42 protein-coding genes and 2 tRNA genes (1 of these 44 running past the window's edge) are annotated in these 57,671 nt (G+C 42.5%); 6 read left to right on the top strand and 38 right to left on the bottom strand.

The window, feature by feature from the left end; genetic code table 11:
• Both L4C32_RS08225 and cysD read right to left on the bottom strand, forming a co-directional pair.
• Positions 1-249 (bottom strand): four helix bundle protein (locus tag L4C32_RS08225; protein WP_428196390.1); only part of this gene is annotated, 249 nt, incomplete at its 3' end.
• A 61-nt stretch (positions 250-310) separates the two neighbouring features.
• On the bottom strand, positions 311-1,225 hold the full coding sequence (gene cysD, locus L4C32_RS08230; RefSeq protein WP_428196391.1) for a sulfate adenylyltransferase subunit CysD: 915 nt from the start codon (positions 1,223-1,225) through the stop codon (positions 311-313).
• Positions 1,226-1,448: 223 nt separating this feature from the next.
• On the opposite strand from cysD, the gene L4C32_RS08235 reads away from it, so the two are divergent.
• Positions 1,449-2,186, top strand: a complete 738-nt coding sequence (locus tag L4C32_RS08235) for a sulfite exporter TauE/SafE family protein (RefSeq protein ID WP_428196392.1) — start codon at positions 1,449-1,451, stop codon at positions 2,184-2,186.
• 24 nt (positions 2,187-2,210) lie between these two features.
• On the opposite strand, the gene L4C32_RS08240 is transcribed toward L4C32_RS08235, so the two are convergent.
• The 5 genes from L4C32_RS08240 to aptA form a co-directional block, all read right to left on the bottom strand.
• Positions 2,211-3,515 (bottom strand): TRAP transporter large permease, encoded by a 1,305-nt coding sequence (locus tag L4C32_RS08240; protein WP_428196393.1) that lies wholly within the window; start codon positions 3,513-3,515, stop codon positions 2,211-2,213.
• Positions 3,512-4,072, bottom strand: coding sequence for a TRAP transporter small permease (locus tag L4C32_RS08245; RefSeq protein WP_428196394.1), 561 nt, complete (start codon positions 4,070-4,072; stop codon positions 3,512-3,514). The genes L4C32_RS08240 and L4C32_RS08245 overlap by 4 nt, the downstream gene beginning before the upstream one ends.
• A 109-nt stretch (positions 4,073-4,181) precedes the next feature.
• A complete protein-coding gene (gene dctP / locus L4C32_RS08250; protein WP_428196395.1) occupies positions 4,182-5,201 on the bottom strand; it encodes a TRAP transporter substrate-binding protein DctP in 1,020 nt (339 codons plus the stop codon).
• 89 nt (positions 5,202-5,290) lie between these two features.
• Complete coding sequence (locus L4C32_RS08255) at positions 5,291-6,781, bottom strand: CoA-acylating methylmalonate-semialdehyde dehydrogenase (protein WP_428196396.1); 1,491 nt, start codon at positions 6,779-6,781, stop codon at positions 5,291-5,293.
• Positions 6,782-6,826: 45 nt separating this feature from the next.
• On the bottom strand, positions 6,827-8,143 hold the full coding sequence (aptA, locus tag L4C32_RS08260; RefSeq protein ID WP_428196397.1) for an omega-aminotransferase AptA: 1,317 nt from the start codon (positions 8,141-8,143) through the stop codon (positions 6,827-6,829).
• 158 nt (positions 8,144-8,301) lie between these two features.
• Between aptA and L4C32_RS08265 the strand changes: the two genes are divergently transcribed.
• Positions 8,302-9,219 carry a LysR family transcriptional regulator gene (locus L4C32_RS08265; RefSeq protein ID WP_428196398.1) on the top strand — a complete coding sequence of 306 codons (918 nt, stop codon included), beginning with the start codon at positions 8,302-8,304 and terminating at the stop codon, positions 9,217-9,219.
• Positions 9,220-9,242: 23 nt separating this feature from the next.
• The gene (locus tag L4C32_RS08270) at positions 9,243-10,436 is read left to right on the top strand and encodes an iron-containing alcohol dehydrogenase (protein ID WP_428196399.1); all 1,194 of its coding nucleotides are present in this window, start codon (positions 9,243-9,245) and stop codon (positions 10,434-10,436) included.
• A 44-nt stretch (positions 10,437-10,480) separates the two neighbouring features.
• Here L4C32_RS08270 and L4C32_RS08275 read toward each other — a convergent pair whose 3' ends face one another.
• From L4C32_RS08275 to L4C32_RS08285, 3 genes are read right to left on the bottom strand one after another with little or no spacing between them, the layout of a single operon-like run.
• Positions 10,481-11,257 (bottom strand): ABC transporter ATP-binding protein, encoded by a 777-nt coding sequence (locus L4C32_RS08275; RefSeq protein WP_428196400.1) that lies wholly within the window; start codon positions 11,255-11,257, stop codon positions 10,481-10,483.
• Positions 11,250-12,353 carry a FecCD family ABC transporter permease gene (locus L4C32_RS08280; protein ID WP_428196401.1) on the bottom strand — a complete coding sequence of 368 codons (1,104 nt, stop codon included), beginning with the start codon at positions 12,351-12,353 and terminating at the stop codon, positions 11,250-11,252. The genes L4C32_RS08275 and L4C32_RS08280 overlap by 8 nt, the downstream gene beginning before the upstream one ends.
• A 16-nt stretch (positions 12,354-12,369) precedes the next feature.
• On the bottom strand, positions 12,370-13,443 hold the full coding sequence (locus L4C32_RS08285) for an ABC transporter substrate-binding protein (RefSeq protein ID WP_428196402.1): 1,074 nt from the start codon (positions 13,441-13,443) through the stop codon (positions 12,370-12,372).
• Between the two features lie 202 nt (positions 13,444-13,645).
• On the opposite strand from L4C32_RS08285, the gene L4C32_RS08290 reads away from it, so the two are divergent.
• Positions 13,646-14,005 carry a hypothetical protein gene (locus L4C32_RS08290; RefSeq protein ID WP_428196403.1) on the top strand — a complete coding sequence of 120 codons (360 nt, stop codon included), beginning with the start codon at positions 13,646-13,648 and terminating at the stop codon, positions 14,003-14,005.
• 153 nt (positions 14,006-14,158) lie between these two features.
• Here the strand turns inward: L4C32_RS08290 and L4C32_RS08295 are convergent, their stop codons facing one another.
• The 23 genes from L4C32_RS08295 to L4C32_RS08405 form a co-directional block, all read right to left on the bottom strand.
• Complete coding sequence (locus L4C32_RS08295; RefSeq protein ID WP_428196404.1) at positions 14,159-14,296, bottom strand: hypothetical protein; 138 nt, start codon at positions 14,294-14,296, stop codon at positions 14,159-14,161.
• Positions 14,297-14,306: 10 nt separating this feature from the next.
• Complete coding sequence (locus L4C32_RS08300) at positions 14,307-15,233, bottom strand: DUF726 domain-containing protein (RefSeq protein WP_428196405.1); 927 nt, start codon at positions 15,231-15,233, stop codon at positions 14,307-14,309.
• 104 nt (positions 15,234-15,337) lie between these two features.
• Positions 15,338-16,147, bottom strand: a complete 810-nt coding sequence (locus L4C32_RS08305) for an EcsC family protein (protein WP_428196406.1) — start codon at positions 16,145-16,147, stop codon at positions 15,338-15,340.
• Between the two features lie 640 nt (positions 16,148-16,787).
• The gene (locus L4C32_RS08310) at positions 16,788-22,985 is read right to left on the bottom strand and encodes a DEAD/DEAH box helicase (RefSeq protein WP_428196407.1); all 6,198 of its coding nucleotides are present in this window, start codon (positions 22,983-22,985) and stop codon (positions 16,788-16,790) included.
• Between the two features lie 15 nt (positions 22,986-23,000).
• Positions 23,001-26,360, bottom strand: coding sequence for an STY4851/ECs_5259 family protein (locus L4C32_RS08315; protein ID WP_428196408.1), 3,360 nt, complete (start codon positions 26,358-26,360; stop codon positions 23,001-23,003).
• A gap of 101 nt (positions 26,361-26,461) precedes the next feature.
• A complete protein-coding gene (locus tag L4C32_RS08320) occupies positions 26,462-27,790 on the bottom strand; it encodes an McrC family protein (protein WP_428196435.1) in 1,329 nt (442 codons plus the stop codon).
• 2 nt (positions 27,791-27,792) lie between these two features.
• Positions 27,793-30,243 carry an McrB family protein gene (locus tag L4C32_RS08325; RefSeq protein ID WP_428196409.1) on the bottom strand — a complete coding sequence of 817 codons (2,451 nt, stop codon included), beginning with the start codon at positions 30,241-30,243 and terminating at the stop codon, positions 27,793-27,795.
• A 51-nt stretch (positions 30,244-30,294) separates the two neighbouring features.
• Positions 30,295-31,596 carry a restriction endonuclease subunit S gene (locus L4C32_RS08330; protein ID WP_428196410.1) on the bottom strand — a complete coding sequence of 434 codons (1,302 nt, stop codon included), beginning with the start codon at positions 31,594-31,596 and terminating at the stop codon, positions 30,295-30,297.
• A gap of 8 nt (positions 31,597-31,604) precedes the next feature.
• The gene (locus L4C32_RS08335) at positions 31,605-33,191 is read right to left on the bottom strand and encodes an N-6 DNA methylase (RefSeq protein WP_428196411.1); all 1,587 of its coding nucleotides are present in this window, start codon (positions 33,189-33,191) and stop codon (positions 31,605-31,607) included.
• A 39-nt stretch (positions 33,192-33,230) separates the two neighbouring features.
• Positions 33,231-36,779 (bottom strand): type I restriction-modification system endonuclease, encoded by a 3,549-nt coding sequence (gene hsdR, locus L4C32_RS08340; protein ID WP_428196412.1) that lies wholly within the window; start codon positions 36,777-36,779, stop codon positions 33,231-33,233.
• A gap of 41 nt (positions 36,780-36,820) precedes the next feature.
• Positions 36,821-37,942, bottom strand: coding sequence for a CRISPR-associated ring nuclease Csm6 (gene csm6 / locus L4C32_RS08345; protein ID WP_428196413.1), 1,122 nt, complete (start codon positions 37,940-37,942; stop codon positions 36,821-36,823).
• 70 nt (positions 37,943-38,012) lie between these two features.
• Entirely contained in the window at positions 38,013-39,992 is a 1,980-nt protein-coding gene (locus tag L4C32_RS08350) for an EH signature domain-containing protein (RefSeq protein ID WP_428196414.1), read from the bottom strand.
• A 31-nt stretch (positions 39,993-40,023) separates the two neighbouring features.
• The gene (locus L4C32_RS08355; RefSeq protein WP_428196415.1) at positions 40,024-40,680 is read right to left on the bottom strand and encodes an OmpA family protein; all 657 of its coding nucleotides are present in this window, start codon (positions 40,678-40,680) and stop codon (positions 40,024-40,026) included.
• On the bottom strand, positions 40,680-42,572 hold the full coding sequence (locus tag L4C32_RS08360; protein ID WP_428196416.1) for a hypothetical protein: 1,893 nt from the start codon (positions 42,570-42,572) through the stop codon (positions 40,680-40,682). The genes L4C32_RS08355 and L4C32_RS08360 overlap by 1 nt, the downstream gene beginning before the upstream one ends.
• Before the next feature lie 193 nt (positions 42,573-42,765).
• The gene (locus L4C32_RS08365) at positions 42,766-43,098 is read right to left on the bottom strand and encodes a hypothetical protein (protein WP_428196417.1); all 333 of its coding nucleotides are present in this window, start codon (positions 43,096-43,098) and stop codon (positions 42,766-42,768) included.
• A gap of 5 nt (positions 43,099-43,103) precedes the next feature.
• Complete coding sequence (locus L4C32_RS08370) at positions 43,104-44,201, bottom strand: HNH endonuclease (protein ID WP_428196418.1); 1,098 nt, start codon at positions 44,199-44,201, stop codon at positions 43,104-43,106.
• Positions 44,198-44,908, bottom strand: coding sequence for an OmpA family protein (locus L4C32_RS08375; protein ID WP_428196419.1), 711 nt, complete (start codon positions 44,906-44,908; stop codon positions 44,198-44,200). Before L4C32_RS08375 ends, L4C32_RS08370 begins: the two co-directional genes overlap by 4 nt.
• A 2-nt stretch (positions 44,909-44,910) precedes the next feature.
• Complete coding sequence (locus L4C32_RS08380) at positions 44,911-46,662, bottom strand: hypothetical protein (protein ID WP_428196420.1); 1,752 nt, start codon at positions 46,660-46,662, stop codon at positions 44,911-44,913.
• Between the two features lie 108 nt (positions 46,663-46,770).
• Positions 46,771-47,478: a hypothetical protein gene (locus tag L4C32_RS08385; protein WP_428196421.1), complete on the bottom strand. Its 708-nt coding sequence runs from the start codon at positions 47,476-47,478 to the stop codon at positions 46,771-46,773.
• On the bottom strand, positions 47,408-48,826 hold the full coding sequence (locus L4C32_RS08390) for a hypothetical protein (protein WP_428196422.1): 1,419 nt from the start codon (positions 48,824-48,826) through the stop codon (positions 47,408-47,410). Before L4C32_RS08390 ends, L4C32_RS08385 begins: the two co-directional genes overlap by 71 nt.
• Positions 48,823-49,845 carry a hypothetical protein gene (locus tag L4C32_RS08395; RefSeq protein WP_428196423.1) on the bottom strand — a complete coding sequence of 341 codons (1,023 nt, stop codon included), beginning with the start codon at positions 49,843-49,845 and terminating at the stop codon, positions 48,823-48,825. The genes L4C32_RS08390 and L4C32_RS08395 overlap by 4 nt, the downstream gene beginning before the upstream one ends.
• Before the next feature lie 393 nt (positions 49,846-50,238).
• Positions 50,239-50,313: transfer RNA gene (locus L4C32_RS08400), tRNA-Gly, on the bottom strand.
• A gap of 66 nt (positions 50,314-50,379) precedes the next feature.
• Positions 50,380-50,454, bottom strand: a tRNA-Gly gene (locus L4C32_RS08405).
• A 276-nt stretch (positions 50,455-50,730) separates the two neighbouring features.
• Between L4C32_RS08405 and pyrC the strand changes: the two genes are divergently transcribed.
• On the top strand, positions 50,731-51,759 hold the full coding sequence (pyrC, locus tag L4C32_RS08410; protein WP_428196424.1) for a dihydroorotase: 1,029 nt from the start codon (positions 50,731-50,733) through the stop codon (positions 51,757-51,759).
• Between the two features lie 80 nt (positions 51,760-51,839).
• Here pyrC and L4C32_RS08415 read toward each other — a convergent pair whose 3' ends face one another.
• The 4 genes from L4C32_RS08415 to L4C32_RS08430 form a co-directional block, all read right to left on the bottom strand.
• Positions 51,840-53,219, bottom strand: coding sequence for a TRAP transporter large permease (locus tag L4C32_RS08415; protein ID WP_428196425.1), 1,380 nt, complete (start codon positions 53,217-53,219; stop codon positions 51,840-51,842).
• Positions 53,216-53,782 (bottom strand): TRAP transporter small permease subunit, encoded by a 567-nt coding sequence (locus L4C32_RS08420; protein ID WP_428196426.1) that lies wholly within the window; start codon positions 53,780-53,782, stop codon positions 53,216-53,218. The genes L4C32_RS08415 and L4C32_RS08420 overlap by 4 nt, the downstream gene beginning before the upstream one ends.
• A 99-nt stretch (positions 53,783-53,881) precedes the next feature.
• Positions 53,882-54,967: a TRAP transporter substrate-binding protein gene (locus L4C32_RS08425; RefSeq protein ID WP_428196427.1), complete on the bottom strand. Its 1,086-nt coding sequence runs from the start codon at positions 54,965-54,967 to the stop codon at positions 53,882-53,884.
• Positions 54,968-55,217: 250 nt separating this feature from the next.
• The gene (locus tag L4C32_RS08430) at positions 55,218-56,126 is read right to left on the bottom strand and encodes a LysR family transcriptional regulator (RefSeq protein WP_428196428.1); all 909 of its coding nucleotides are present in this window, start codon (positions 56,124-56,126) and stop codon (positions 55,218-55,220) included.
• An 87-nt stretch (positions 56,127-56,213) separates the two neighbouring features.
• Here L4C32_RS08430 and L4C32_RS08435 point away from each other — a divergent pair, with 87 nt between their 5' ends.
• Positions 56,214-57,119 carry a DMT family transporter gene (locus tag L4C32_RS08435; protein WP_428196429.1) on the top strand — a complete coding sequence of 302 codons (906 nt, stop codon included), beginning with the start codon at positions 56,214-56,216 and terminating at the stop codon, positions 57,117-57,119.
• A gap of 57 nt (positions 57,120-57,176) precedes the next feature.
• On the opposite strand, the gene gcvT is transcribed toward L4C32_RS08435, so the two are convergent.
• Positions 57,177-57,671, bottom strand: partial view of a glycine cleavage system aminomethyltransferase GcvT gene (gene gcvT / locus L4C32_RS08440; RefSeq protein WP_428196430.1) — the 3' portion only. The gene runs 624 nt beyond the window's last position; only the last 495 of its 1,119 coding nucleotides appear in the window; its start codon lies off the right edge, out of view; its stop codon occupies positions 57,177-57,179.

Here is a 57,671-nt window from a genome sequence, read left to right on the forward strand (position 1 = left end):
ACCTATTTCTATACCAATATAGATCTGAGATCTTAGCTCGCCACTAGGGCCACGAGCATACGATAGAAAGAGAAGAAACTCTTTATTACTTCTGCGCTCATAACCTTCAGCAATATTTGAAGATATTGATAATGAACTCCGTGTGATCTGGTCTTTAAAACCAAAATCCTTTGATTTCAAAAAACACTTATAAACTTCAGCAGATAAGCGTGCAGAACGCTTCCAAACTTCTAAATCTTCAAAGCGCATGCCGATCTTCTCCTTATCCTTTTGTACCTTGTACCTTGTACCTTGCTTCTTGTACCTGCTTTTAAAAGTACCCTTCGCGTTTCTTTTTCTCCATCGAACCTGAAGAGTCATGATCGATGGTACGACCTTGGCGCTCTGAGGTGGTGGTGAGTAGCATCTCTTGGATCACTTCAGGCAGGGTTGTCGCTTCAGACTCTACCGCACCAGTGAGTGGGTAACAGCCTAACGTACGAAAACGCACCATCTTCTCTTCTGCCACTTCATCCTCTTTCAGCTTCATACGCTCATCATCAACCATGATCAACACACCATCGCGCTTAACCACAGGACGAGGTTTAGAGAGGTACAATTCAGGGATCTCAATGCTTTCCAAGTAGATGTATTGCCAGATATCGAGTTCGGTCCAATTAGAGAGTGGGAAAACTCGAATGCTCTCACCTTTGTTCACTTTACCGTTATAGATGTTCCATAATTCTGGACGCTGATTTTTAGGGTCCCAACGGTGGTGCTCATCACGAAACGAGTAGACACGCTCTTTAGCTCGAGATTTCTCTTCATCACGGCGTGCGCCACCAAAAGCGGCATCAAAACCATGTTTATCTAAAGCCTGTTTCAGCCCTTGAGTTTTCATGATGTCGGTATGTTTGGATGAACCATGAACAAATGGGTCAATGCCCATCGCGACACCTTCTGGGTTTTGATGAACGATCAAATTCATGCCGACTTTTTCAGCCATATAATCACGAAACTCAATCATCTCTTTGAATTTCCAGGTGGTATCAACGTGCATTAAGGGGAATGGCGGAGTGCCCGGTGCAAAAGCTTTTTTTGCTAAATGCAACATCACAGAGGAGTCTTTACCCACTGAGTAAAGCATTACTGGATTATCAAACTCAGCAACCACTTCACGCATAATGTGAATGGACTCAGCTTCTAACTGTTTTAAATGCGTCATACGAGAGGGGGAAATCTTCATCCGTCATTCCTAATAATTATAATTAAATTACGTTCCATGCATGGCGATAATAACACATTTTCACCTCAAGCCTACCAAGCACAACACCACTGAATACCAGAGACGATTTAATTTATAAATACCTTGAAAAACCCTTGTTATTTAAGGCAAGCAGTCGCACAATCCGCACCTTATCAATCACTCGTTGTACTCTGTTATAGAGGCCAGTTGTTAGAGCCCATATATGGATCTTATTTTTAGTCACACCTTTTTTGCTTTGATTTTGATTTTTATCTTTGCAGCTACAGTCCGCGGATTCTCAGGCTTTGGATTTACGCTCATCGCTCTGCCTTTAAGTGCACTGTTTGTCCCTGTTATTAAGCTAGTCCCTGTATTCATGCTGATCGACTGTTTGGGCAATATACAACTTCTGCCTAAAGTACGGCGTTCTGTCGATTGGTCTTGGGTGACGCAAGTATTCATCCCCTGCTTACTATTTACCCCTATCGGTCTCTTGCTACTGACATCTGTTGACCAGCAAACGATTATTTTGATCATCAGCGGTTTTATTTTTGTTTCAGCATTTATGATTCAACGTGGTTTTCAGTACTCAAAGAAGAGCCGTTTAGCTCCGTTAATTTTAGGCAGTTTAGCAGGTGTGATGAATGGCGCGGCGTCAATGTCAGGTCCACCTGTGGGTACACATGCGCTAGCCAGCCCGTTTTCGCCAGCGGTAGCAAGAGCCTGTTTGATCGCGTTTTTTGTGCTCGCAGATTCAACCGCTTTTCTCTCCGCCACAGTGGCCGGTTTAGTGGATGGGAATACCTTGTTGCTGACAGCCGCATTGTTACCAAGCAGTATGCTAGGCGGCATTATTGGCACACACTTATTCGAGACATATGGTGCTAAGAAATTCAAACCCGTTACCATCATCTTACTGATTGTCATTGCCAGTTTCAGTGTTTTGAATGTGCTCTACTGACTTGGCGGCCAATAGAGCACTCTCTTAAGAAATACCCATTAACAATTTAGGCAAATAAAGGGAGAGTTGTGGGAAAAAAGTAACGATGAAAACAACCGGAAGGTGGCCAAATGCCAGTAAAGTAATCGTTGGTTTAAAGTATTGATCGAGCCTCAGTTTACTGATCCCTCCCGCCATATAGAGCATTGGAGCGCAGGGAGGAGAGACATTACCAAGCCCTAGGTTGACTCCAACTATTGCAGCAAAGTGAATCGGATGTATTCCTAATGCTTGAATCACGGGTAAAAATATTACCGCAGCTAATATGCTGCCCGAAATGTCATCCACAATCATACCAATCAACAAAAGCAAAATATTAATCATAAAGAGAATGATGTATTTATTGTCACTCAAACTGAGCATTGCTGCGGCAAGCTCTGTTGGAATTTTCTGCATGATCATAGCTCGGCTCATCACAAACAAAAAAAAGAGCACGGCAATGATAGAACCCGTTATTATCGCCGCTTTGAGTGTCACCTCTCCCAACTGTTTAAATGACATTCCTCGATAAATGAATATGCTCACCACTGCGGCATACACCACAGAGATGGCTGCCGCCTCTGTCGGGGTTGCCATACCACTATAAATGACCCCCAAAATGATAATTGGCATCAGCAGCGCGAAAGATGCGTTATACCCTGAACTGGCGATCTCCTTCATCGAGACCATAACGGGTGCTTTAGGTTTAACGATAATATCGTCATTGTTTCGTAAGATAATGAAATTAAGAATACAGTACCAAATGGCAAGAAAAATACCTGGGATCACTGTCGATAAAAAGGCTGCACCGACCGACAAACCGCCAGTAATTGAGAAGACAATCATCGGAATGCTTGGCGGGATTAACAACGCAAGCACTGACGAGGAGGCGACTAACGCGGTAGCATACCCTGCTGGGTACCCTTCACGGATCATTCTTGGAATCATGATTTGACCAATCGCGGCAATCGCGGCCGAAGAGCTTCCTGAAATCGCACCAAACAGCGCACACGTAAGAACGGTCACCGCACCTAATCCCCCTTTGACACGTCCGACGATGGCTGAGATAAAATTCAGTATTCGCTCTGAAATTCCCCCCGCAGCCATGATGGATCCGGCCAAAATGAACAAGGGGAGCGCCAACAGTGCAAAGCTTGCGGTGGTGTTATAACCATGCGGCAGCAAGAACGAAATATTGCTACCTGTAAACCAGCTAAACAACAGTGCCCCAACGCCAAACGAAAAAGCAACGGGTGTGCCGATTAACAGAAGTATGATGATAATAATCAGCGAGACGATAAATATGATCATTTTGACGCTCCTTTGGTTACCTGAGTGATACCATTCACCTCAAGTGCTTTCCTTTGCCCCTTCATCGCCAACAGCGCATTCCACTCTTTTACCGCATCCAGCAAAAAATACCCAAGCATCAAAATAAACCCTAACGCCATGGACGTGCTCCATAAATATCGATACCAACGAAGGCTAATGCTCAAACGTCCCTTATCAAACACACTGTAGGCGTACTTCACGGCGAAATAGCAAAACACAGCGGCAGAGACGATACTGATCAAGTAAATAACAAACCGAATAACAGACAACGTGTACTCATCTTTCACCACCAGCTCTACGATACCTCCATAGATATGATCTTTGGTTTTCGTGGCGTACCCCATGGCAGGGAAATATATCCATACCCCTAATAAAATCGCTACCTCTTCAATACCAGGAAACGGAGAATCAAAAAAGTATCGAGTAATCACCTGAGTAAACATCAATAGCGATAAAGCAATGGAAGCAACAATAATTTGTACTCTAATGATGGACTCAAATACCTGTCCCATCCCTTGATAATTCAGCTTTCTCATACACCCTCTCTTACATGAAACCCGGTACGATTAGAGAACATCACGGACTCTAACCGTACAGGGCTTGTACATCGTTAATCTAACGAAACCGTTAAAACAAGAGTTTGGGCTATCGAGGCTTAGCTATCGCTGTCAGCTTGTTCATAATGTCAGGACCAATGAGCTTCTCCATTTTTGGCCACTCATTGGCGTAGATGATCGCTTTTGATTTATTCATCTGGTCTTCGGTCAATTCAACCACATTGATGCCAGAGTCTTTCACCTTCTGTAGGTAGCCTTCATCAATGGATTGTGCTTCATTCCAAACCCAAGTCATGGTCTTATCAATCGCGGTTTGAAATTTAGCTCGTTCGTCGGTAGGCAGGTCATCCCACCACTCTTTATTGACTAAGATGAACGCTTGTTCGAAGTAGTCTTTGGTCAGAATGTAGGTTTCCAATACATCGCGCATTTGCCAAATCTCTACGGCAGGTGCGGTCGCTCTTGCATCAATAACCCCTAACTGAAGAGAGGTGTAGAGCTCACCGTATGGAATAGGTACTGCCGCAAAGCCCAGATCGTTAAATCGGTCAACGCCTATCTGAATCGTCGCGGTTCTCATTTTTATGCCCTTTCCATCTTCAGGAAAATTCACGGGTACTTTACCCACTCCTTTTCTCACGGCAATAGAACCAAAACCTGTTGGGACGATACCTAACGCTTGAAGACCGATATCATTAAAAATCTCATTGTAGATTCCTAACATCTCCCCCTCTGGGCCATAAGCTGCTTTCGCACTCTTCCAGTCATCAACCACATAACCGAGCCACGTTAAATCAAGTCGATTATCAAATTCAGAGGCCCCATAGGTGATGGTCATTGGAATCACACCGTCCATTGCCTGTTCAAACTGTGACTCCCAACTTCCTAAGTCCCCTCCAGAGTGATATGCCGGTTCATACTCTGAGCCTGTCGCTTGCAAATTTGACATGAAGTTTTTGGCTGTCATATGAAAGATATGATCAGTCGGATAAGATTGTGACAGAATGAAATCATCAGCGAATACGGAAGAGGTCGCTAACGTCGCTACCATTGCCGTTCCTAATAATGTGGATTTCGCTGTTTTCACGATTGTTGATTTACTTTGCATTGCCGTTATCCTTAACATAAATTATTTATGCTTCGTTATTGCAAAAAAGCCACTCACCCCACTCGGTGGAAGAAGTGGCACAGGGATGTTTAGCTTGGGAATGAGAACTTGATGCCCTCTCGTACACCGTTCGAGGGCCAGCGCTGAGTAATGGTCTTTCTCTTTGTATAAAAGCGAACAGCATCAGGGCCATAAGCTGCCAAATCGCCAAAGAGTGAACGTTTCCACCCACCAAAACTGTGGTATGAGACAGGTACCGGTAGCGGAATATTAATTCCGACCATGCCAACTTCAATATTCTTACTAAAGTATCTGGCAGCTTCACCATCTCGTGTAAAGATACACGTGCCATTGCCATACTCATGATCATTCACTAACTGCATTGCCTCTTTCATAGTACTTACTCGCACTATTTGTAAAACAGGGCCGAATATTTCAGCTTGGTAACTAGACATGCGTGTCGTTACCTCATCAATTAACGTCCCGCCTAAGTAATAGCCATTTTCATGCCCTTCAACTCTCACTTGGCGTCCATCAATAACTATTTTTGCCCCTTGCGCCTCAGCACTGGTGATATGTTCAACAATGGCATCACGGTGCTCAGCGCTGATCACGGCGCCAAAATTGGCACTATTATCCTGATAGGGTCCCACTTTAAGCCCTTCCATTGCAGTCGACAGTTTGTCAATCAACCTGTCAGCAACGTCATCACCGACGGCCACCGCAACAGAAAGTGCCATGCAACGTTCACCGGAAGACCCAAAAGCGGCTCCGATAAGTTGCTCCACCGCATTATCTATATCAGCATCAGGCATCACGATCGCGTGATTCTTCGCACCACCTAATGCTTGGCAGCGCTTACCATTTTCGGCAGCCGTTTTATAGATATACTCTGCAACCGGTGTGGAACCGACAAAACTCACTGCTTTAATTCGATCGTCCGTTAATAGTGCATTCACTACCTGGTGGTCACCATTAACGACATTCATGACCCCATCAGGTAAGCCCGCTTCTTTTAATAGCTGAGCAATAAAAAGGGGGGCCGACGGCGCTTTCTCGGAAGGTTTTAAGATGAAGCAGTTACCGCAAGCGATCGCAATAGGGAACATCCACAAAGGCACCATGGCTGGGAAATTAAACGGCGTGATCCCCGCCACCACACCAACAGGTGCAAACTCACTCCATGAATCGATGTCTGGGCCGACATTATTCGAGTGCTCTCCTTTTAGCTTTTCGGCTATGCCAAAGGTGTATTCAACATTCTCGATCCCACGAGACAACTCGCCTAGCGCATCATGACCAATTTTCCCATGCTCTTGACCAACCAATTCACAAATTTTATCGCTATGTTTTTCAAGTAAATACTTGAATTTCTGCAGTACTTTAACGCGTTTTGTCGGAGGCGTATCTCGCCATGCGGGAAACGCCTCCGCTGCCTTTTGAATCGCACTTTGCACCGTCTCTAAGGAAGCGGCGCCAACGTATTGATCAACCTCTCCTGTTGACGGGTTGTACACCGGAATGTGCGTTGTAGAATCAGAGATCAATTCTCCACCGATAAAATGTCCTATGTTCGCCATATCATTTCCCTTTTTATTTGACGTATTAAATCTATGAGCTTCGAATTATGTTAACTGCTCGATGCTTTCACCAAGTGCGTTAATCAGAGAGTCAACCTCAGAAGAGGAGGACATAAAAGGAATGCCAAGTTGAAGAGTGTCACCACCAAAACGCGTATAAAAACCTTTATCCCACATGTTCATTGCGATCTGATATGGACGATAGCTGGGCATTTCACCCGACGGGTCAATCGTCAGGCCCGCGGCCAACCCATAGTTTCGGATATCCAAAATTGAGTCGAGATGGCTTAATGAATGGACTTTGGTTTCAAACTCAGCGCTGAGTTCAGTCACTCGATGGATTACGCTGTTTGATTGCATATAGTCAAGCGTTGCTAATGCTGCCGCGCAGCCAATTGGGTGACCAGAGTAGGTGTAACCATGTGGCAATTCGATTAATGACTCGTCACCGCTATGACTCATATAACAGTCATAAATTTCACGACGGGTAAGCACTGCCCCCAAGGGAAACAGGCCATTGGTCAGCTGTTTTGCCGTTGTCATGATGTCAGGTGTAACATTAAATGCTTCGGCGGCACTGTAAGCCCCCATGCGGCCAAACGCACAGATCACTTCATCGAAGATCAATAAAATATCGTGTTCAATACAGATCTCTTTTAGCCTTTCAAGGTAACCCATCGGTGGCGGGATCACCCCAGCAGAACCTGCTATTGGCTCGACAATGACTCCTGCGATAGTCGCACTGCCATGTAGCTCAATAATATCCAGTAATTGATTCGCAAGTTCTGCCCCGTTCTCTGGTAACCCTTTATTAAACGTACCAGCGGCCTTCAAAGTGTGTCCTAAGTGGTCAGACTCTATGCCCTGACCAAAGAGAGAGCGATTTCCGACAATTCCACCGACACTGATGCCACCGTAGTTCACACCGTGATAACCCTTCATTCGACCAACAAACCGCGTTTTTGATGCTTGGCCCCTCTTAACCCAGTAGCCTCTGGCAATTTTCAGAGCACTCTCAACCGCGTCTGAACCACCTGTTGTAAAAAACACCTTATCCAACCCATTTGGCATCACCTCAACCAATCTTTCAGCCAGTTCAAACGACTTCTCATGCCCAAACTGGAAGCCTGGTGCATAATCCAACGTTTTTAGTTGCTTAGTGATGGCTTCATTGAGTTCGGTCACATTATGACCAAGGCCGTTAGTCCACAATCCTGAAAGCGAATCGTATATTTTTCGACCTTTATCATCCGTATAATAGTGACCTTGTGCTGAGGTAAATATGCGGGGGTTCTTCTTAAATTCTCGATTGCTCGAAAACGGCATCCAATGAGCGTCTAGTTGTGATTGAGTCAATGACATAGTGTGCTTCCTTGTTCTCACCATTTATCGTTAATAACACTCTACACAGCACAAAACATGCGTTAAATCACCAATTGGTTAACTTCACATTAACAATTTCGAAACATGCTGATTTTAATGATACATTGGCTATACCCATCACTAACCGGACAGTCCTCATGACAAGAGATCACCTCAAGCAGTTAGCGAATATGGATTTAAGAACCATGAGGATTTTTTGCAAAGTCGTCGAGGTTTCAGGGTTTACTCACGCCGCGAGTGAACTGAACATTAGTCGTTCTGCCGTCAGTATCGCGATTTCAGATTTGGAAATACGGACTGGATTGCACCTTTGTAATCGAGGACGCGGAGGCTTCTCTTTGACCTGTGAAGGTGAGCAATTTTATCTGCATGTTCAAGCGCTTCAGACTTCCATTGCTACTTTTTGCAATGAGGTAAACCAGATACATAATAAAACGGCAGGTGAGATCTACCTCGGAATTACAGACAGCTTTATCAATCATAAAAAGATGGTGATTACCGATATGATTTCACAGATGCGCGATAAGTTTCCCGATGTAGCAGTGCACTTACAAATGATGCCATCCAAAAAGGTGGAAATGGACTTAAGAAATAACCTAATCAACGTCGGCATCATTCAAGTTGAAAAAAAAATGGACGCTTTTGACTACTACCCTCTCTACTCTGAAATAGAAAATCTCTACTGTGGTGCTGGCCACTCACTCTTTCACGACACACAGCCCCACTGTAGACTTGACGTTATCGCTGAATATCCGACGATTCAGTCCAGTTCCACCATCAATATTGACTGGTCCCAATTTAATGTATGTGCCGAGTCACCAGACCGTGAAGGCACTGCATTTCTCATTTTAAGTGGCAGTTACCTTGGTTTTTTACCCGACTTCTACGCCGAACAATGGGTAGCGACGGGCCGAATGAAACAGGTAGGCATCACAGAGATCCAAAATGAGATCACCTATGAGATGATAGTTAATAAATCCAATTCAAAAAACGTAATACTCGACCATTGGTTAGCACTCTATAATGAGATGATCGCGCCAGTTCGCTGTTGTTGAATAATTCGATAAAAAGGAATGTGATGTTACATCAATCAGTGATCAAGATACGTGGTCAAGCCAACAAGCTAGTACCGATCCCAATGCCTAAACTCATCGAAGGTGAAGGCTCAATTGTGCAAGCTGCTCAAGCATTATTAGAAATGGGGGGTAACAAACCGTTAATTGTGACTGATGCGATCTTGGTAAAACTCGGTATTACTAAGTTTTTAACTGATGCACTGGATGCTGAACAGGTTCAGTATGTTCTATTTGATAAGGTAACGCCCGACCCAACGTTACAATTGGTTACTACTGGAGTGCAGCTATATAACCAGAGCGGATGCGACAGCATTATTGCTTTAGGTGGCGGTTCATCAATGGATTGTGCCAAAGGCATTGCTGCTGCAGCGGTTAAGAATGTAGAGGTAAAAAAACTCATTGGTTTACTGCGCGTGCGCAAAGCCTTGCCACCCTTTATTGCTATCCCGACGACAGCAGGTACCGGTTCTGAAGCAACGGTTGTTGCCGTTATCAGTGACCCAAATAAAAAACTGAAATTTACTATTATTGATCCGAGCTTAGTGCCCGCTATAGCCATTCTTGACCCGCTATTGATGACAGGTTTACCTGCCAATATTACTGCTGAAACGGGTATTGATGCTCTAACCCATGCTATAGAATCGTACATAGGCGGTTATGCTACTGAACAAACAAAAGCTTATGGTTATGATGCCGTCAAACGTATTTTTGCCTATCTACCCAAAGCTTACTCAGATGGTGATGACATAGAAGCAAGACGACATATGTCCATCGCAAGTTTTAATGCAGGAGTAGCTTTTACCCGCGCCTCGATTGGTTATGTGCACGCTATAGCTCACCAAATGGGTGGTTATTATCATATCCCTCACGGACTGGCGAATGCAGTGATTCTGCCGCATGTGCTGGAATTTTCATTCGACGCGGGTATCTGTCAATATGCGGAATTAGCAATAGCGGCTGGGCTCTCTACTCCTGATGATACTCAATTGGAAGCGGCGCACAAATTTGTTGCTGGGGTCAAAACACTCAATCAAACATTAAATATTCAAACTGATTTTCCACAGCTCAAAGCACAGGACATTCCAACATTGGCAAAACGGGCGGTTAAAGAAGCATACTGTGAATACCCAGTGCCTAAACTGATGAATAGAGCTCAATGTGAAAGGTTGCTAGAGCAGTTATTGCCTGCGAGTTAACTGCATAGGGCGCTCTCACTCCCTACTCCTTCGAGTTTGGTCAATCATTCTGCCTTAAAGAGCGGTTTCACAGCAATCCGTTTTGAAATGTCGCTAAAACGAGGCACGATTATATCCCCGTGTTCTAAAGAGTGACGAACAATAGGCAGTTCGTAAAGTTGGCTTAAGTGCTTCTCTTCAAGAATAGTATTTGAAAAACCAAATATGCTTTGGGCATGAGCTTTAACTAAAAGAACTTTATCGGACACATGAAGTGCTTGATGAGGACAGTGGGTAGTAAAGATGACTGACTTACCCGCCTGACTGACATCCGCCATTGTTTGCAATACTTTATCCTGATTGTGATAATCCAGCGCCGATGTTGGTTCATCAAGAATCAAAATACCAGGATCGGAAACCAATGCTCTGGCAATCAGAATGAGCTGTTTTTGTCCGCCACTTAAATGAGCAAAATTTTCGTTGATATAATCTAACATACCGACCTGATCCAGTGCCTGTTCAGTACGGTGCCTATCTCGCTTTAATGGAGTAGCAAAAAGGCCATTTTGACCACTAGCACCCATAATGACCATTTCTCCAACACTGTAATCAAATGGACTCAAGGTACTTTGAGGTACATATGAGAAACGTCCTGAAATATTGACGGTGCCACTGCTCAAAGGTAGCAGGCCAAGTAAGGCTTTAATCAGGGTAGTTTTTCCTGACCCGTTAGGACCCAGTATTGCCAAAACCTCTCCTTTATCTAGGGAGAAACTGTGCCCATCAAAAATGGGCTTATCCGCTCCGGGGTATTGAAAAGAGATACCATCGACGTTAATCATTGCTCCATCCTTTCATTTGAGTCCGATACAGTAACCAACCAAAAATAGGTGCTCCAATTAATGAAGTAAGCACACCAATAGGGATCTCGCCGTAACTTGCCGTGCGCGCCACGGTATCCACTAAAATCATATATATTGCACCTATTAACATCGATATTGGTAACAAGCGGACGTGGTTAGCTCCAGTAATCATACGAGCAAAATGAGGAATGATTAAACCTACCCAGCCAACAATTCCGCTGACAGACACTGTTGCGGCAATCAACAACGAACAAGACACAAGAACTACCCATCGGCTGATATCAACATTAATACCAATGGAACGGGCTTCTTCTTCGCCAAGCGAGAGTATATTGATCACATGACGCATTTTGAGAATCAATACTCCAGCCGTCAATACCGGAACTAGCAGATAAAGTACATCAACATAACCAGATTCATTGAAAGAGCCTAGTAACCAGTAAACTATCGCTGGAAGGCTATCATCAGGATCTGCAGTATATTTAGCAAGAGAAACCAACGAAGAGAAGAAAGCGGAAGTCACTATGCCACCAAGAATAAGTGCAAGGACATTTTTTCCACCCCCAGCACTTGCTATCGCCATCGTTATGATTAAAGCGATCAAACCAAATAAAAAAGCAGCGACCGGAATAAAATAGTCGGGCAACATAAATAGAATAGAAAGCACACCGCCAAATGCAGCACCTGATGACACCCCTATCACCTGCGGCCCCACTAAAGGATTGCGAAACATTCCTTGTAAAGCAGCGCCACTGATAGACAGAGCGGCACCACACAAGCCTGCGACAAGAACACGTGGCAAACGAACGAGCTCAACGACGCGCTCTTCTACAATCTTCCAACTGGCTTCGCCATGATTCGATATATCAAATACATTGGCGGCAAGTATACTGAGTACATTAGTAAATGAAACGTCATAACGACCTGTTGAAAGAGCAAATATCATCACTATAAGCAATAGAATAAAAAGACAAGATAGCTGCCAGCTATAAGCCCTTTTCCTCATTGAAGTTAATGACAGATCGGCAGAGCCTAGCCATTTACTTCTACTTATATCTCTATTTTTAACTAACATTATGCCCTACTTATCTTTAATGAATTATCTTCACGTAGTCTTTCCCATCCTTATTCATCTCCTCTCTTAATATATGCGCCAATTGGGATTCTGAAGGCGTTTTCCCATATAACATAGGATAAGCAGACAAAATAGAATCGCGAATGGAGCCATCAAGTAAGTCAGGGTGTACTGTCCGTGTGAACCACTCCCAGCCCAAAGGTGACTCCTGATTTGGTGGATCCCATCGATCCCCACCCACAGGCACTTTATATACACGTTTGTTTTTTACTGCACTTATCGAAGTTAAAATGGGATTATTATAAATGGTTTCAGGTGTCAGCTTTGCATTGAAACCAAACAACCAAATAATGTCTGGGTTAGCTTCAAGCACCATCTCCGGGTCTATATCCACAAATGCGGCATCTACGCTAAGTGCATTCTTTGCGCCAGCTGTATCCATGAAGAATTGGAAATGGCTATTGGGTCCCGCCGCCCTTTGAGGAGCTAGCATATATAATACTTTGGGCTTGTTTGCGTCGGAGATCTGTTTCGTTTTGCTGGTAATCCATTTATATACGCTCTGATGCCACTTAAGAATTGTTTCCGCTCTCTCTTTCTTATCCATCATTAATGCGATATCAGTAAGCCATGATTTGGCAATGTCTATTTTTTGATATTTCATGCCAACCACTGTTAAACCAGCAGCCTCAAGCGCATCTATGGATTTGGTTTTTCGGGCCCATTGCAGAACAACATCCGGGTCTAGATTGAGCAACTCTTCAATATTTGGCGTCCCTTGTTGGGAAATAATATCTGAAGATACCTTGCTCAATTCAGGGTAAAACTCATCCAGAACGCCTTCAACAATCGCATTGTGAGAGTTAGGAGAAGTTCCGACTAACGAGCTACCATCATTGGTGATGGTAACAACCATCGAGCCCGCTGGAGTCGCGATGGCAGCCACTTTTTGGGGAACCGAAGGTAAAGTAATGTCGCGTCCAGCTTGGTCAGTAAATTTAATGGGATCAGCCCAAGCAACATTGACATTGAAGAGGCAAGAAATAAACAGTGCTATCAAGACGATAACGGATTTTTTACGTTCTATCATATGAGTCATCACCACAGGAATATATTGAACCGCACCTTAACACTAATGATAGTTATTCTCAATTGGTTAATGTAAAGAATCGGGGTATCGCTATCTAGTACTCAAAAATTATTTTCTACTGGAGAATATGTTGGTCTCGACCTATAATGGATGTCATCCGTTAAAATAAAAGAGATTCATAGAGAGATAGGTTTAAGTCAATATGCAAAAAGAAGCGACTAACTTTTTAATAGAGATACAAGATATGGCAACAGATATAAACAAATATGTTAATAATGCATTGTATATTCAAGAACAAACATCATCTACTCGCATCAAGGTAGAGGTAATTAAGTCTGAAATTGAATTAATTGAAGCAGAAATTGATTTTGCTGAGACATTACAAAACATATCAAAAGAAAAACTCAAACTGCTTAATGATTCAAATATTAATAACCAAGCTAGCACTAAAAGTATAGACACTTTAAATCACGAAAAAATAGCACTCAAACAACAGTTAAAAACGAATCAAACTCTCCTTCAACAACTAACTAAAGCGGCAGAGAAAAAACTAAATTTATAATGAACAAGTAATAAATGTAGTGGTTTAATAAATCCGGACACCATTTTAGGTGGTACAGTTACCACTCAAAGAGAGGTGTTTCATGAACAGAGTTCGTCGTACATTTGGTCCTGAGTTTAAGCAAGAAGCTGCAAGCTTAGTGCTTGATTAAAATTACACTGTGTTAGAGGCAAGTCGTGCGGTCAATGGGTTATCTAGTACTAGACCATCTTCATCACTTAATTCAGGATTTAGAATGAAATGATGATTAAACTCTAAATGTTCAACTAGAGATTGTACTTGTAGAATCATACAGGAGCCTTTAATCACTAATATGTAGCATGGCTAACTTATCCTTTTCCAGCAGGCTAAGTTCGCTTTTTAAGTATTCCCCAAGCTCTTTTTGCTTAAACTCTGTGTGACCTTTGGCGTACATCGTCACATCTAGGTTCAGCGTGTGAATATGCTGAACCATTACAGGACTTAATCCGGCAGGCTCGTGATCCCATAGGGTTCCTACCTTGTATGCACTTTTCAGAACATAGTCTTTTTTTGACATACAATTGATGAGTTTGAGCTGTGAATGTTTTTCAAAAACCTCCTGCCACTGCTCATCTTCACTAGACACTGCTCCTGCGAACACATACGCCACAGATACCAGGTTTGAACGAACTAACTCGTTCAGGGTGTGCCTTACTATGCGACCACCCAACGAGTGCCCCATTAAAATGCAGTTTTCAAACTCAGGCTGCTGTTCTAGATAGCTCGCAAGCCCACTCGCGACGTGGCGTGTTTCATGAAAAGATCTTTTCCAATGCCCTGCCACTTTATCAACCACAAACGCACCTACAGTACTCGCTATACCTAAAATGGTACTACGAGCCGCCACCATTGCAGCAAAGCCAAGCTTTCCATTCCTTGAGGCTGGAATATTTGGTACAGCCCCTTTATCAAAAACCATGTCGGTTAAGTTGCCTGCTTTCCATTCAACACGAATAACTTTATTAGTTGGATAAAGTTCATCTACCACATCTAACCAATCTTTTGAGCATACGTTGTTTTCAGATAGAAAACCGTTGATGATAAATACAGCTGGAAGCTTGCCTTCACGCACTTGAACGAGTTCACAAGATGGCTTATCTCGTGGTTCTAGAGCCTCTCCACTTTGCTCAGTTAATGACTCTTTAAGACTTTTAAGCAGCGGGGTGATGTCAAAGCCAGGCAGTGACGCCTTAAATTTGTTAAACATGGTTATTTACCTTTAATGACTTTGCGCGCTTTAAACACAGTAGAAATGACGCCCACTAGGAACATAACGAATACAAATAGAATCAGGAATTTGATCACACCACCTTAACTTGGTAATAAGTGATATTGCTGTCTTACTGACTCCAGTCCATATTGACGCTCAAGCTTACGAACAATAAAGTGCCCTTTTGCCATATCTTGGAAATGATCCATAAATATCGTATTGATCGCAGCTCCACCGACAGCACCTATTGCAGGAACAGCTTGAGCAGCCGCTTTTTGAGTAATCTGAACACCAAAACGTTCCGCTATCAACGTCATGAATCGGACCAGTACTGGTGCCGCCTCTTGAGCTAATCCATGTTTAGCAATATGTTCGGCAGCTTCAGCAGTAGCTCTTGCCAACATCCCACGTATTGCAAAGTAACCTGACTCAGCACCGTCATCATCATTACTATTTCCACCTAGTGCAAAAACCTGTAAACAAGCAAGTTTTGTCTCTTCACTACTTATAGATTCACCTTGCTCCCTAGCAACATCACCAATAGAACGTAGCATCAGCGTTGTTGAAACAGGCAACTCAATCGATAGAGCTGTAATACCGAAGAAACCTCCGGCAGCTCCGCTAGCTGCCGCGCCAATTTTATGCCAAATGTTAGATGACTCTTCTCCTGGAATATCTTTCATTGTATAAAGCGCTGCATCTGCTGCTTTATCAAGCGCTGTATGCGTCACACTGCCAATTTTTTTATTCCAATCTTCTGGCAGCTTTTCAATAAGAAGTTCGATTGGTGCTCCGACGAAATCGGTCACTTTTGCGGCAAGGCCTGGGTTTTCCAATAAAGATTTTGCTGCTTTAAGCTCAGAAAGGTGCTGAGATGAGAGTGTTTGAGTTTCAGAATTAATTTGAGACATTGTTAAACCACATCAATACGTTTATCAGTTCCATTGTACAAGTTGATATCCATATTCCATTTTATGAATTGTACAGGATTAATCAGTACTTGTGAAATGGAGTACGGTATAACATATAGATTAACGAATCTTCTCACTAAGTGGTTTTCATAAGCTTATAAATAAGATCAATGAAAAACTCCCTGTTTTAGTAGATCAGAGAATTTGAAGTGATTGGGGTAGATACGACTAGTTAACCTAATCCTACCCAGCTGAACTATCAATAAATTGCCTTGGTTTTGGCGTTCGCGCTAATCTCTCAAAGCCTGCTGATTTTTGCTAAATGTGCGTATATTCAATTTAACGCCATTGTCTTCTGTGATAGGAGCTCTAAATTTGGTTTCTAGGGGCTTTATAACAGGAGAAAAGCATCTTCTAAATTCTCTTTGATAGATTCATGAAGCCCCTCTAAAGTTCATCCACCAACTTATTGGCATTTGTTTTGATGGATTCAACTCTATGACGCCCTTGTTGCACTTGAGGTTGTGCTTATTTTTGACCATTTAAATAGCTTGGCGCATCCATTGTATAGAATGCGACACTATTATAAAAGCCATGCATAAGTGCGCCAGCCTACACGTTTTCTGTCCGTCTCTTTCAATCAACCAAATGACACAAAAATATCCGTAGTAAATTTACCTGAAGAGATCTCAGCTTGACCCTCAACAATAATATTGGCGTGTTCTTCATCATCAAGGTGATAAGGTAAGTGGTTCTCAGGTAAACGTTTATCAGCAAACCAGTAACCAAATCCTTGATCAAGCCACAACGTCACTTGCTTGCCGTTATCAAAAGATAAAACGAGCGTTCGCGAGTGAGGCAGCTTGTATTTCGAGGTCGTTTTAAAACTCATATTTGCTGCCGAACTTTCAAATGCCAATTCGACTACCTTGTCACGTGAGTAATCATCGAAAAAATTGTCTTGTACTGTCGTTGGCTTGTAACCTCGACTTAACTCCCCTGTGAAAATTTCGACCTGGCAGGTTTTGTAATGTTCCCCTAAAAACTTCAAGGTATTAAAGCATAGAGAAACAGGTAAAGTTGCGGCCAGATAACGATCAGAATAAGTAGCCGATTCGATAACTTGATCTTGCATCAACGCCATTAATGCAGGTGAACGTTTAAACACAAGAGTCCAAAACTTCAATCCGAACTCAGAAGCCTTTCCATCCAATTCACAATCGATCACTATTTTTTCTAAATCAGAACTCTGACGCAAACGTGTAGGATCAAAGTCAACCAACTCACCTAAAGATCCAATCCCAATCACTAAAGTTTCACGGTCATCCTCACGGAGTCCCCATTGGTAGCAATATGATTCATTTGCTACCGAAGCTAACACCTGGTGATCGACCTCATGGTTGAGTGGTTTACTCAACAGTTTCACATTTGGGTGATTCAGATACCAAGACAGTGTCATTTTTTGCTCAAGTGACAACTCTTGAACTTGAACCTCTGTCAGTACCAAGTTTACCTTTCGCTCGGCGACCCAATGACGAAATGCTTGGTACAGTTGCCAATCACCTAAATCGCTCAATTGACTTATAGGAAGCTCGACATAGAGGTCTGAGTCATCATGTTTAGCCAACGTTTTTTCTATTGCGATCATTAACGGACGTAGTTCACGTCTATTGTGATAGTCGAACAATTCATATTCCGCTGGCAAGCTAAGATTATTGAAAAATCCGTTGCTCAAATAAGTAGCCACTTTTCTTCTATCAAGTAGATCAAGGACATGTTGAGTCGAATAATCCACTAAACAACGATGACATGCCTTGTCACAGTGGCAGCTAGATGCAACCTTCTTTGCTCCTTGCAGTAACTCAACAACATACTCAGAGGCTTGAATTGAAAAACCTGCACCGCCGGCTGCATTGTCAAACAGCACAATAGCTTGTACTTCTCGTCCCTCATGATTCACAGGCTTCGTTGTACAGCCAATTTCGTCACTATTAATACCAAGCTTCTCTGCTAATTGGTTTCGCATCAGCACAGCGATTGAACGAGCACTACTTCTCTCTACTAGTGGTTTACCCAGCTCATCAAATAGCAACAATTCGAACACATCGGTGTAAGTACTGTGTCCCAACTTTAGCGGACCTTTTACAGTGAATTCCCTGTCGTTACCGCCACACAAAACTTCGCTTGAGCTGGTTAAATGACCCTTACCACCTCGTAAGCGAGTGTGCCCCATTAAAACTTCTTTTGGTGACTTATCTCCACCTTCGGGCATAGCTTCCATACGACCACATTCTAAGCAAAGCGCGTACCCTTGGTTGACTGGTCCTGCACTGTAATAATAAACGTGGCCATTGTGGCTAGAACGGTATGATGCTCCGGGGTTTACGCTCACTTCATGCCACTCAGAACCATCTACCGTCACCCAAGGGTCATTGAATGGCACATGATTCAAGCGCGAGATATCATTATGAGGTTCGTCTCTAATATCGACCGCGAAGCTCGCTGGCTGAATGTAAGGGTGAATACGATCTTTTGTTTTCTCGTCACTAAAATTAAACTCATTACCACAACATTCACACTGTTCTGGTCTTAACAACGAAGTATTACTGGCACCACACTTGTCACAACGCCATGCCCACCTTAACGCTTGTATCTCTTTTACTTGATCAACAGTTGCAGGACTATGCCAGTTCAACAGCACGCCTTTCGACTGATAAACACGTCCATCAATCACAACATCATTACCTGGCGCATAATCGCGAATAGCGACTGAAAGATCTCGAGACGGGAAGCCAGCAGAGCTATATAGGTTATCTTTACGAGATGTTTTATCGTTGATTTGGTCTTGTTTCATCTTGATGTAGCGTTTTCGCCTTTCGATCACTTTGACATGATCTGTATTTAAAGACACCACATCAGTAGGGAACCCGTATCCGGGTAGGAACCCTTTACGCGCTAACTCGGAAAGTAAGAACTCCCCCTCTAAGCGTTGAATTTGGCTTTCTAGTGCAGCTTGTGCTGTTGATAGCGAGTTAGGATTCTCATCTAAACTTTTAGATTGTTCTTTTAGCAGTTGATGCTCAACGGACCAACGCTCGACAATGCGCTTCATATGCTTAGCGGACGCATCTAGAATTTCGATACGTGATGTTGCATCAAGAGAGGTTCGACGTAACAAAGTATCCAGCCCGTCTTGTACAAAATCTAATGCTCCATTTACACACCAGTCAACAAATTGGTCAACTTGAGAAGCCGTCGATTCATGATCAGATTTGAAGAAGTTACCGCAATTCAATTTCAACGAGTTCTCTGACTTCACGACATGATTTAAAAACGTCGAAAGTAGTAACGAATTCACATGTCGACGAACAATGTAGTCACTTGATAACGATACATTCGGTACTTTAATTTCTGTATCAAACGCCCAACGAGTATTCGAGAAGATATGCTCTCCATGCGGAGTAGATTTACATAACGTAAGCGCAATCGATTTAGTTTCTCCACGGCGGCCAGCTCGACCTGCACGTTGCAAGTAGTTCGCAGGGTTAGGTGGAGCATTATTCATCGCTACTACCGATATACCACCAATGTCTACACCCATTTCCATCGTCGTAGAACAGCTTAAAACGTTAATTTTTCCCGCTTTGAACTCTTTCTCATATGCGCGTAATTGGCTTGCCTTTAGCTGTGCAGAGTGCTCTGCGACTCTAAAGTAAGGCGTACGTTCTACAACACGGTCAGCAATGTCTGACCACGCATTTTCTTTACGGACATCGATTAAATCTGGCTGCTCTTGCCATTCCCTGACTTTGTTTAGATCAACGCTTTCTCCGCTCTTAGGATCGCGGCCAAATGGGTATGGATAACTTGGGGTAGATATCTGTTTACACAAATGTTCGGTGCGGTCTCCAGATAAATTCAAATATGGAGTCACCCCTAGCAATGGTTTATCTATGATTTTTTGGGTATGAGGACATTGATGCTTATTTGCAACTAAAGAGAAACTCACTTGTTGCTCAAGCTCTAAGCGATAACCATCACCACTCGGTGTCAACACTGAAGACTGCAGAGCCATCCACGCTTGGCGTAAAATTTCATTAATATCTGCACGTGTATCAGAATCCTCTAACTCTATATTCAGAGCTGTCGCAAGCAACCTAGCTAACCTTGGTTGTCGTGGCCCATTACGCCTAATTTTTGGCCATGCCTCTACATTCCAAATATGGGTAGGCTCATCTTGCCCTACTAAGAAAGCTGGCGAATATTTAGCCCCAATCCAGTTAATTTGCTCATCCGTCAACCTCACGGCTTTCATGCTTCGTACATGAAAATTCACACAAACGGTTAGGAAATTAACCCACTCTTCACGCGCTTTTTCAGCACTATCAAAATGTCTCAACCATTCACTAGGGGCTGAACTCTCCTTTTTGGCTAAACCTGGATATTCCATGCAGACTAAGCCCATGGTTTCGAGTGTGTTCTGTCTTTTAGGGCGGCTATTAAATTCTCGTAACAACAGCAAACGAGCCAGTAATTTTGGATTAGCAACCATATCCATTCGGTCATCGAAGTGCTCATAGAATCTTTTGATCCACAATTTTACTTCTTTCTGTTCCGCTAAGAACTCTTCGACTTCTTGCCAAGTCACCATGACAGGATTACTACCTGTTGTTAATTCGGCAATTTCACACTCGATAGCCTCAATATCCTCTGGCTCATCCATACTTATTGCGATCTTAAGCATTCGTTGTAGTCGGTTGAGCTTCTTTTCATCCTCAGGAGTCATTTCGCTCGTTCTCAGAGCTTTATCCAAGATCAAATGATAGATAGTTGAGCGCAAAAACTGCCTTTCTGAGTCTTGCTGTGACTTGGCAGAAAAACGAGCAGTACCTTGTCGGCTATCGGTGAAAGTAATCATGCGGCGGCCGTTCCAAGGACCTTTCAACTGCTCTTTCTTACCGTCTTGGCAATATTCCAATAATGTAGGGATCACCGTCGACAGCATAAACGGTGCGCCATTTCTGAAGTGACGGTAGAACTCGAACTTCTTGATTTTGGTATGCTGGCAGCATGGACAGCGCACAGACAAAGCACCGTCACTTTTACGGTACCCTTCGACTCGGTGTATTAAATGCGCACCTGGAACTTTAGCGGTTTTTACAGCTCTCTGGTTATTGATCCAATATTCACCGGTTTCTTCAAAACTTAACGGTGAGATGAGAGCAAAGCGGTCATACTCCTCGGAAGTTTCTTCATCATCTTCGATGCTTAGATCATCTTCTCCTACAAGGTCCAAAGCAAAGTCATCGATCGATGAATCTGGTTTTGTTAGTTGTAGCTGAGTATGACTGGTCTGTGAATCCGTTCTTTCAGTCGCAGCCAATAAGCTAGTTCCGCAACCATTACAGCTAACCATTTCAAATATCGGTGAACCACAGGAGCACTTCTCGCGGCGTGACATATGAACCATACCAAATCGCCAATCAATCGACTCTAAAGGCGTACCTACCTTTGCCGAGCAATCTGAATTTGAGCAAGCCCAAAGCCCACCAGCAACTCTGTGGAACAAATGTAGTCTAAACGGAATAAATGCATCTCCATCTGCGTTCTTTGTCGAAGCACAGATATCAAGCCATTGAAGTGAGTCCTGTTCTGATAACGGTTCCTCAGTTGCAGACAATAGCTTCCCTATTTCGCTCAACGTCATTCTGTTATCGGTTGAACTCAGGTGCTGCCTTAACGTTCTTAACGGCGGTAAGCTTTGTAATACATCGTAACGTTCTATCTCGTTCGTTATGCTTGAAACACTATCAAGGTTCATCGCCTTGATTTGGTCCAGTTCCATCAGCGGTTTGATTTCACGCTCGCCTTTCACTAAATGAACTTGAGTGATATCGACACCAGCGACGTCAGCCAAAAACGCTTTTAAATCCGCGTCAGAGTCCTTTCCACCAATCGTTGCGGAAGTCGCGACAAATCTCACTTGGTCTGGCGTGACACCAAAGCCATGCATTACGCGTCGAAGCAGCAAGGACAATTCAGCAGCTTGAGAACCGATATAAGTATGCGCTTCATCCAAAACGATCCAACGCAGCTTGCCTTTAGAACGGTTCAAAATATTCGCGTCTTTTTGGCGAACCAACATGTACTCTAACATCGTAGAGTTGGTCACCAATATTTGAGCTGGGTTTTGTCTTAGCTCCTTGCGAGAAAGCTGTTCATTTGGGTGCTTTTTTCGTTCTGCCGCACTGACTGATTCGGGCGTATCACCATTAAATAGACTGAATTTAACTTGATCTCCCAATTGGTGAGTCCATGCCGTTAAACGCTCTCTCTGACTGTTAATTAATGCATTGAGTGGATATAAAAACAAAGCCTCGACGCCATCTGGCCTGCTGTTGCGTTCAACAATGTCATTCAGAATTGGCACTAAGAAACACTCTGTCTTACCAGAACCCGTACCACTACTCACAATGACAGACTTAGGAGATGGCTCCAATAGATGAGACCATGCTTCATGCTGATGAGAATACGGGTACCAACTGCTATCAAAAAGGTAATCTTCTTTAAGCTCATTCGGTGGGTTCGCCATTGCACTTACAATCGCGCTGTTTAACAACCCACCTGATAGATCTCGCATACTTTGAGTATGTGGTTTCCAGCCAAAGGTGGCTTCAAATACAGGATCAGCAAGAAACGCACCCTCTTTACCTGGGGATTGAGAAAACGACTGCCACAAGAATTCACGTAACGGCTTAGATCGCAAACCAAATTGCCCTAAAGTAGCGCGCGCCGCGCGTTTGGTCAGTTGGTCAACTAAAGACTCGAAATATTGCATGGTTGGTATACCCTTTTAGCTATTCACTAGGCCGAAAATCATTTTATGCGTAAGAGAGAATACTTGCTCAAAGTAGTCAGGGTCGAAGCTGTTGTATTGTCTCATCGCATGTACTACCTCTGGTGTCATTCGCAGCGATGCAGAGCCACAAGTGGACAAAGCAAGCAATACGGGCGCATTCATCACGTTATTACGGTAAAGATCTTTAGTGGTGAAGCAAACCTCTGCCAATTGTGGTTTAACTGCCTTAATTGAACTCTTAAATATGTGGTCCGAAAATTCGCATGGCCACTGAGATTCGTTGTATTTGTTATTCAATGAATTTCGTAGCTCAAACAATTGCTGAATATAAGCGGCAGGATTAAGCGAAGGCTTCTCTCGATTTGGATCGATTTTGTGCATTAATAGATTCTTGAGGCTCTGAAAACCAGGATACCTAGTCACTAATTCGTCTAATTTCGATTCAATTTGACCGCAGATGATGTCCGAAAAATCGTTGCCGTAAACCTCGATACGCGAAGCATAGAACGCACTCACTACCGCGATCGCATCTCGAGCTTTAATGGAGTGCCATAAGAAAGGGAACTGTTGACTAAACTGCCAAATACGCTCGGCTTCTTTCTTATTTGCGCTTAACAGCATCGCGAGTACAAACTCAGGTTTAGTGATTGCACCTCGCCATAGATCAAATGTGGTTAGTGGGACACTGTCAAAGGCCAGCAAGGCTTTAATGTATGTCCATTCAGGTGCACCAAACTCTATCGCCAACTGACCACAAACCACTGAAAACTGCTCTAGACGATCTTTACGAGCCCCGATAGATGCCGCTTCTTCCAGTCGATTACTCGGCGACGATAACAGCTCAAGGTCTTTACTCCACATCAAAGGCCTTACATCCTGTTCGGCTTCATCAGCATAAATAAGCCAAGCACCAGGCGAAGCGTCATCTTCAGGAAAATACCAATGTCCGTCATTCTTGATTAAAGTAATCGGTGCATAAGTTGGGTTATCCAAAGGCACCATCGAAAGTATGCCCATGAAGCTATCGTTCTCGATTTCAATCGTACCTTGTGCTCTGTTTGGAATAAGCGCATTGCTGTATGCATTAATACTGAAATTGAAAATGGTATGTGCATTGTCCAACACCGATACCTTAACGGCTGCATCTAATGAAGATGATAGAGCCAGCAGGGACTCAATATCCCCTTTGAACGTTGCTAAGGAAAATCCGCTAGATAAAACGTCACCTTTAGGCAAAGTTCGCTTCACGTAAGCCGACTTAGAAAAAGTGCCGTAAATATCTCTAGCGAAAAGCTTGAATTCCACCTCTAGCGAATCACTGACGCCATAGCCGAATAATTCATAACGATTAAGCGTATCGACTAAAATCGCTTCAGCATTACGAACCGCTTCTCCCCCAGAGCTAATCAGACAAATACCTTTAGCAGGGAATGGCAATGTTATCGACAACGACTTCGCTTGATCTTGCCACCATATCGCAACGTTAACTTGTGCTGGTGGGTGAGTTTGATGACTGAGCATATCCAAAGTACGTTTGGCTTCATTCGGATCTTTCTGAGTATGAGACAGAACCGAGCTCGGCAGAACATCGAGTTGTTCTTCCCCCTTTAACGCAATGGATGGCAGGGGTTTATTAGAATAAAAGCCGATTTGACCAATTTGTACCGTGTGGCTCGGTTGCAATACAATAGAGAAATCGTCTGGTAACAAACCTACGGTAAAACGCTTAACAGGTTTATTATTCTCAAACAAAGCGATATCGACCTTACCAAAAGGAACAGTGTTCATTGACTGCCATTGTTCAAACATTGTATTGCGCCAACGAAGCTGAGTATTTGGGATTTCTGATTGCTGACCACTTTCATCAATGACGACTAAGCTAGGAACCCCGATAAAACAATTACTTGGGTTAGTTTGATAAGGAATTGCCTGACCAACTAAATTGAACTCAAGAGTTTTCACACCTTCTCGCTCAAGTGACACACAATATGCGTCAAAATAAAATTCCATCTCTATTTGAGTATTAACATCATAAAGAACACGTCCATTGATGTGACCTACCGCAGCAAGTGTGGGATGTGACAAGTGCGCTGGCACTGAAACTAAAGCGTTCGCTTCTGCACATTCGACACTTCCAGCACCTTTAAGTAGCCACTCATCATTATGTTGAGTGAATACCCAAGGTTCATTGGCATCAACTCCCGCGCCACCAAGCACTGGAGCATACCATTCATTACCAACGTCATCCGTTGCTTTCAATTGTACGTCGCAGTCGAACCACTCTGTTGGAAGAGACTTAGTATAAACATCTAGTAAATAATGCTCAGAGTCAGCCCCGCGCTTAAATGCCTTTGCCAACAAAAGGCTCTTGCTACCAACCGCAAACAGGTTTATGCGGTCTGGCAAATTCACGCTACTAAACAGTTGCTGTAAGAACTTGGCATTAAGGCGGGATTTGAGTGTGATATCAATTTGGTTCTGCCACTGATAATCGACATCCGTTGCGGGCATATCCATCATCGACGCATAATGCGAATAAGATTTACGAAGAGAACGAAGAATTTTAATAGAGTTTGGTAAACGACGTTGAACTTCAACAGCAAGACCAAGCGCATTACCCAATAAAGTTCGTGCGGCTTCAGGCTCCATGTTCAATGGTAAACCCTGCGACCAATTCGCATCGACCGCATTCAAGTAATGAAGCGGGTCACTTTGCTCGTCTAGCCCGTGCCTATCGACCAGATAATAAATGGATTCAGCAACTTGGGCGACAATACTATAAACCGTCTCATCACGATATGATGCAGCAATATAGTGCGCGTGTGCTTTAGCAACAGATACAGCGCTTAACCGTGAGTTAGCAAATTGCCCATAATCTTGAATCACTTGTTCGAAGTAATGGGCAAGCCTGCTATTTGGATCTTGGATAAGCATTTGTGGCAAACCACCTTCAACCGCCACAGTGCCAAGTAACATGCGTCCCTTAGTATTACTTAATACCTTTCGTCCCCAAAAGCTTAAACCCTTAACAACAATCTCACTTCTTTGAGTCGGTGAAATTGCGTTGGCCTGTAAGCCGAGAGACTCCAATACAGGTTCCCAAGCCCAAACGCCGCCTTGAAAAGACGTGCGCCACCACTCCGCCGCATACAATACAAAACACCCTGCCCATTCCCTTGTTGGCCTATTCGAATAGGTGTGAATACCATTACTTTCGACGCTAGCAACTAATGACTGCTTGAGTAACTCAAACTCCAATGCCGTCACTTTGTAACTATAAACAGGTTGAGCATTTGGTTTGGTTAACTCTCTCGCATTAAGAATTGAAGAGAGGACATTTCTGTATGTTTGCATGATGAACCCTGACGTAGTGGCGCCTTTAAATGCGCTCGATTCGTACCTATTTTTATAATTGGTAATTTACGATATTTAATGAATAAATGATGAACGTAAGCTTACGAAACGACTATGGCGTTCAAGAGTCCTTCAGGCCAAACCAAACGACTATCACCCTCTAAATCCAAAATAAACGGCACAACCCACAGCCTCAAGGATTGGCTAAAATCAAAGCTATATTCTATCGGTTTATCAAAACCACTATGTGCGGGATAGATCAATAAAAGGTCACCCGTACCATTTAAATATTTATGCCCATATGCAAACATTTGATAAAGGTCGGATTGAGAAAGTCCATAATTATGTTCTTCTAGATCGAGCACTTTCCATTTGGTATCTAAAACCCGTTTTTTGCGTTCTGGTTCTTTTACACTAGCTGGCAATGTTAACAATAGATCCGGCTTAAGCTGAAACTGACTTCTCTCGTTATGAGTGACAAGGTATTTCGATGACGCTTGCGTGGTGAGTTCTTCGCCATCAGCTAACTGATTCCTCAGCACTGACGCGACATAACTTTCAAAGACCGCTTCCATTGGGAACAGTAACGATTGAGCATTCGCTTGCCCTTTCATACTGAGTGGTGACAAACCTTCTAAAATCAGTTTTGCCCAAGCCAATGGTGATTGATAGTAATCCATACCTCTATCAAGTTTTACACAGGCGAAATCTTGCTTAGGGACTTTACTTGGTGGAATACCATCAAAAGCGAAATCCAACTCACGATGTAAGCGCTGGTTTTGGTGACGCAGTGTGTAACCTGCAATTTTTTTAAGCGCTGCACGAATAAGCCTATTCGATGGTCTGTCTTGCAAAAACTCATCATATTCAACATAGAATTTGTGTCTGTTCACTGAGTTATAACGCAACTGCTTAGATACCAATAGCTTCCCTTTTTGAAAAGCCAAATTGTCTTGTTGGCTTACATAGTCACTGCGTAAACCGCGCTTAACCAGTTGATTGACGCTTTGCAAAAACTGCTCAATAAACACTTCTAGCAGCGGCATTTTCAGTGTTTCGACACTGGCGTTGTGGGTAGATATATGACGAAAATCACCAAGATGTCGAAGCATCATCAGCAACATTTTTCGAGCATCTGAAATGGCTTGTTTCTTATCTGCGTTCGCTTTTCCAACTTTTGGCAGCACTTCAATATGTTGACCATGAGGAGTAAAGATCACCCCTACATAGTTTTTCACTTGTAACACCTTAAACCCATATCGTGTTCGCAACTGCAGTAGCTGGCTTATCTCAGGCTCTTGCTCACTTAAGCAACATGATTCTAAATAACCAAAAGCCTCAGTCGAGATGAAGGTAAAACCGTTCTCTTCCGATGCGACTTTATCACTGCACAAATAGCCAAACTCAAATACAACGGGATGCGAAGACATCATTACTCGCCTTGATCGTCGCTAGAGCTATAAATACCTTGATACGCCAAGTTACTCTGCCAAACGTCATCCGTTTTATCTTTCAAAATGTACCGTTTTTGCGTTTCACCATATTGATTTAAGCCGTGATTTTGGCCAAATAAGGCATTTAGCTTGGTTTGGTCTAGCGATTTTTCAGTAACAAACTGCAACTCATTGTCTTTTTGATTATCAGCCAACACCAGACGGATCTTGTCCCAATCTTCAAAGAAGTACTCTTCCAATAGAGGAATGATTTTGTTTTGGAAGACCGAGACTAATGCAGTGAAAGCACCTTCATGATCATCTCCATCCACTAGCGCTTTTACTGACATAAAGAAAGCATGGCCTAAAGTGTGTTCACGGTCGTAGAGGATTTCGATGCGTTGGTTAAGCGTGCTAAGCAGTTGTTCTAAGTCAACGCCATTAACCACGCAGCCGCGTAGCAACTCGGTTTTTGGCATCATTTCAACAAAATCAAAGCGACGACGAAGGGCAGTATCCATCATTGCCAGCGAACGGTCTGCGGTGTTCATGGTGCCGATGATATCGACATTACTTGGAACGGAGAATTCCTCGCCACTGTACGCCAACTTAATCGACATAGCATGTTCGCAACCAGACCTTTTATCCACTTCAATAAGTGAGATAAGCTCACCGAAGATTTTAGAGATATTACCTCGGTTTATTTCATCGATGAACATGGCATATTGATGACTAGGATCGTTTTTAGCTCTTTGACACAGTTTCAAGAAAGAACCTGGTTCGATTGGGTAACTTAGATTGCCCTGCTCGTCTGATTTTGCTCGTAAGCCTTCAATGAACTCTTCATAACCATAAGATTGGTGAAAGGTTGTCATTGAATAACGCTTTACTGAATGAGCTGACTTCGGGCCTTTTACGATCTCAGTATGCAATTCAATCAAATCATCAATCAATTCTCTGTTTTCATCAACAATATACCAATATGACGATGGTGATTTGTCGAATATTGCAGGCTCAGATCTATCTTTGTAATTTACCGTTTTAGAACCAGTGACGGTGAACTTTTGCAAGTAGCTCCACGCCGTTGCTCTGAGTGTTTTTTGGTTCCTGTTATTGAGCCTTGCTTTAGCTTGAAAAAAGTCATGTTCTACAATTTGGACTACTTTAGCCTCACCATTAATATCAAGTAAGCAAAGGGCTATCACTTGCATCCAATTAAGTGCATCTAGCTTTTCTGCTAGCCACTGCTCACGGCTCTGCACCTCTTCAATACTGGTATAATTATGCTGTAGTTTTTGAAGAAGATAGGTTTTCCCCGTTCCAGGAGGCCCATAAAGAATTTGGTTAACAGGGGTAGCAATATCTGAGTTCATCGATTGGTTCGCTTCATAATCCGCTTCGTTTTCTTTAACTTGACCACCCTCTACATCACCGGGATTCTTACTCGTCACTTTCCATTCGTATAAGCTCCATAGCAGGATATTGCGAGTCTGATCATCTATATCCGCTTGGATGAATGGCTTAGTTAGCTCAAGCAAACTTGTATTGTCAGATAGCCACGAACCGCTGCGCTTGGTTTCCAGTTGATACTGTTTCTTAAGGCACTTAAAAACATCATTTAGATAAGATTCTGCAATGATGCTGGTGTATTGTTTTGGCGCCGCTGCTGCAAAAACGCGGTGAATAACTCCCCACAGAACACGTTCAAAATTGCCGACTAACTTCCAATCATTCACCACTTTTTTGTAGGTCTCTTCTGTGGGATTAGCGAGTATTTCCCTTGTCAGTCCTAATAAAAATTCAGGATTAGAGTCAAGCTCTCTTTGGTACATAAACCCTTGGCCGACATCCGCAATACCATTGCTTGGTTTATGCCACAGTTTTTTCACATCCTGTTCAGTGATCTCTTTTCCATCTTGGATCTGTTTCGCTAATGCACAAGTTTCTATGTAACCTTTGTACCAGTCTTGAGGGTCAAACTCATTAGCTAAATACCAACTCAAAAATTGCGCCACAGAGTGCTTTGTACTGCCGTCACTCCATAACTGAGACAATACTTGTTGGTACTCTGGCTTGATTTCGATGCCTGATGTTTGTGTGCTCCACTTTTGTTCTGGCATTGCTCCATGTAGCAACATCATTGGTAAAAGGCCTTGTGCACAATTAGAACGCAGAGCTTCCAACTTAAAATCGATGTAGCGCTTCTGTTTAGATTCGTCTGACCAATGCTCTGCTAGATAGCTCTCTTTAGTTACCGTACCTTTGGCAACGATGCCTCTTGGCTCAACACCGACTCTAATTAAATAAACGGTATCACCCATTTTCGGCTGCTGGCTATGACATGACCACCGCACTTGCTCACCGATGGCGTAATTCAAGACTCCCGATTCAGAGCCTTCTCCACCCGTTGAGAAATGCTTAGGGTTCCACGTTAAAAGATACACTGACATTATTTTTGACCTTATAAAAATGCACGCTCGAGAGCGTGCATTGTTGGTTTATTATGCGTTGGCTTTTGCCGCTTTCTTTCTAGCCGCCTCGGCTTTTTTGGCTGCCTTGGCTAAGGCTTCAGCCTCGATACGAGCCTGTGCAATGCGCTCTAGCAGTTTATCGGCCGGCTCATCGGTTGGATCTTGCGCCACCAATTCACCACGGAAGGCTTTGGCCAAAATACTTTGGGTTAGGTTATCTACCCTCGCCTGCGCATTTTTCACTTGGGCTTCGATAGTGTCGGCGAAAGTAAAATATTGGTCAACTAGGCGAACGATTTCTTTTTGTTCATCTTTGTTACATCTTGGCAAATCGATATCCAATAATGTTTTTTGTCCAATATTACGCATCGACATCTGGTTACCAGTTGAACGAGATTCAATCTGTTTACGTCCTTCTTTTGAACGTAGGAAGATACTCACCCATGGCTTATCATGTTCTTCCATTACAAGACGCAAAACTTTATCGCTTAACATTAGGTTTTTGGTAACTTGATGAACAATCACAGGATTACCAAGTAACTCTATTGTATTTGCTCTAGATATTAGAAAATCACCAACCTTTATTCTACGATTCTCGATAAATAAGTCATGATCTGGCAGGGTTTTACTTTGTTCCTCATCGTAAGTCCCCCATGTTACCGCGCTAATTTTAATGATGCCGTGCTCGTCTCCTTCTGGTGGAGTTTCAATACACTTTAAATTCTTACCAGCTTCAATAGATTGAACAAAGTCTTTTAGCTTTACAGCATTCCAATTAGGAGGCGTTCCACCACGCCACTCTTCCGTCAACTTACCCGACACTGCGGAAGCGAGTACCGATTGGCGGAAGCGTTTTAGCAGGTCTGGGATGCCATCTAGGCGGGCTTTGATGCTGTCGACCTGTGCCAATACCTCATCGAGTTTTTCAACGATGCGTTTTTGTTCAGCATCTGGAGGCAGCAGAACGTCTTGAGCATACGCATCATCTCTATTTAACCCGGGTATTGCTGTCGAGCGATTTAATTTAGTGAGCGGAAGATGCTTTAATTGATAATACCAATATTTCATCGTTCCAGACGGAAAAGAGTCGACAAAGTAAGTTGTATCAATAGGAGAAAAGTCATCTTCACAAAAGTGGACTTCGCCAAAAGACCCTTTTCGTCCAACAATCAAACCACCTCCAGATACTAAAGCTTCCGAGTGTAAACCGACTACTCCATTAGAGCCATATACAGGGAAACCAATTCCACTACGTTGCTTAGCTGGCAGCGATTTCCCATATTTCAACTCTATAAGATCGCCTAACTTTAACTTCACCCAACCCTTAGGCAATTCATTCATTACTCTGCCTCCGGCTTTTCTTCTAAGCCAAACGCTTCTTCGAGTAATTGCTTTTGCCCTTCCGCTTCATCCACAGCGCCTAGCGCTTGCATCAGTTGGTAGATTTCAGACATCGCTTCGGTAAGCTCTGCCATCGCTTCACCCGCTAGCACTTCTGGCTCTGGTAGGTTCTCTGCACTTGTCGCAGCTAGGTCTTTTAACCAAGATATATCAAGGCTATCGCCTTTCTGATCGCGAATGTATTCACGGCTAAACTTGCGGAAACGTGCATTGTCGATGATGCGCTCTACACTATCCTCGCCCTCCGCGAAGATATTACCAAGCGTCTCGTATACCCCCTCTTCACGCAGTGATTGGCCATTCTTATCAGCACCAAACGCCTTAACGAAAGCATCGAAGTGTTTTGCAGTCAGTGGGCGACGTTTACCGAAGGTGTTCATGTTGGTACGCATATCGAATACCCACGTCTCTTTAGTGCAGTCTTTGTCTTGGCTTGGGTTATCGGTCGTGCCTTTTTGGAAGAGCAGCACGTTGGTTTTTACTCCTGCGGCGTAGAAGATACCAGTAGGCAAACGCAAGATAGTGTGCAGGTTACACTTGTCCATTAAGTCACGACGAATATCAGTACCCTTGCCGCCTTCAAATAACACGTTATCCGGGATAACCACCGCTGCACGGCCACCTGGCTCTAGGGCATCGTAAATATGCTGCATAAAACAGAGCTGTTTGTTGCCCGTTGGGTGAACAAAAGTACGGGTGATGTTACTGCTTGATGCGCTACCAAACGGAGGGTTAGTCAAAATCACATTGGCTTTTGGCAGACTCTCCCCAGCACTTCCTAAGGTGTTGCCTAGGCGAATCGCGCCTTGGTCTTCATCACCTTCAATGTCGTGCAGTAGGCAGTTCATTAGCGCTAGGCGGCGTGTTTCTGGTACCAACTCCAAGCCCACAAACGCTTTGGTCATTTGAAACTCTTGATCGGAATCGTCCAGATCATCTAAATCGTTGGTGTGCGCTTTGATGTACTTATCTGCTTCAATAAGGAAGCCTGCGGTTCCAGCTGCCGGATCTTGAATGATTTCACGTTGTTTAGGTTGCGTCACCTTGATGATGGTGCTGATCAGCGCACGCGGGGTAAAGTATTGCCCTGCACCCGACTTGGTTTCGTTGGCGTTCTTTTGTAGCAAACCTTCGTACATGTCTCCAAAATCATCACGGCTTTTTCCAGTGTCGCCATCAAACCACTCAAGCTTGTCCATGTTATCCACTAACTCAGTCAGTTGCGCGGGTTGAGTAATGGTGGTGTTGACGTTTTGGAAAATCGCACGAACAATGGCGTGCTCATCCGTGCCTAGTTGAACCAACATATTCCGATAGAACTGGTGCTGCTCTTGACCCAGCTTGCTTTTTAGGTTTTTCCAACGGAAGCCTTCTGGCAGCAGATCGTCTTCTTGGCCGGTCTCTTCACACATTTTAAGGAACAGCAAAGATGCCAGTTCATTCACGTAGTTTTGGTATGACACGCCACCATCACGTAGGTTGTCACACAGTTTCCACAGTTTGGCGACCAGATCATTATTGTTCATGTTTGTTCTCTTTGATTAAACTCGGGTTATTGTACGTAGTTAGGCAGGCTCGTCCCACATATATTCATTGAATTGGGTGAGTATGCTGTCTAATTCATCATTAAAGACTTTCATAAGCTTACGTTTTCCCCCTTTGCGCTTGTAGTTCCCAGTTTTAAAGCTGTCATCATCCAGCACGACCTTTTCTTTAATGGATGAGGCGATGCGATCAAGCCAGCCAAGTTGTTCAGATGTCCACTCTCTGCTTGTTTTGATTTTGTCTAAGGCGATATCAACACGCTGTTCAAATGGCAGCAAAGCATCCCCCATCGAGGCGCGGCGAATGTGTCCAATCAATTTGGCGGCGATGTCTTGGTTTTTGGCGACCTTCCATGCGCTTCTTAATGTGGCATCGTTGTAGTTTTGCCCATCAAACCACTCTTGCAATTCAATAAGCCCTTTACGGGTGAGATCGCGGGGGCGGTTTACAATGATATCAAGTGCCTCTTGTTGATTGCTGGTGCGATCAACAAGATCATCAAAGGCATCTAAGAAATCTTGTGCGTTATCGTGCTCACCATAGGCGGTTTCTACTCGCAGGACTTTGTCGTCGATGTCGGTGAATATGGGCATGTCACGCAGGTCGTTGATCTCTTGTTTTAGCTGCTCTAACCGCCCTACCATATTGGTGACACTGTTGAACACCTCGGCTGACCATTTCGGGCCTTTCTCTTTCAAGGTTTTCGCCAAGCTTGAGAAATCACAGCTTGCGGCATCTTTACAGATCTCATCTAAGCGTTTTATTTCGCTGTCGATCGGTTTGGATTTGTTGCGGTTAAATTGCGCGTGGCTGCTAATGCGTTGCAGCTTAGCCACCAGCTGCTCATGGCTGTGTTCGGCAAAACTTCGGCCATCGGCTTCTATGGTTTTGTAGGTTTCTGAATCGGTAATCTCATTGACCAGTGTTTGTAGCTCTACTGTTGGACGAACCACAACAGGGCGCATGGTGTCGACGCTTTGGAGTGTCGAGTACAAATCCACAGCATCAAAGATCTTAAACGAGGTTTTACCGACTTCTGGGCATAAGCGAGTCGCACGGCCTTTCATCTGCTCATACAAGATACGGCTACGCACTTTACGCATAAAGACAAGGTTACAGATGCTTGGTACATCAATACCCGTAGTGAGTAAATCCACGGTAACAACGATGTTGGGCAAACGCTCTTTTTTAAAGCGAGTGATCATTGATTGAACTTTAGTTGAGTCTTTATCCGAGTCGCCGGTGATCTTGATGATGGCGTCGTGCTCTAACTGCGGGTATTTGGCTTTAAACGCGGTACGTAACTCTTCTACCACCGCATCGGCGTGGGTGTTATTGACGCAGAACACTAAGGTTTTTTGCGGACTGGTTGGGTCAAGGTGATGATCTTTATTATTGGCCAACTCTTCACACACCACTTTGTTAAAATTTGAGGCGATGAGCGCGCGGTTAAAATCGGCCACTTCGAAATTTTGCTCATCTTCTAAGGTGTCATTAATTAACTCGCCTTGGTTTGATAGACGTTGGACTTCGCTACCTTTAGAGATATACACGTTCTCTTCAGCAAGCTGAGTAACAATTTTAATGGGTGGTTCTTGGTCAGTTAAGAAGCCATCAATAACCGCTTTTCGATAGCTGTAACGGTAGACGGGTGTTTTCTTTTCTCCACCGAAAATATCAATAGTATGCAGCGCAGGGGTTGCGGTTAGGGCGACTTTTATCGCATCGAAATGATCAATAATACGACGATAAGAAGAGATGAAATCCAGTTCGTTTCTGAATTTCTCTTCGCCTTCGGTTTGTTCTTTATCTAGGATGTAACCACGATGCGCCTCATCGACAATAATGCAGTCATAACGCCCTACTGGCATCACTTCATCACTTTGTAGAGTACGTTTAACCAGCGATTGCACGGTCGCAACATGAATTTTGGTGCTGTTTTCTGGGAAGCGGTCCGTTAAGCCTTTCACATTAAATATTGAATTGAAGGTATCGCCTTTGATGTCGGTGTCTTCAAACGCGTCTAGGGCTTGTTTACCGAGGGAAGTTCTATCCACCAAAAAGAGCACGCGGTTGAAGCGCTTTGATTGAATCAGGCGATACATAAGCGCAATGGCAGTACGTGTTTTACCCGTGCCCGTTGCCATGGCAAGTAGGATATCTTGCTGCCCAGAAACGATCGCTTTTTCAGTCGCGTGTATCGCTTCTTCTTGGTAGTAACGCAAACCAAGGCCGTTCATCTCTTGATTATCAGTAAACCAACGGTTTTGTAACGGTTTATCACTCTCTAGTTTTGCGACTAACTCTTCTGGTCTGTGCCACTCCGGCAGTGCTTTGGGCATGTTGGTTGGGTGGCGTACATCACGATGCCAGATACCACTTTTGGTTTTCACGGCTGATCGGTAATCGCGACCATTGGCTGAGTAACAAAACGGTATCTTAAAATTGACTGAGCCCGAAGTATCACTCCATGAAATTAAATATGACGGCAGTGCTTCTGCCACTTGTTCAAGCATTTCATCATCATTTGTTGCTTGTTCTAGTTCTTGGCGAAGAAAATCCACATCAAAGTATTTGCTGTAACGATACGCTTCTAACAATTTGGCTGAGACATCTTTGTTCTGTTTTTTCGCTTCAACCACCGCTATCGGTTTTAGCCCCACGAACAGAACATAATCCGCAAACCCTGTTTTACCTGTTTCATCGACCCCTGTAGGCCATTCTGCAATCGCGATATTACGACCCAATTGTGGGCGAGTACCATTAGAAAAATTTAGCAGTTTAGTTTCCGCATCCCAACCCGCTTTACGAAGTTGGATATCGATTAAGTAACGGCTTTCACTCTCACTGAGGTTAAGTGAACGAGAGGCCGCTTCTTTGGTGATCTGCTGTTTATAGGCTTTACGCTCTGTTTCTGTTTTCTTGGTGAGTTCTGCATTCTTTTCTTTTAGTTGAGCTTCGAGTGCAGTGATACGATCTTGGGTTTGTTCTGTTGTCTCTTCTTGTTTACTTTCAAGCACAGAGATATAGCCGTTTAATGCCGTTAGTTTCGCGTTTTGGCTGGCCACATCAGCTTTGGTTTTCGTTTCAGTTTGGCGCGCGAGTGCAAGTTCGCTTTTTAATGACAACAGCTCTTGCTCAAACTGTTCACTGTTCTCTGAACTTGGTAAAACAAACACGGGAACGGCAAAATCATATTTTTTTGTGACTAATCGATAGTACCAAACAGCAAGACGGAACGAGAAACGCAGGCACATTTCGGCATCTTGCAGATCATTATGGTACTCGTGTACCGCTTGATTGCCGATTTTTCTTAGCTTATGGAAAACGTTAAGAATGCTGTCGTCTACAAAAGGAATTTTACCCAGTTCGCGTAGTAAGTCGTTCTGATTTTCTGATTCATCGATAACGAGTAGTTTGGCTAGATGTTTTGCTGTTACTTCACCAAAAATGCGCAGTTTTACTAGCGTGGTATTGGGATCATCTGGATAGTTTTTTTCCGCTGCGCGAGCAATCGTGAACAGAAAATCGTTCACACCTTTTAGAAACTCAAAATTTGATTTAGCCATCAAGTTCTCCGCCTGAATACCCAGTCTGTCGTTTTGCCAACTTATTGGCTAATAATACATTTTTTCTGATTTAAGGTGATGATATATCGCTGATTATGCGCCTCAGAGAGTGACTGTATTTCAAGTTTATCTGAAGTTTGAGAAGGCAATGCGTTTTTAAGCTTACGATTTATGGTTGAGCAGATAGGTTGCAGGAACTCACGTTCCATCCCAGTTAGGCCGTTATAGTCACCTGCTTTGAAATCTTCAGGGTTCGTACTAAAAGTCTCAAAGACGCGAGGGTCTTTAGCAAACTCACAATAGGTATTTAAAAACTCTTTGCTGTAGGCTGCATCTGCATCGAAATCTCGGTCTACCAAAACGCCCGAATCCTCCTTTGATAACAGCCATAGGTAAAAAGCAAACTCTTTGGCCGTGAGTTTTATATCGATTCCTACCACTGATATTAATTTGGCTTTTTTCTGTATGGTTATAGTGAAGTCTTCATTATGGCTAGCGTTTAACATACCCACTGTTTGACTAAATGATGATGTAGACATAGAAGAGAGTAAACTTGGGTCAACAGAGCGCCTCATTCGTACAAATGGAATTTCTGCCAGTGTTATGGTTGCTTTGCTAACATCAACCTCTCCTTGCCCGTTTTTACCTGCCACCCATTTAGATTGTTTCGTTGGATACCAGAAGTCACGAACGAATTCGAACTCATCGTCTACAAATACATGGCTAAGCGTGTCTTGATCGCGACCAAACAGGGACATTGCATAACCAAAGTAAAACGCCATTGTTTTGCGCCCACCCGCTAGTGAGGCATGAATCGCAACATTGTCATCTTGAGTCAGTTCATACACTTTGTGAGTGATAAAATCTGCCATATAAGTTTGATCGTCAATGGATTTAGCATCATCAATGCTCTGACCTTTGTCATCCTCGATTAACCAAATATGACTCTCATCAAACTTAACCGCTGGCATATCATATTCATTCAACAGAGCCTGGAAATGACCATCACGGAACAAACCATTCACCAAAATAGTCTTGCTGCTTTTGGTGGTTATCACGTAGATTTCATCTGGAAATGAACGCCCACTTTTATGAATGGCAAACAGTGTCTCTGTTAACACCTGCGGGCTAGTGCCAGTTGTTGCTAGTAAGATGTTTTTCATAGGCTTCATCGTCTTATATAAAATGCCGAGCAGCATTACTCTTTTCAATTATTTAGATAATGGTTATCAATTAATATTGAACATATAGATAATCAAAAATCACTTTTATTCTAGAAGTTACCTTTTTTAATGCAGCTTTAGATGGCTCATCCGGTCTACCTTCTAGTACTTCTAATAAAATGAGTAAATTACCAACACTATGGTCATATAACTCTCTCCTACGATTTAATTTTTCTGTTGATAGCATTGTCAGAACATTTGCCGTCACTGTTGGTTTTATATGGTAATGATGCTTGACAATAATAGTGGACTGTTTCAATGCTTGACTTAAATAAGAAGAGGTCGCGTTAATCTCAATCCCATAGCGTTTCACTTCTTTAAGTGCTTGTTTATGTCCACTACTCGCAGCTTTAGCTAACCAACGCTCTCCATCTTTACGAGCACTTACACTCTTATCTTTCAACATATTAAGACCTAACTGGTGTATTGCCTCAATATTCCCAGCTTTAGATGCATCTTCTAGGTTAAAACGATAAGCTTCTTGATTATCAAATTGTTTAGCGATCTCCGCTTTTACCAAATACTCTACACTTTGATTAGTCTTAAACGGCTGTTCACCATACTTAGAGGTTTTGAGTTCATGCATCCAAAATCCTTTTAACCACTCTTCAAGCATTCTGCTTCGGTCAAGTAAGGCACCTGCCGTAGGCTTAGGTAGACCTGACGCTGCAGAGTACTGCCCATGTGTCTTACCCATTCCTCTAAAGTTTGTTGTCTGTTCATTTGGCAGGATTTTAAATTTCGTTCTTAACAACTTCTCACAGTAAAACTGCCATAAAAGTACATGATCATGAACCTCTACTTGCGCTAGCTCTCTTATCTCATTGATTGAGCTAAAGCTACCGCTAAACAGGCGCTCGGCATTCCATTTACTATTCTTGTAAAAACGAGTTTCACCGAGTTCTCCTCGAAGGACTTCGACAACGATTAACTTACCAAGAGAGAAGATGAACACTTCCACGTTTAATGGGTTTTCACTTTTAAATACACCAACCTGATCGGTTAAGTGACTGCCATTTTCTAGTAACAGTTCATGACTTTGTTGCGGTAGCAATACTCGGATTCGATCAAACTGTTTGCTGTAATTAGACCAAAACTCAGTTCGGCCTCGCATTTGCTTTTGCTGCTGTTCGGTAATATCCAGACTAGCTGAACAAACATCACTACAGAGCTTGTTAACCAAGGCACGAAGTTCGTAATAACTCGTTAGATCAAACAGTGTTTTTAGCTTAATTAATGCATTTTGACTGAGGTAATACCAAAGAGAATAATCACTATTTGGTAAGCAGTGCTCTTCTAGTAGTGACTTAAGAACACCTGATTGAAGCATCGTACTGTAACGTTCTAACAGTTGCTCACAAAACGCCACGCGCTGTTGAGCTGTTTTAAGAGATTGGAAACACGCTTCAAGCCATGTTTGATCATGGCTACTCAATGAAGTAGGTGCACATTCAATTAGGTATTTTGGAAGCTTATCGACGTACCTATTTGCATTAGGCATCATCAACTTTTTAACCCTATTCATCGGGGATTGTTGATTCAAATGACACTGCGTAGCGAGAAACTGCCAATCTGAACCTTTTACAGCTAAAATCCAATCTATTTTTTGCAGGCTTGCTTTATTTAACCCTGGTACATCTCTTACGATACTCATGCTACTCAGAAGAGGCTGTACCATTGTCGTCGGTTGCCCTTCAACAGCTAAACCCGCTTTAAAGAAGGCAATATTGCCCAATACATCGTTAGTGCAAATAGTTAACCAGATTGCGCGACTTGCATTCAGTACCTCATTCTCAGGTAACCCTTGCCAGTGGTAATCATTTTCAATGATATCTAACCACTCTAATACTGAAATCTCTCCCGCTCTACCTTGATCAACTAACGCGATCAATTGTGCCATTGTTCTTGGTGGAAATTGCGGTAACGGCATATCAGCCGTGGTCATTTCGTAATATTCATCGAATGATAATACTTCGACACTATTACTCATTGGCATTCGTGGCATATCAAATGTAAACCGATTACTCTGCACGTTTAACCTCTGAGAAATACCCTAGGAATTTGTCGTCCTTAAATTGGAATCGAAACTTCACTTTGCGATCAGTCGGATCTGGTGTTTCTTGGTTCGCTTCTATTGGGCCTCTACCTGAGATAGCAACTTTATTAAAGAACTCGGGTTTACTCTTAAAGCTCATACTACTGATGTAGGCAGAAACACTATTAGCTCGTTGAACGCTTAATTCCATATTTCTTGCAAACAGACCTTCAGAGCTTGAGTGCCCTTCTACGACGATGCGTGATACTTCTTCCGCTGTCGCTTCAGATTGAAATATTACCTTGGTGTAAACAGGAATAAACTCATCCAAAAAACGCTTGCCCGATCGCTTTAGACGATAATCGTTATGATCAAATAAAATCGAATCCATAATCGAGATATCACCCGTATTAGGGTCAGCATTTACCTCAATTCCAGCACTCTCTAGTGCATCGTTTATTCCTTTAATGATCACAATACGAGTGTTTTGGCTATCTTCGTGGACTTCAGAAATTTGAACCAGTGCGCTGATTAATAACAGCGCAAAGATCATTAACAGTACTGACATTAAGTCGCCAACAGAGAGCCAGACTCCGGATTCATCTGTTTCGTTGTTGGTTTGATTGCTACGCAATATAGACATTAAGCTTTCACCTCGTCAGCCTCAAATTCTCGACGCTGAACTTGAGCATTAATCAGGTAACCTGCTGCTTGTGATAGCTTGTTATGTATCTTACTTGCGGAGTCATCGAAATCTTTAAAGAACACTTCAAAGCTTTCGTTAGCACGTGAGAAGTAGCTATCCATCGCTTTTGGTAACTCGTTGGCCACATCACTGAAGGCTTTAGATGCATTGACGTATTCACGCTTAAGTTTTGCAATCTCTTCACTCATTGTGTTAGCCGCATCTTGAAGTGCTGCCATTTTCGATGCTTCATGCAGACCAACCGCTTTCGCAACACGTTCAACCGTTTCCGCTGATTTCTGTAAGTGTTCATGCTGAGCGGTTAAATCAGCCAGTAAGTTGTGACGAGTCTTATACTCTTCTTCAAAGACGGTACGGAAATTATCTACGACGCTATTGAGTCCATCACGCTGCTTACCTAAGTTGGACTCAAGTAGATCATTTTGTTCTTTGAAATAGGCAGATAAATTCTCTTGATACTGTGTGCGGAATGCTTCAAGTTCTGTTTGTACTGTTGTCGACATTGACTGAACTTTACTGTCAATATCACCAAGACCCGCTTGCAGCTCTTCTTTTGCAGAGGTCATGAGTGTCGACGCTTCTTGTCCAACTTTCTCTAAAACGTCTGTCTGTTGTGTAAATGCATCGCTTGACCCTTTTATTAATGAGTCGATACGTGTTTCTACACCATCAAATAACACTTTCTCTTTTTCTTGTCTTTCATCAAGAGCGCTGTCCATTGAGGCTTTAATTCCTTCAAAGGCATTTGCGGCTTTCGTTGCACTACTCTCAAAAGCATCTCTTTGTTCAGCTAGCCCTGTTGATGCGCCATCTAACATCGACTTTACTTCTGTCGCAATCGTTGTCATTGCACCTTGTGTATCATCTTTGAAGCTTGAAAGGATATCTTTCAACGAGCCAGCAAACTCTTGAAGTTTAACCATGGTTTCTTTTTGGAACTCATCAATGGTTGTCACGGTTTCTGCTGTCCGTGTAATAACCAGCTCGACATTTTTATTGAGCTCTTCTGAGACTTTATTACTTGCTGAAACTGCTTCTGATGTCTTCTCTAGCTCTGCGACAACGGGGGTAATGAGCTCACTCTTCATTTCTGAGATGATCTCTTGAAGTAACTCTTTTTGGTTCTGCTCTTTTATATCTTTAAGGGATGTGAGTTCATCACCTATCTGTGCTAGAACAGGTGTGAGCTCTTTTTCAATAGACTCCGTCACCGCGCCAGAAACCGCATCTGCAATATCTTTTGAATTAAAACCATCTGCAATAGATTCAAATTTCAGCATCATGTTGGACATGTTTTTACTCAATAACTCCATCGCCAATGCCGAGCGATGTTGTGCATCAATCACTTCATGTTGATTATCGTTAGATAGATTTTTTAGGTAATCAATGGCGCTCACTTCAACATAATTGTGAGCAAGATGTTGTGCGAACTCTTCTTGATTCGAATTCAACATATGAGAAGAAAACTTCATCCAGATCATAAATACAGCTGAACACAATAAGCCAACTAACGAAGTATAAAACGCGGTGTTCATACCTTCTAGTAATTGCATTGCCGTAGCTAATAGCTCTTTAGAGCTCCCACCCATCGAGAAACCGCTTAACCCTAAGGTAATACCAATAAACGTTCCGGTAATACCAATACTCGTTAGGATCGCTGGAATTAATTTATATTTACTCTGGTCGGCTTGTGGAAGCATCATATTTAGAGATGATCTGGACACTAAAAGGTCACCTTTCATCTCTACGGAAATTGCTTCGCTATCTTTTTCGTTGACGAGTAAGTGAGCCATTATCCAATCTTGCTGGGACGGCGATAACTCACTCATTTTAAATCGCCCTTGCTTATGCTTTCCTGATGCTTGTGAAAGGCCTTTGAGGTAATACTTGTTGTTCCTTTGATCTGCAATACTTTTATAAAGGGAAAAAACAAAAATGAACAAAATCGCAAAGACAATCATTTCTGTACTAATGAACTCTATTGAGGATGTAATAACTGATAATATTTGGGACATAATTTTCTCAACGGGCTAGTAGTTGGGTAATTTCTTCAGGGGTAAAGATTTGTTCAGCAATGAATCCAGGTAGGTGCTCGGCATCACGGCGGACAGTTCCATTTACTACGATCGGACTGGATAACCTAACGCTGTACATCAAACCTTCATGATCATCGTTATCACTGGCAATTTTAAGATATGTTTCTCTTGGAAAGTCTCTTAACAAGCTGGCTTGTAATGATGACTTAGTCCATCGAAATGATTTGGTTGCACAAAACGATTGTCCAAACTCTTCACGTGACAACTTCCATGCATGATTTATAGTGATTATTCGCTCTATTAAATTATCTATTCTCATACTCATCACCACCCTCGCCTTAAGTGATTTGCATTGGTTTTGTAGCCTTCTAGAAAATCACTAACACTGATAATCTCCCAACCACACTCCTTTGCTTCACCAACATCTACATTTGCTATCGCCACACCAAATTTATTGCCAGGCCAAGCAAGTTCGACTTTTGCTACAAGATCATCAAATTCATCTTGAATATAGTAGGCGACTTCAGGAAGTACGTAATTCTGTTGCCGGCACGCATGCAGTACTCCATGAACACCAGGGTCTGAATAATCAAAGAGTTCTTGCCAGCCACCTAGATCTTCTAGTAAGCCTTGCTCTTGGCGCAATTTATTAATCAATTGCCTTTCTGAGTGGCTAACTGCCATGTGTGAGTGCATCGGTTGCTTGCTATGACAATCTATACATAACGCTATTAAGTTGCTGGCTTTATTATTCGATTTCACACCACTGATATGATGAACATGCAACAAGCCTCTATTAGTACGCAGGTTTACATTACACTGCTCACATTCGAAGTCTTTTTCGACTCGATAGTGAGATGAAACTTTAGCCCAATTTTCTGTGTACCCAGTTTCGGCTGTTTCTGCTTTTCTTGAAGGCATATACGGGAAGAAAGAGCTATAAGTTGCAAAAAACTGAGCCATATCGAATTGTTGAACGATTGAGCTGATCGGAGTTCCAGTATTGCAACCTTTATAATTCAGCTGTCTCAAGCAGTTTTGGCAAACTTTAAGTCTTGCCTTAGTTTCACCATAACCATAACCAGAAGCAACAACAAACTCGCCCGAGGTATCATTGGTCACAACATAACGTTCAAAGCGTCCATTTGCTCTCATACTCTGCAAAGTTTTACAGTTAGCAACATGAAAACGAGCACTAGAGCCATTTGCTTTAATATAAAGCGATACATTTCGGCCTTTGTAACTAAGTAACCCAGCTTCTATATCGACATCTTTTAATTCAACGTCTTTACCACTGGCCAGTTCTAGATCGAGTTTTTCAATACTGGTCTCTTGATATGCAAGATTAAATTGCCCTCTATCTTCTGGCTCCATCATATTCACAGCGACTTCTAGGCTTTTAAAGGAAACACTCAATTTCATGATGCACCTAGAATTTTACGGATCTGCTCTTCTGCATTGGTGATTATTCGAAATGAAACACGTCGAGAGCGTTGCTCATCTTCGCTCCCAGCATTGTTAAAAATCAATTTGGATGAGGAGTAACCTACTGCTGCTACGTTGCTTTTAACCCAATCATAATATTGATTTTTCACTGGTTTTAGTGCCATCGTATAATTTAATACGGCCCTAGTACGAGATTGAGATAGCCGCATATTATTAAAGTATGCCTCATTATCACTGGAGTCATGGTTCCAACGACTTGAGGTATGTCCTTCAATTTTTATCTCTTGAATAATTGGTTTAAAATTATCAAGAGTACCAAGATAACGAGGAAAAAAGTCATCCAAAATTGTTTGGAATTGACTCGTAAGGTTTGCACGGCCATTTGCGAATAATACTTCTGGGGCAGTAAAGTTGACACTTAATGTTTCTCGGTCAATTTCAGCCCCCCACTTATCTAAATCTTTCGAAAACTCCTCCAGTAATGCGTTATAGATAGCCTGTTGAGTTTGCTGATACGTTTCTGCAACTTCTTTAATCTTATCGCGCTCTTGCATCGCATCGCGCATCAGAGCTACCGAGATAAAAAGAAAGACCATCATTAAACCAGCCATTAAATCGGATACTGAGAGCCAATGCTCTCCACCATCATTGTTTGCGCTGCTCTTACCTATTACTCTTTCCATCGTTAGCTAGCCATCCTCGTATTTACTACGTTCGACATTTCACGAACTAAATCTTTATAATCACGAGTGAACTGCTGAGTAACGGTTGCTAACGCTTCGCCCATTTCGTTCATGGTACGGTTAATTTCTTGCTGCATTTGGTGATCAAGAACTTCAACTTGATTCTCTACAGCGCTGCCAGTTTTGCCCACTGACTCTGTAATTTGGTCTTCTAGACTATCAAATGTACGTCTTACCGCTTGAGCCTGAATTTGAAATACATCTTCTAACGTCGTTTCTAGTCGATCTTGCAACTTTGAAATAGCTGATGTTGTCTCGACTTGAATAACACGAGTACTTGAAAGTAGCTCTTGATTTGCTTCTTTAAGAACGTTGCCTGTCTCTTTGGCATCATCTTTAATATCTGCAACAAGAACTCGTAGTTGACCATTTAACTCAGTGATTGAATCTTGTAGATGTTGGCGTATTTGCTCAGTGGTGTCTGTAAGGTGATTTGTCACATTACTTAGGCCACCAGTTGCGGTGCCCACTTGCTCTTGGATGTCAGATGAAGCTTCAACCAGCTTGCCACCAATATCATGTGCACTTTGGGTAAGTTTAGTCGAGATTTCTTGCGCACCACTTTCTAGATTTGTACGCATCATTTCAACGCTATCCGTTGCTGTGGTGCTAAAGCTATCAATGACCCCTTGTGATTCCTTAAGCAGTTTTTCATAATGCTCTGATGCAACTTTTACTGAAGTATCGATCGTGGACATTGTGGAGTCGAGTTGCTGTTTGATTTGCGGCATCGCCTCTACCGCTTTATCTTTTAACTCAGAGAAGCCTTTCATACGCTCTTCCAGTTCCGTCACCTGCCCATGCCCAAGCTCCATCACTTCATGAAGTTTTTCCATTGTTGCTGGAATCGTTTCAGCGCGTTCATTAATGCTAGCCACTGATTTTTCGGTTGAACTTATTGCTTCGACACCAAGTTGATATTTGGTCGACATATCTTCTAGCTGCAATCGATAGTTTTCTTGCCATTCAACGAGTTTTTTAACTGATTCATCAAGGCGTTTGAAGTTTTCGCCAAATTGTTCAGTGAGCTTATCATTGAACTCTACAATCACCTCTTTTAGAGCATTGATCACTTGCTCTGTCGCTGATTTCGATAGTAATTCTCCAAACTCATTCATTTGCTGCCAGAGCTGACTTGCAAACTGCTCATCATTGGCTTGTTTCTGTGTTAAATGATCAACTAGATTACGATTTCCATCACTAATGTCTGTTCGAAGGTTTTTAATTTGAGAGGTAAGAGATGAGTCTTCAGAGCCCTGAATTGAGGTCACCAACTGCCTGGTAGATTCAAGCTGATCTTTCATAACTTGAAATATATCACTTGGCCCAACGTTTTCAATTTTTGTCGAATCTGAACGCGTTAGAAGACCGCTTATTCCTTTAAATAGTATGGATAAAAACATCCCAACCAAACTGGTGAGGAATGCCGTTTTTAACCCCGCCAACAAAAGTGTAATTGATTCATCAATATTTGCTGGATCAAACTCCATCAGACCGACTACGATGCCGGTAAAGGTGCCAAGAATACCTATTGATGTCAGCAAGTTTGGACAACTCGCAACAAACCCCATATAGGCAGATTTGTAACTAAGGAAAATACCTAGTCCAAAAACACTCATGATTACCAATATGAATAGATCGGAGATTGCTGCAGCGGTATAGGCGGCAATCATAGTTGCAATTAAGTCTGACATTATTCTTTACCAATGTTTATAGTTAGTTAATGGGGTTCCATTGCCCGAATTTATACTCAGTAATTTACAGGATCGTGTAGTTCGACGCTGTTCATAACTCTCCATCAGTTAATCACCTAATAGTTGAGGAACCTCAACAATGCCGGCATCACTAATGGTGTTAACGCCATTAATCTTGGTTCCATCACAATCTATGAAGATCTTTCCATTACGCCGTATTTGCGTACACTCATCAGGAATGACTTCAACTTTCTTCTCAACAATAGTTTCAACCTCTACAACTTTTTCAACGATTTTTTCGACTTCAATTTCTGAAATGATCTCTTTAATCAATGGCGCTTCTATTGCCCACCGATAAGCGCGATATACCGCAATAACCAACAGTGCAACAATAAGTAATAGCAAAAGTGTTTTCAGTAATTGATTAAACCAGAATAAAGCTTGTTTCTGTCGGCAAGCTACACGTTCACTTTTGGTTCTTAGCTTGATACTTTCTTCAACTCTATCCAGTTCACGTTGCTTCAAATCAGCTTCATACTGCATAGTTCTCAGCTTTTCTTGCTCAAACGCTACACGTTGCTGAGCATGTATTGCCGCAATAGTCTCTGTGTTTTCGTCATTTAGCTTCGTTGTGCTTTGAGCCGTTTTGGCGTCAGCAATTTCGCTTACTAACTTTTCACTTTCTAGTAGCTGCTTTAATCGCTCTGTTTCCTGTCCAATTTCCTCAAGTTCCATTTCGTGCTGCTTACGCTGCTGAACTTGCTTCCATCTCAATCGGTTCCACTCTTGAAGTTTCGTCAGGTCCATGCTTTGCATTTAGTAATTCCTCTAGCTCATGTGCTGTTATATCTTCTGGTATTGGGACAATTCGCTCGTGAATTATGACTTGTGGCTCTTTTATTATCATCGGCTCACTAACTTTATGGATTTTGTCTATATACACTGGCACTTCTATTTCTACTGGAATTTCAACAATTTTCTCAACGATTTTTTCTACTTCTTTTTCTACTTCTACAATTTTTTCCATTTCTTTCACGACTTCAACTTCCACGTGAACTACTTTTTCCACCTCAATACGTTTCTCAACTTCAATTTCTACTTCTATCTCAACTTCAACTATCTTTTCAATTTCTACTTTTTTAGTTCTTCGGTGAGCCCATACTCGGAAATATTTAATCATGCACTTGTAATAATGCAACCTATGATCTCTTCTATTATTTCTTACTTCCTGCCTTCTCTTTCTAATTTCTTTATGCTCTTCAGTATTCAAGCTAATTAATAGATTTAAAATAAAATAAACGGGATAAATAATAAGAGAGATAAATGATACAAACACTCCAAAAGGGTTTTTGGGTGTTAAGCCAAACCAAGATGAAATTTGAAGAACAATACTCTCATATACTTCTTTCTTCTGGTTAAATGATGTTTCAGTACCAGCATAACTATTTCGAGAATCCGTAATTTCTAATCTCATCTTAGAGGCCCGAAAATCAATATCGATTAACTCCCCCTCTAATCGACGTATTCTGTTCCCATTAGCTTCTTTATCTTTTTGATCTGTCTCTATACTACGGGATAGATTATCAATTTGTTGTTGATAGTTTTCAACCGAGACCCTACAATCTTCTACAGCACTACAATCTAATTGTGTGAGGCGACGTTCACTCGATAATGTACTGAGTTCCGATATTTTTTGATTACTTTGAGAAAGTGATTCATCAATAAGGCGATTCGTGCTTCTTAAGTTCAATAATTCGCCAGAAATTTTTCCTCTACGCATGTTTAGTGTTTCGATTAAGTCACTTCGGTTATTATTAATAATAATTTCACTTTCAACAGTGCTTATTTCAACCGTCGCTAAAGCGTTTAAATAGCTATTAATTCCTGAATAACAAAGGAACCAAAATGCTGGAACAAGCACAAATATCATTACTCTTAACAAACGACTTGTTGTGTACCAGTTCCTTATTACTTGAGACGTCCATAAAAGCACTGCAAATTCAGTGAAAAATAATAAAGTAGAGAATGGATTTATTGTGTATTCTTCATTTGGGAAAAGTATGTCATAGCCAAGAATATTAAACCAGACAATCAAAATTCCTAATATAAATATCATAGCTTGAATAAGAATATCATCATTCCGTTTGTTCATTTTATCAATCATTTGTAAATATCTGCCATAAAGTACTGATTTGCATTTTCCGTTGTCAATATTAACATGTCATCCCGACCGTAATTTTTCATAAACTTATCAAATAGTTTTAAATCACCATTTATCTCTTTCCAATATGGAAGGTATCGATCATACATTGCATAAATCATTTCAGGAGTATCTTCCCGGTTTGGTAAGTAAGGCCTATGAAAACCCACCTTTGCACCATTTTGCATTCTTTTTGCAACACCAGATGCATAGATAAATCCACATGCAGAATAACAGCGCATGTATTTATCACTATCTGAAGTCCAACCATGTTCCTGCATATAGCGACCAATTTTCATAGCTTCTTTCATTAGTCCACCAGGACTGTGAATCATTAGTCGGTTAAGTTTAATATTTCGTGATTGATAATGTGCAATATAGCGTTGAAACTTTACAAATGTACCTTCAGTTAGAGATCCCTCACCATACAAGTAGTATCCTTTTTGATCTTCACCTAACAAAAATATGACCTCCATACTTTCAGAGAGGGGGTGCTTCAGATACTTAGGGGCTTGGATGCTTGGCATTTCAACAGGTAAATTAACATTTGGGGCTCTTTGTTTAGACTGCAAAATATCAATAGCATGCTTTTCATCATCCAGAGTCATCTGAGGTTCTTTTGTTTCATCCTCAACCTGTTCAACTTCTGGTTGAAATTTCTTTGTTGCATTTTTTGCTTGTTCTACATTTTTTGATGTAGTCAGAACTTGCTCTTTATGTTGATCATTCTGATGCTTACTATTTTCATCGATAAAAGTGTGATTCATATATTCAACGAACCGTTGATTGTCTTCATGGGGAGCAACTTCATCAACCATGTTACTGATAATTAATTCAGCATCTGTGGTAGTGTTTGAAGTTTGGGCCTCAGCACCTATTTCAGAGGCCTCGACAATGCTATGTTTACTTCGATCTGATGAACAGCCTGCCAATAGCAAGAGCAAACAAAGAGCAGTTAATGATGGTGTATTTTGAATGGTCATTGAATGTACTTACGTTTTCAGAAAAATTTTATAGAATTTATGCATCACTTTTGTCTTGTCTATTAATGCATCTGCCTTACACTATTAGATTTGTCTAATTTACAATCATCAGAACCTACTTACTTTAGGTATTAATCCATATCAACCTCAGCCGCAAACAGCCGCAATTAATAATTAGCGTGAATATCCCACAAATAAAGTATGACGTCCACTATTATATTGAGCGAAATTTTAATTACTTATTTTTATCAATGTATCGTATCCATTTCCAACTTAGATGTATAAAGCTGAACTAGAAAAACCAAGGATTTATAAACTAAAAGGGAGGGTAAAGGATCAACAATAAAGTGGTTTAATATCAATAAGATTGGAATGGTTTTACAGAAAAAAGCTTGGAGCGTGCAGCGGGAATCGAACCCGCATCATCAGCTTGGAAGGCTGAGGTAATAGCCATTATACGATGCACGCAATATTGAAGCATAGAATATTGCAGATAGTAACGTTGTCATCTCAGTCGCGACTTCAAAGAGAAGTTGGAGCGTGCAGCGGGAATCGAACCCGCATCATCAGCTTGGAAGGCTGAGGTAATAGCCATTATACGATGCACGCTGAGATGAGTGTAATAATGCCATCACTTAGGAAAAAGAAAAGCAGTATTTTACTTATAAGTGACTGTTTGCGCTTTTTTTGTTCGATAATCCTCGTTTTGTCTAGTTATTCAGCACCCCTTCCCTTTTATCCTGAAGATTATTGCTTATCGCCCACTTCTTGCAATCTTTAGCTGTTTTCTGGATTTATAGAAATAATCCGTGATTCTCGGGTTTGTTTCTACTATCATCCTATCGCCTAAGCAGGGCAAACGTTTACTTAATGATTGGAGCTGCAATGACTACGATAACCATAACTCGCCCAGATGATTGGCACATACACCTTCGCGATGGCGACGTACTTGCCGATACCGTAAAAGACATCAGCCGTTACAATGGCCGTGCTCTGATCATGCCAAACCTTATGCCTCCAGTGACCAATACAGAAATGGCACTAAGTTACCGCGATCGCATTCAAGCTCACAACTCAACGTCCACTTTCGAGCCTTTGATGGCACTCTACCTAACGGACCAAACTTCGCCAGACGAGATTCGTAAAGCGAAAGCCTCTGGCAAAGTGTATGCCGCTAAGCTCTACCCTGCCGGCGCAACCACTAACTCTGATTCCGGTGTGACATCTGCTAAGAAAATCTATCCAGTGTTAGAAGCGATGCAAGAAGTGGGTATGCTGCTGTTAATTCATGGTGAAGTGACCACTGATGATATTGATATCTTTGATCGTGAAAAGCAGTTCTTAGAGACGGTTCTGGCACCTATCGTGAATGACTTTCCGAATCTAAAGATTGTTCTTGAGCACATCACCACCTCTGATGCGGCTGAGTTTGTCCATAACGCCAATGACAATGTTGCAGCGACCATTACTGCGCACCACCTGATGTATAACCGTAATCACATGTTAGTGGGTGGCATCAAACCGCACTTTTACTGCTTGCCTATACTAAAGCGAAATACCCACCAGCACGCGCTAATTAAAGCGGCGACCAGCGGCAGTAAAAAATTCTTTTTAGGTACTGATTCTGCGCCTCATGCAAAAGACAAAAAAGAGAACGCTTGTGGCTGTGCAGGCTCTTACACCGCACACGCGGCTGTTGAGCTTTATGCCGAAGTGTTTGAAGCGGAAGGTAAACTAGATAACCTCGAAGCCTTTGCAAGCCATAATGGCCCGGATTTTTACAACCTTCCACGTAATCAAGATACCATCACATTAACGAAAGAGAGCTGGAACGTTCCTGCTACCCTCTCTTTTGGCGGCGACGTTGTTGTGCCAATTCGCGCCGGTGAAAGCATCGCTTGGATCGTAAAATAATCACTATTCCGACCGATTAAAAAACCCCGCTAGTTGAAGAACTAGCGGGGTTTTTATTCTCTGTTACTTTATTAAATTACTTAACCATATACGGCATTAGGCAACCAGGTCGCCAGTCGTGGGCAATACGCCAACATACCGATCACAATCAACTGGATCATAATGAACGGAATTACCCCACGATAGATCTGCGTGGTAGCAATAGAGTCCGGTGCCACCCCTCGTAGATAAAACAACGAGAAGCCGAACGGTGGTGTTAAGAATGACGTTTGCAAGTTAAGTGCGATCATAATTCCCAACCAAACAGGATCTAACCCCATGCTCAGTAATATAGGCGCAACAATCGGGATAACCACGAAGGTGATCTCAATGAAGTCTAAGAAGAAGCCGAGTAAGAACATCACTAGCATCACTAAGAAAACCGCACCAAACACGCCGCCTGGCAGGTTCATTAAGAAGTCACGAACTAAATCATCACCACCAAACCCACGGAACACTAAAGAGAATACCGATGCACCAATCAAGATCATGAAGACCATGGCTGTCACTTCAGTAGTGCTTTGCAACACCCCTTTTAGTATTTTAAGGTTCAACGTCTTTTTAAACTTAGCCAATATGATGGCACCCACAGAACCGACGGATGCCGCCTCTGTTGGTGTAGCAATGCCGCCCAAAATAGAGCCCAAGACCAAAATGATTAATGAAATTGGTGGAACAAGTACGGTAAGCACCTGCATCCACAGCTCTTTGCTGACTTTGCGTTCATCTTCAGGGATCGGTGGTACTTTAGCTGGATTGATCACTGCAATCGCAATGATGTAGATAGCATATAAAGCCACCAGCAACATACCAGGGATTAAGGCCCCCAAAAACAGATCACCGACGGTGACACTTTCAGGAGCAAAGATACCTTGATCAAGCTGAGCTTGCTGATACGCCGACGAGATAACATCGCCCAACAGCACCAACACGATAGAAGGCGGAATGATCTGGCCCAACGTGCCAGACGCACAGATTACGCCTGTTGCCACTTCAGGAGAGTATCCCCTTTTCAACATGGTTGGCAGTGCCAAAAGTCCCATGGTGACAACCGTTGCCCCTACAATTCCGGTACTGGCCGCTAATAACATACCAACAATCAATACTGACAAGCCAAGTCCACCCGGTTTACCACCGAAGACTTGTCCCATGGTATCGAGCAGCTCTTCCGCAATTTTTGACTTTTCGAGCATCACACCCATAAAAACAAACAGGGGAATTGCTATCAGCAGCTCATTCGATAAGATGCCTTGAATTCGATTAGGTATCGCTTCTAAAAAGACCGGGTCAAAGGTATCGGTGACAAAACCGATTAGGGCAAACAGTAGCGCCGAACCTGACAGTGCAAAGGCTACTGGGTAACCGACTAAAAGGACGACAAATACGAAGCCAAACAGCATCAGAGGAAGTAGTTCAATCATAATCCATGCTCCTCTTCTTGTTCATTCAACGCGTTCATTTCCGTTTCAAACCCTTTAAGTACCAAGACTGCCTTTAATGTCTCTGCCAAGCCTTGAAGCAACATTAATGCAGGCATTAACAAAATGGTCGTCTTAAAGAGGTATCGAGCATCAATGCCACCCGCTTCTTGTGAACCTTCTAAAATGGTCCATGAGAAAATGACGTACTCCCATGAGACAAAGAAAAGAAACAGGCAAGTGGGTAACATTAAAAATAGGAAACCAAACAAATCAACCCACGCTTTTTTCCTTGCGCTGGCTGGTCGGTAGAAGATATCAACTCTAACGTGAGCCCCTTTTAGCAAGGCAAAAGCAGCACCGAGCATGATCACGTAGTTGTGGAAGTAGGTAATTGATTCTTGTAGAAATACAGAACCAACATTCAAAACATATCGCATGACGACAACGACAAAGGTAATCAACACAATGGCCAATACAAACCAAGAGACAAACCGGCCTGTGACATCACTGAATCGATTAATCGCTTTAATAAAACGAATTAAACTGGGGGATGGTGTATCCATACACAAATCTCAATATTTTCAAAATATGGGGCGAACCGATTCGCCCCATGATTTATAACTGCAGAAATGGCTTACTTGCTTTACACAAGCGAGCGAGTTTTATTCAGGATTTCTTGCATTCAAATAAGCTTGCTCTGAAATAGCATGCCATTTAACCGCTTGGTCTTTGTATGCTTTATAAGAGGCATACACTTTTTTACTCATCTCATCTTTGTTGGCTTCTTCTGCAACCACATCAGCTGAAAGCTGTTTGATCTGCTCAAGTACTTCTTTTGGATATGGAAGTAGCTTAACGCCATGATCATTCACTAAACTCTCAAGTGCAGAGTTATTACGGCTCGTGTATTCAGACAACATGTTGGCATTTACCGCTTTGGTGGCATTTAATACGATTGACTGAAGATCTTTCGGTAATTTATCAAACGCTTTTTTGTTGATCAGTGCTTCTAACGTTGTACCCGGCTCATGCCATCCTGGGTAGTAGTAGAATTTTGCCGCTTTATGCAGACCAAAAGCCATGTCGTTATATGGACCGACCCACTCAGTAGCATCAATGGTTCCTGACTGTAGCGATGGGAAAATCTCACTACCTGGGAGTAATACTGGTGTACCACCTGCACGTTTAAGTACTTCTCCGCCTAAACCTGGCATACGCATTTTCAGACCTTTTAAGTCATCAAGGCTGTTGATCTCTTTATTAAACCAACCGCCCATTTGTACACCGGTATTACCGGCTGGCATTGGGATAATTCCGAATGGTTCATACGCTTCTTGCCAAAGCTTGAGACCACCACCGGTATAAATCCAGCCATTCATCTCTTGCGCGGTTAAACCAAATGGAACCGCTGCAAAAAACTGACCTGCTGGTACTTTGCCTTTCCAGTAGTATGCAGCGCCGTGACCCATTTCAGCGGTACCACGTGAAACAGCATCAAAGGTTTCTAATGCGCCAACTAACTCTTTTGCGCCGTAGACTTTAACGGAAATTCGGCCATCACTCATTTCAGTGATCAAGCTGGCCAGTTCGTTAGCACTGGTACCTAAACCTGGGAAATTCTTCGGCCATGTTGTGACCATTTTCCATTTATATTCTGCTGGTGCTGCATTAGCGAAAAAAGGAGTCAAAAGTGCGCTTGCTACTGTGGCTCCTATTGTCATCTTTTTCACGAGTTCTCTTAACTGCATGGTTCTCTCCTTGAGTTTGCTCTATTATATTTTTGCTTACTTCCTAGGGAATGACTGTCTAATTATTACGTATTTTATATCGTCATTTACAGGTTAGTGAGTTGTTAGCTCAATGTAAATAAATATACAACTAATTGTGCTACTTATTCATCGTTTTATGACATTCAATGGCTCTTTTTTATTGTCGCGATATGCAACAAAGCTTTCATGCGATATATCGATAGAAATTTTACTCATTATTTCGATACCTTTATCCGTAATTCAATTTAATAAAATCCACAAAAGCTCGGATATTGACGGACATATATTTACTCTGTGCAAACTGCATCGACACTTTCCCTTGAAAGTGACTTTGTAGCGTCCAATCTGGTAAAACAGCGACAATCTCTTGATGATCTAACGCCTCTTTTGCTACAAAATCAGGCAGTAATGCAATTCCGATCCCCTCTTTGGCCGCCCGTAGCCTCATTACTGAGTGATTCACAGCATAACTACTCTCTACCGATATACGTTGTGTTTTATCGCCTTTAATAAAATGCCAATGGTTGTCGTTAATGTCATCGCCTAAAAAAATACAGTTATGCTTGTATAAATCCGAGGGTGAGGCTGGGGTACCATTTTTATTTAGATAGTGCTGATTAGCACAGAGTATGGAATTAACGTTTCCCACCTTAACTGAGATTAACCCCTCTACGGGTTGGTTAGTAATATTGAAATAGAGATCAACCCCATCTTTAATAAGGTCAATATCACTATCAGTTGCAATGAATTTTAATTTAATCTCAGGATATTGAATTAAAAACTGAATAATAAGGGGGGATAATACGTGGTTAGCATATGCTACCGGTGCAGCAATACATAAGGTTCCGCTCGGTTTTGTAAGTGATGCTTTTGACAGAGTAACCACACCGTTCGCTGAGTTGACCATTTCTCGACACAGTTCGTACGCTTTACTTCCCACATCATTTAAGGCAATCCGCCGGGTAGTTCTTTCCAGTAACTTAACATTTAAGCCCTTCTCCAATCTTGATACCTGCCTGCTTACCGCTGATGGCGTAATGCCCAGTTTTCTAGCCGCTTCACTCAAGCTCTCTGATTCAACAACGGTGACAAACACCGCCATATCAGGCAGAAGATGGATAATCTTATTAGTGTCCATATCGCACAAGTCCTATTCCAATTCTTATCATTACCTCTAATTAGGAATAAGTTAGCATCAATGCAGTACTAACTATAAGGATTTTTTATGTCAACGCTTATCATCCCCCCCCCAACTACACGCCCAACGGCTGAAATATTATTGCTCTTGGTCGCCATCATCTGGGGAACCAGTTACGGCATCACTAAAGAGGCGTTGCTCTACATCTCGGTGTTTGGGTTTCTTACTCTACGCTTTGGTTTAAGCACACTTCTTCTGCTGCCTTTTGTCTGGATGGAGTGGCGTAGCAACCCGACGACCGATTGGAAGTATGCGATTCCTACAGGAATCATTCTACTTGCGATCTTTATTGCTGAAACCTATGGCATCACTCAAACTACCGCCTCTAATGCTGCCTTTTTGATCAGTTTATGCCTCTTGTTTACTCCTTTCATTGAGTGGCTTATTTTTCGCCAGCGGCCGTCTAAGCGCATATTTGTGATGGTTGGATTGTCTCTAGTTGGCGTGTCCCTACTGTCTCTCAATACCGACCACCAACTTAGCCTTAATCGTGGCGATGCCTATATCTTACTCGCAGCACTGCTTCGAGGCTGCATGGTGGTTGCCACAAAAAAATTACTCCATGGTAAGTCCATCTCGTCACTGTCGGTCACCGCGATTCAATCAAGCGTGGTGTTTGTAGGAGCATTGTTGTTACTCCTAATCAATGAGCCTCTATCAATACACACCCTACCAACTGAAAGCACTTTCTGGTTACTGGTTTTATATGTTGTCTGTTTCTGTACCATCTTTGCTTTTTTTGCTCAAAATTATGGTGTACGAAAAACATCTGCGACCAGAGCTTCGGTTCTTATGGGCTCTGAGCCCGCTTTCGGTGCAATGTTTGCCATAGTGTGGTTGGGAGAAAGTCTGTCGCTATTGCAACTTGCAGGAGGGGTATTAATTGTCATTGCTACGTTATTGGCGTCGGTAAAACAGAAAATCCCGCACTAAGGCGGGATTTAAGTTTCCTATAAGAAACAAGCAGCTATATTGTGCTTGTTTTTTATATTAACCACGGAAGTAACGCTGAGGAACAAACGGCATTTTTTCTACTTGCATTGGCAGTTTTTTACCACGCACTTCAGCAAATACCTCTGTACCAATAACCGCTAACTCTTTGGTAATGTAACCCATCGCCACTGGCTTACCAGCGTTTGGTCCCGCAGTACCACTGGTCACAATACCAATTTCATTATCAGCAGCATCAAACAGTTTTGCACCTTCACGTACCGGCGCTTTACCTAAACCGATAAGACCAACACGTTTGCGTGATACTTCTTTAGTGACAATCTGTTCAAGAATGATGTCTGCACCAGGGAATCCACCCGCACGTTCGCCATCGGTACGACGATTTTTGCTAATGCCCCATAGTAGGCTCGCTTCAACAGGTGTTGTTGTTGTATCAAGGTCGTGGCCATATAAGCAAAGACCACACTCTAGGCGCAGTGAATCACGTGCTCCAAGACCAATCCACTCAACTTCAGCGCTGGCCGTTAATGCTCG

The organism is Aliivibrio kagoshimensis, assembly GCF_050337105.1.
In the GTDB taxonomy this organism is placed as follows: Bacteria; Pseudomonadota; Gammaproteobacteria; order Enterobacterales; family Vibrionaceae; genus Aliivibrio_A; species Aliivibrio_A kagoshimensis.

Bases quoted from the DNA above. Each gene is read 5' to 3' on its own strand.
- L4C32_RS08240 (WP_428196393.1), bottom strand. From the start codon at position 3,515: ATGATCATATTTATCGTCTCGCTGATTATTATCATCATACTTCTGTTA.
- L4C32_RS08325 (WP_428196409.1), bottom strand. From the start codon at position 30,243: ATGTCAGTGTATCTTTTAACGTGGAACCCTAAGCATTTCTCAACGGGT.
- L4C32_RS08245 (WP_428196394.1), bottom strand. From the start codon at position 4,072: ATGAGAAAGCTGAATTATCAAGGGATGGGACAGGTATTTGAGTCCATC.
- L4C32_RS08285 (WP_428196402.1), bottom strand. From the start codon at position 13,443: ATGATAGAACGTAAAAAATCCGTTATCGTCTTGATAGCACTGTTTATT.
- L4C32_RS08415 (WP_428196425.1), bottom strand. From the start codon at position 53,219: ATGATTGAACTACTTCCTCTGATGCTGTTTGGCTTCGTATTTGTCGTC.
- L4C32_RS08435 (WP_428196429.1), top strand. From the start codon at position 56,214: ATGTCAACGCTTATCATCCCCCCCCCAACTACACGCCCAACGGCTGAA.
- hsdR (WP_428196412.1), bottom strand. From the start codon at position 36,779: ATGGCTAAATCAAATTTTGAGTTTCTAAAAGGTGTGAACGATTTTCTG.
- L4C32_RS08280 (WP_428196401.1), bottom strand. From the start codon at position 12,353: ATGTTAGTTAAAAATAGAGATATAAGTAGAAGTAAATGGCTAGGCTCT.
- L4C32_RS08380 (WP_428196420.1), bottom strand. From the start codon at position 46,662: ATGTCAGACTTAATTGCAACTATGATTGCCGCCTATACCGCTGCAGCA.
- L4C32_RS08420 (WP_428196426.1), bottom strand. From the start codon at position 53,782: ATGGATACACCATCCCCCAGTTTAATTCGTTTTATTAAAGCGATTAAT.
- L4C32_RS08265 (WP_428196398.1), top strand. From the start codon at position 8,302: ATGACAAGAGATCACCTCAAGCAGTTAGCGAATATGGATTTAAGAACC.
- L4C32_RS08275 (WP_428196400.1), bottom strand. From the start codon at position 11,257: ATGATTAACGTCGATGGTATCTCTTTTCAATACCCCGGAGCGGATAAG.
- csm6 (WP_428196413.1), bottom strand. From the start codon at position 37,942: ATGAAAAACATCTTACTAGCAACAACTGGCACTAGCCCGCAGGTGTTA.
- L4C32_RS08375 (WP_428196419.1), bottom strand. From the start codon at position 44,908: ATGGAAAGAGTAATAGGTAAGAGCAGCGCAAACAATGATGGTGGAGAG.
- L4C32_RS08370 (WP_428196418.1), bottom strand. From the start codon at position 44,201: ATGAAATTGAGTGTTTCCTTTAAAAGCCTAGAAGTCGCTGTGAATATG.
- cysD (WP_428196391.1), bottom strand. From the start codon at position 1,225: ATGAAGATTTCCCCCTCTCGTATGACGCATTTAAAACAGTTAGAAGCT.
- L4C32_RS08310 (WP_428196407.1), bottom strand. From the start codon at position 22,985: ATGCAATATTTCGAGTCTTTAGTTGACCAACTGACCAAACGCGCGGCG.
- L4C32_RS08295 (WP_428196404.1), bottom strand. From the start codon at position 14,296: ATGATTCTACAAGTACAATCTCTAGTTGAACATTTAGAGTTTAATCAT.
- L4C32_RS08425 (WP_428196427.1), bottom strand. From the start codon at position 54,967: ATGCAGTTAAGAGAACTCGTGAAAAAGATGACAATAGGAGCCACAGTA.
- L4C32_RS08300 (WP_428196405.1), bottom strand. From the start codon at position 15,233: ATGTTTAACAAATTTAAGGCGTCACTGCCTGGCTTTGACATCACCCCG.
- L4C32_RS08350 (WP_428196414.1), bottom strand. From the start codon at position 39,992: ATGAGTAATAGTGTCGAAGTATTATCATTCGATGAATATTACGAAATG.
- L4C32_RS08365 (WP_428196417.1), bottom strand. From the start codon at position 43,098: ATGAGAATAGATAATTTAATAGAGCGAATAATCACTATAAATCATGCA.
- aptA (WP_428196397.1), bottom strand. From the start codon at position 8,143: ATGTCATTGACTCAATCACAACTAGACGCTCATTGGATGCCGTTTTCG.
- L4C32_RS08255 (WP_428196396.1), bottom strand. From the start codon at position 6,781: ATGGCGAACATAGGACATTTTATCGGTGGAGAATTGATCTCTGATTCT.
- L4C32_RS08320 (WP_428196435.1), bottom strand. From the start codon at position 27,790: ATGTCTTCGCATCCCGTTGTATTTGAGTTTGGCTATTTGTGCAGTGAT.
- L4C32_RS08290 (WP_428196403.1), top strand. From the start codon at position 13,646: ATGCAAAAAGAAGCGACTAACTTTTTAATAGAGATACAAGATATGGCA.
- L4C32_RS08385 (WP_428196421.1), bottom strand. From the start codon at position 47,478: ATGCAAAGCATGGACCTGACGAAACTTCAAGAGTGGAACCGATTGAGA.
- L4C32_RS08430 (WP_428196428.1), bottom strand. From the start codon at position 56,126: ATGGACACTAATAAGATTATCCATCTTCTGCCTGATATGGCGGTGTTT.
- L4C32_RS08390 (WP_428196422.1), bottom strand. From the start codon at position 48,826: ATGATTGATAAAATGAACAAACGGAATGATGATATTCTTATTCAAGCT.
- L4C32_RS08335 (WP_428196411.1), bottom strand. From the start codon at position 33,191: ATGAACAATAATGATCTGGTCGCCAAACTGTGGAAACTGTGTGACAAC.
- L4C32_RS08360 (WP_428196416.1), bottom strand. From the start codon at position 42,572: ATGAGTGAGTTATCGCCGTCCCAGCAAGATTGGATAATGGCTCACTTA.
- dctP (WP_428196395.1), bottom strand. From the start codon at position 5,201: ATGCAAAGTAAATCAACAATCGTGAAAACAGCGAAATCCACATTATTA.
- L4C32_RS08355 (WP_428196415.1), bottom strand. From the start codon at position 40,680: ATGTCTATATTGCGTAGCAATCAAACCAACAACGAAACAGATGAATCC.
- L4C32_RS08395 (WP_428196423.1), bottom strand. From the start codon at position 49,845: ATGACCATTCAAAATACACCATCATTAACTGCTCTTTGTTTGCTCTTG.
- L4C32_RS08270 (WP_428196399.1), top strand. From the start codon at position 9,243: ATGTTACATCAATCAGTGATCAAGATACGTGGTCAAGCCAACAAGCTA.
- L4C32_RS08305 (WP_428196406.1), bottom strand. From the start codon at position 16,147: ATGTCTCAAATTAATTCTGAAACTCAAACACTCTCATCTCAGCACCTT.
- L4C32_RS08315 (WP_428196408.1), bottom strand. From the start codon at position 26,360: ATGCAAACATACAGAAATGTCCTCTCTTCAATTCTTAATGCGAGAGAG.
- L4C32_RS08235 (WP_428196392.1), top strand. From the start codon at position 1,449: ATGGATCTTATTTTTAGTCACACCTTTTTTGCTTTGATTTTGATTTTT.
- pyrC (WP_428196424.1), top strand. From the start codon at position 50,731: ATGACTACGATAACCATAACTCGCCCAGATGATTGGCACATACACCTT.